This is a genomic window from Streptosporangium sp. H16, assembly GCF_051918855.1.
Lineage (GTDB): Bacteria > Actinomycetota > Actinomycetes > Streptosporangiales > Streptosporangiaceae > Streptosporangium.
Genome location: NZ_JBPXMD010000002.1, coordinates 113002 through 167622, shown reverse-complemented (window position 1 = coordinate 167622; position 54621 = coordinate 113002). Strand labels below are relative to the sequence as shown.

Annotated in this window: 55 protein-coding genes and 3 tRNA genes (1 of these 58 only partly in view); 26 read left to right on the top strand and 32 right to left on the bottom strand. The window is 71.1% G+C overall.

What is annotated here, in order from left to right; all coding sequences use genetic code 11:
• Nucleotides 1-325, top strand: the 3' portion of a protein-coding gene (locus tag ACTOQ2_RS03770) for a DUF6789 family protein (protein ID WP_440098265.1). Its footprint begins 119 nt before the window's first position; 325 of the gene's 444 nt are visible here — the last part of the coding sequence; its start codon lies off the left edge, out of view; it ends in the stop codon at nucleotides 323-325.
• A gap of 218 nt (nucleotides 326-543) precedes the next feature.
• Here ACTOQ2_RS03770 and ACTOQ2_RS03765 read toward each other — a convergent pair whose 3' ends face one another.
• Nucleotides 544-939: an isoamylase early set domain-containing protein gene (locus ACTOQ2_RS03765; protein WP_440098264.1), complete on the bottom strand. Its 396-nt coding sequence runs from the start codon at nucleotides 937-939 to the stop codon at nucleotides 544-546.
• A 291-nt stretch (nucleotides 940-1230) separates the two neighbouring features.
• Here ACTOQ2_RS03765 and ACTOQ2_RS03760 point away from each other — a divergent pair, with 291 nt between their 5' ends.
• Nucleotides 1231-1860: a uridine kinase gene (locus tag ACTOQ2_RS03760; protein WP_440098263.1), complete on the top strand. Its 630-nt coding sequence runs from the start codon at nucleotides 1231-1233 to the stop codon at nucleotides 1858-1860.
• A 243-nt stretch (nucleotides 1861-2103) separates the two neighbouring features.
• On the opposite strand, the gene ACTOQ2_RS03755 is transcribed toward ACTOQ2_RS03760, so the two are convergent.
• Together ACTOQ2_RS03755 and ACTOQ2_RS03750 are read right to left on the bottom strand one after the other, a co-directional pair.
• Entirely contained in the window at nucleotides 2104-2406 is a 303-nt protein-coding gene (locus ACTOQ2_RS03755) for a hypothetical protein (RefSeq protein ID WP_440098261.1), read from the bottom strand.
• A 110-nt stretch (nucleotides 2407-2516) separates the two neighbouring features.
• Nucleotides 2517-2765, bottom strand: a complete 249-nt coding sequence (locus ACTOQ2_RS03750) for a hypothetical protein (protein WP_440098259.1) — start codon at nucleotides 2763-2765, stop codon at nucleotides 2517-2519.
• Nucleotides 2766-2926: 161 nt separating this feature from the next.
• Here ACTOQ2_RS03750 and ACTOQ2_RS03745 point away from each other — a divergent pair, with 161 nt between their 5' ends.
• Entirely contained in the window at nucleotides 2927-3592 is a 666-nt protein-coding gene (locus ACTOQ2_RS03745; protein ID WP_440098257.1) for a hypothetical protein, read from the top strand.
• A gap of 68 nt (nucleotides 3593-3660) precedes the next feature.
• Here the strand turns inward: ACTOQ2_RS03745 and ACTOQ2_RS03740 are convergent, their stop codons facing one another.
• The gene (locus ACTOQ2_RS03740) at nucleotides 3661-4446 is read right to left on the bottom strand and encodes an NIPSNAP family protein (protein WP_440098255.1); all 786 of its coding nucleotides are present in this window, start codon (nucleotides 4444-4446) and stop codon (nucleotides 3661-3663) included.
• 181 nt (nucleotides 4447-4627) lie between these two features.
• A complete protein-coding gene (locus tag ACTOQ2_RS03735) occupies nucleotides 4628-5098 on the bottom strand; it encodes a PepSY domain-containing protein (protein ID WP_440098254.1) in 471 nt (156 codons plus the stop codon).
• Between the two features lie 239 nt (nucleotides 5099-5337).
• Between ACTOQ2_RS03735 and ACTOQ2_RS03730 the strand changes: the two genes are divergently transcribed.
• The 7 genes from ACTOQ2_RS03730 to ACTOQ2_RS03700 all read left to right on the top strand — a co-directional run bounded on the left by ACTOQ2_RS03730 (nucleotide 5338) and on the right by ACTOQ2_RS03700 (nucleotide 11882).
• Nucleotides 5338-6831 (top strand): Nramp family divalent metal transporter, encoded by a 1494-nt coding sequence (locus ACTOQ2_RS03730; RefSeq protein WP_440098252.1) that lies wholly within the window; start codon nucleotides 5338-5340, stop codon nucleotides 6829-6831.
• 370 nt (nucleotides 6832-7201) lie between these two features.
• Entirely contained in the window at nucleotides 7202-7891 is a 690-nt protein-coding gene (locus tag ACTOQ2_RS03725) for a hypothetical protein (protein WP_440098251.1), read from the top strand.
• Between the two features lie 263 nt (nucleotides 7892-8154).
• The gene (locus ACTOQ2_RS03720) at nucleotides 8155-9069 is read left to right on the top strand and encodes a helix-turn-helix domain-containing protein (RefSeq protein WP_440098250.1); all 915 of its coding nucleotides are present in this window, start codon (nucleotides 8155-8157) and stop codon (nucleotides 9067-9069) included.
• A gap of 154 nt (nucleotides 9070-9223) precedes the next feature.
• Entirely contained in the window at nucleotides 9224-10036 is an 813-nt protein-coding gene (locus tag ACTOQ2_RS03715) for an SAM-dependent methyltransferase (protein ID WP_440098248.1), read from the top strand.
• A gap of 259 nt (nucleotides 10037-10295) precedes the next feature.
• Nucleotides 10296-10757, top strand: a complete 462-nt coding sequence (locus tag ACTOQ2_RS03710; protein WP_440065840.1) for a hypothetical protein — start codon at nucleotides 10296-10298, stop codon at nucleotides 10755-10757.
• A 165-nt stretch (nucleotides 10758-10922) separates the two neighbouring features.
• The gene (locus ACTOQ2_RS03705) at nucleotides 10923-11510 is read left to right on the top strand and encodes a TetR/AcrR family transcriptional regulator (RefSeq protein ID WP_440098247.1); all 588 of its coding nucleotides are present in this window, start codon (nucleotides 10923-10925) and stop codon (nucleotides 11508-11510) included.
• Between the two features lie 147 nt (nucleotides 11511-11657).
• Complete coding sequence (locus tag ACTOQ2_RS03700) at nucleotides 11658-11882, top strand: hypothetical protein (RefSeq protein ID WP_440065842.1); 225 nt, start codon at nucleotides 11658-11660, stop codon at nucleotides 11880-11882.
• 129 nt (nucleotides 11883-12011) lie between these two features.
• On the opposite strand, the gene ACTOQ2_RS03695 is transcribed toward ACTOQ2_RS03700, so the two are convergent.
• Together ACTOQ2_RS03695 and ACTOQ2_RS03690 are read right to left on the bottom strand one after the other, a co-directional pair.
• Complete coding sequence (locus tag ACTOQ2_RS03695) at nucleotides 12012-13196, bottom strand: helix-turn-helix domain-containing protein (protein WP_440065843.1); 1185 nt, start codon at nucleotides 13194-13196, stop codon at nucleotides 12012-12014.
• Nucleotides 13183-14181, bottom strand: coding sequence for a hypothetical protein (locus ACTOQ2_RS03690; protein WP_440098245.1), 999 nt, complete (start codon nucleotides 14179-14181; stop codon nucleotides 13183-13185). Before ACTOQ2_RS03690 ends, ACTOQ2_RS03695 begins: the two co-directional genes overlap by 14 nt.
• 144 nt (nucleotides 14182-14325) lie before the next feature.
• On the opposite strand from ACTOQ2_RS03690, the gene ACTOQ2_RS03685 reads away from it, so the two are divergent.
• On the top strand, nucleotides 14326-14538 hold the full coding sequence (locus tag ACTOQ2_RS03685) for a hypothetical protein (RefSeq protein ID WP_440098244.1): 213 nt from the start codon (nucleotides 14326-14328) through the stop codon (nucleotides 14536-14538).
• A gap of 359 nt (nucleotides 14539-14897) precedes the next feature.
• Nucleotides 14898-17138 carry a family 2 encapsulin nanocompartment cargo protein terpene cyclase gene (locus ACTOQ2_RS03680; protein ID WP_440098243.1) on the top strand — a complete coding sequence of 747 codons (2241 nt, stop codon included), beginning with the start codon at nucleotides 14898-14900 and terminating at the stop codon, nucleotides 17136-17138.
• Between the two features lie 143 nt (nucleotides 17139-17281).
• Here ACTOQ2_RS03680 and ACTOQ2_RS03675 read toward each other — a convergent pair whose 3' ends face one another.
• From ACTOQ2_RS03675 to ACTOQ2_RS03665, 3 genes are all read right to left on the bottom strand, one after another.
• Nucleotides 17282-18373, bottom strand: a complete 1092-nt coding sequence (locus ACTOQ2_RS03675; protein ID WP_440098242.1) for a YihY/virulence factor BrkB family protein — start codon at nucleotides 18371-18373, stop codon at nucleotides 17282-17284.
• Between the two features lie 259 nt (nucleotides 18374-18632).
• Nucleotides 18633-19505: a class I SAM-dependent methyltransferase gene (locus ACTOQ2_RS03670; protein WP_440098241.1), complete on the bottom strand. Its 873-nt coding sequence runs from the start codon at nucleotides 19503-19505 to the stop codon at nucleotides 18633-18635.
• A gap of 128 nt (nucleotides 19506-19633) precedes the next feature.
• Nucleotides 19634-20227, bottom strand: a complete 594-nt coding sequence (locus tag ACTOQ2_RS03665; protein WP_440065849.1) for a helix-turn-helix domain-containing protein — start codon at nucleotides 20225-20227, stop codon at nucleotides 19634-19636.
• Between the two features lie 103 nt (nucleotides 20228-20330).
• Here ACTOQ2_RS03665 and ACTOQ2_RS03660 point away from each other — a divergent pair, with 103 nt between their 5' ends.
• From ACTOQ2_RS03660 to ACTOQ2_RS03650, 3 genes are all read left to right on the top strand, one after another.
• Entirely contained in the window at nucleotides 20331-21338 is a 1008-nt protein-coding gene (locus ACTOQ2_RS03660; RefSeq protein ID WP_440098239.1) for an NAD(P)/FAD-dependent oxidoreductase, read from the top strand.
• A 125-nt stretch (nucleotides 21339-21463) separates the two neighbouring features.
• Nucleotides 21464-23056: an MFS transporter gene (locus ACTOQ2_RS03655; RefSeq protein ID WP_440098238.1), complete on the top strand. Its 1593-nt coding sequence runs from the start codon at nucleotides 21464-21466 to the stop codon at nucleotides 23054-23056.
• Between the two features lie 367 nt (nucleotides 23057-23423).
• Nucleotides 23424-25238 carry an adenylyl cyclase gene (locus tag ACTOQ2_RS03650; RefSeq protein ID WP_440098237.1) on the top strand — a complete coding sequence of 605 codons (1815 nt, stop codon included), beginning with the start codon at nucleotides 23424-23426 and terminating at the stop codon, nucleotides 25236-25238.
• Nucleotides 25239-25313: 75 nt separating this feature from the next.
• Here ACTOQ2_RS03650 and ACTOQ2_RS03645 read toward each other — a convergent pair whose 3' ends face one another.
• The 6 genes from ACTOQ2_RS03645 to ACTOQ2_RS03620 all read right to left on the bottom strand — a co-directional run bounded on the left by ACTOQ2_RS03645 (nucleotide 25314) and on the right by ACTOQ2_RS03620 (nucleotide 29884).
• Nucleotides 25314-25649, bottom strand: coding sequence for an SCO4225 family membrane protein (locus tag ACTOQ2_RS03645; RefSeq protein WP_440098236.1), 336 nt, complete (start codon nucleotides 25647-25649; stop codon nucleotides 25314-25316).
• 118 nt (nucleotides 25650-25767) lie between these two features.
• Nucleotides 25768-26388, bottom strand: a complete 621-nt coding sequence (locus ACTOQ2_RS03640; RefSeq protein WP_440098234.1) for a histidine phosphatase family protein — start codon at nucleotides 26386-26388, stop codon at nucleotides 25768-25770.
• A gap of 128 nt (nucleotides 26389-26516) precedes the next feature.
• Nucleotides 26517-28004 carry a hypothetical protein gene (locus tag ACTOQ2_RS03635; RefSeq protein WP_440098233.1) on the bottom strand — a complete coding sequence of 496 codons (1488 nt, stop codon included), beginning with the start codon at nucleotides 28002-28004 and terminating at the stop codon, nucleotides 26517-26519.
• Nucleotides 28005-28268: 264 nt separating this feature from the next.
• On the bottom strand, nucleotides 28269-28847 hold the full coding sequence (locus ACTOQ2_RS03630; protein ID WP_440098232.1) for a TetR/AcrR family transcriptional regulator: 579 nt from the start codon (nucleotides 28845-28847) through the stop codon (nucleotides 28269-28271).
• A 4-nt stretch (nucleotides 28848-28851) separates the two neighbouring features.
• Complete coding sequence (locus tag ACTOQ2_RS03625; protein ID WP_440098231.1) at nucleotides 28852-29466, bottom strand: carboxymuconolactone decarboxylase family protein; 615 nt, start codon at nucleotides 29464-29466, stop codon at nucleotides 28852-28854.
• A 37-nt stretch (nucleotides 29467-29503) separates the two neighbouring features.
• Nucleotides 29504-29884, bottom strand: a complete 381-nt coding sequence (locus ACTOQ2_RS03620) for a hypothetical protein (protein ID WP_440098229.1) — start codon at nucleotides 29882-29884, stop codon at nucleotides 29504-29506.
• Nucleotides 29885-30250: 366 nt separating this feature from the next.
• Between ACTOQ2_RS03620 and ACTOQ2_RS03615 the strand changes: the two genes are divergently transcribed.
• Nucleotides 30251-30823 (top strand): RNA polymerase sigma factor, encoded by a 573-nt coding sequence (locus ACTOQ2_RS03615; protein ID WP_440098228.1) that lies wholly within the window; start codon nucleotides 30251-30253, stop codon nucleotides 30821-30823.
• A gap of 2 nt (nucleotides 30824-30825) precedes the next feature.
• A complete protein-coding gene (locus ACTOQ2_RS03610; protein WP_440098227.1) occupies nucleotides 30826-31443 on the top strand; it encodes a hypothetical protein in 618 nt (205 codons plus the stop codon).
• 320 nt (nucleotides 31444-31763) lie between these two features.
• On the opposite strand, the gene ACTOQ2_RS03605 is transcribed toward ACTOQ2_RS03610, so the two are convergent.
• The 5 genes from ACTOQ2_RS03605 to ACTOQ2_RS03585 all read right to left on the bottom strand — a co-directional run bounded on the left by ACTOQ2_RS03605 (nucleotide 31764) and on the right by ACTOQ2_RS03585 (nucleotide 34509).
• On the bottom strand, nucleotides 31764-32975 hold the full coding sequence (locus tag ACTOQ2_RS03605; RefSeq protein WP_440098226.1) for a hypothetical protein: 1212 nt from the start codon (nucleotides 32973-32975) through the stop codon (nucleotides 31764-31766).
• Nucleotides 32972-33493 carry a SigE family RNA polymerase sigma factor gene (locus ACTOQ2_RS03600; RefSeq protein WP_440098225.1) on the bottom strand — a complete coding sequence of 174 codons (522 nt, stop codon included), beginning with the start codon at nucleotides 33491-33493 and terminating at the stop codon, nucleotides 32972-32974. The genes ACTOQ2_RS03605 and ACTOQ2_RS03600 overlap by 4 nt, the downstream gene beginning before the upstream one ends.
• Nucleotides 33494-33873: 380 nt before the next feature.
• Nucleotides 33874-33947: transfer RNA gene (locus tag ACTOQ2_RS03595), tRNA-Met, on the bottom strand.
• A 1-nt stretch (nucleotide 33948) separates the two neighbouring features.
• Nucleotides 33949-34029: transfer RNA gene (locus ACTOQ2_RS03590), tRNA-Tyr, on the bottom strand.
• 406 nt (nucleotides 34030-34435) lie between these two features.
• Nucleotides 34436-34509: transfer RNA gene (locus ACTOQ2_RS03585), tRNA-Arg, on the bottom strand.
• Between the two features lie 374 nt (nucleotides 34510-34883).
• Here ACTOQ2_RS03585 and ACTOQ2_RS03580 point away from each other — a divergent pair.
• Genes ACTOQ2_RS03580 through ACTOQ2_RS03565 form a run of 4 tightly spaced genes read left to right on the top strand, consistent with a single transcriptional unit; the run spans nucleotide 34884 to nucleotide 38443 of the window.
• A complete protein-coding gene (locus ACTOQ2_RS03580) occupies nucleotides 34884-35690 on the top strand; it encodes a phosphotransferase enzyme family protein (protein ID WP_440098224.1) in 807 nt (268 codons plus the stop codon).
• Nucleotides 35674-36663 carry a cobalamin biosynthesis protein gene (locus ACTOQ2_RS03575; RefSeq protein ID WP_440098223.1) on the top strand — a complete coding sequence of 330 codons (990 nt, stop codon included), beginning with the start codon at nucleotides 35674-35676 and terminating at the stop codon, nucleotides 36661-36663. The genes ACTOQ2_RS03580 and ACTOQ2_RS03575 overlap by 17 nt, the downstream gene beginning before the upstream one ends.
• Before the next feature lie 5 nt (nucleotides 36664-36668).
• Nucleotides 36669-38192: a cobyric acid synthase gene (locus ACTOQ2_RS03570; protein ID WP_440098676.1), complete on the top strand. Its 1524-nt coding sequence runs from the start codon at nucleotides 36669-36671 to the stop codon at nucleotides 38190-38192.
• A 47-nt stretch (nucleotides 38193-38239) separates the two neighbouring features.
• Nucleotides 38240-38443: an SHOCT domain-containing protein gene (locus ACTOQ2_RS03565; protein ID WP_440098222.1), complete on the top strand. Its 204-nt coding sequence runs from the start codon at nucleotides 38240-38242 to the stop codon at nucleotides 38441-38443.
• 15 nt (nucleotides 38444-38458) lie between these two features.
• Here the strand turns inward: ACTOQ2_RS03565 and ACTOQ2_RS03560 are convergent, their stop codons facing one another.
• Nucleotides 38459-39493: a 1-acyl-sn-glycerol-3-phosphate acyltransferase gene (locus tag ACTOQ2_RS03560; RefSeq protein ID WP_440098221.1), complete on the bottom strand. Its 1035-nt coding sequence runs from the start codon at nucleotides 39491-39493 to the stop codon at nucleotides 38459-38461.
• 175 nt (nucleotides 39494-39668) lie between these two features.
• The gene (locus ACTOQ2_RS03555) at nucleotides 39669-40502 is read right to left on the bottom strand and encodes a patatin-like phospholipase family protein (protein WP_440098220.1); all 834 of its coding nucleotides are present in this window, start codon (nucleotides 40500-40502) and stop codon (nucleotides 39669-39671) included.
• A 129-nt stretch (nucleotides 40503-40631) separates the two neighbouring features.
• Between ACTOQ2_RS03555 and ACTOQ2_RS03550 the strand changes: the two genes are divergently transcribed.
• Genes ACTOQ2_RS03550 through ACTOQ2_RS03540 form a run of 3 tightly spaced genes read left to right on the top strand, consistent with a single transcriptional unit; the run spans nucleotide 40632 to nucleotide 43454 of the window.
• Entirely contained in the window at nucleotides 40632-41549 is a 918-nt protein-coding gene (locus ACTOQ2_RS03550) for an ABC transporter ATP-binding protein (protein ID WP_440098219.1), read from the top strand.
• Nucleotides 41530-42333 (top strand): ABC transporter permease, encoded by an 804-nt coding sequence (locus ACTOQ2_RS03545; RefSeq protein ID WP_440098218.1) that lies wholly within the window; start codon nucleotides 41530-41532, stop codon nucleotides 42331-42333. The genes ACTOQ2_RS03550 and ACTOQ2_RS03545 overlap by 20 nt, the downstream gene beginning before the upstream one ends.
• Nucleotides 42333-43454, top strand: a complete 1122-nt coding sequence (locus ACTOQ2_RS03540) for a PucR family transcriptional regulator (RefSeq protein WP_440098217.1) — start codon at nucleotides 42333-42335, stop codon at nucleotides 43452-43454. The genes ACTOQ2_RS03545 and ACTOQ2_RS03540 overlap by 1 nt, the downstream gene beginning before the upstream one ends.
• A gap of 96 nt (nucleotides 43455-43550) precedes the next feature.
• On the opposite strand, the gene ACTOQ2_RS03535 is transcribed toward ACTOQ2_RS03540, so the two are convergent.
• From ACTOQ2_RS03535 to ACTOQ2_RS03505, 7 genes are all read right to left on the bottom strand, one after another.
• Complete coding sequence (locus ACTOQ2_RS03535) at nucleotides 43551-44513, bottom strand: quinone oxidoreductase family protein (RefSeq protein WP_440098216.1); 963 nt, start codon at nucleotides 44511-44513, stop codon at nucleotides 43551-43553.
• 80 nt (nucleotides 44514-44593) lie between these two features.
• The gene (locus tag ACTOQ2_RS03530; protein WP_440098215.1) at nucleotides 44594-46522 is read right to left on the bottom strand and encodes a serine/threonine protein kinase; all 1929 of its coding nucleotides are present in this window, start codon (nucleotides 46520-46522) and stop codon (nucleotides 44594-44596) included.
• A gap of 37 nt (nucleotides 46523-46559) precedes the next feature.
• Nucleotides 46560-47297: an HAD family hydrolase gene (locus ACTOQ2_RS03525; protein WP_440098214.1), complete on the bottom strand. Its 738-nt coding sequence runs from the start codon at nucleotides 47295-47297 to the stop codon at nucleotides 46560-46562.
• Nucleotides 47287-48414, bottom strand: coding sequence for an ABC transporter ATP-binding protein (locus tag ACTOQ2_RS03520; RefSeq protein ID WP_440098213.1), 1128 nt, complete (start codon nucleotides 48412-48414; stop codon nucleotides 47287-47289). The genes ACTOQ2_RS03525 and ACTOQ2_RS03520 overlap by 11 nt, the downstream gene beginning before the upstream one ends.
• Nucleotides 48411-49265 carry an ABC transporter permease gene (locus ACTOQ2_RS03515; protein WP_440098212.1) on the bottom strand — a complete coding sequence of 285 codons (855 nt, stop codon included), beginning with the start codon at nucleotides 49263-49265 and terminating at the stop codon, nucleotides 48411-48413. Before ACTOQ2_RS03515 ends, ACTOQ2_RS03520 begins: the two co-directional genes overlap by 4 nt.
• Nucleotides 49253-50134 carry an ABC transporter permease gene (locus tag ACTOQ2_RS03510; protein ID WP_440098211.1) on the bottom strand — a complete coding sequence of 294 codons (882 nt, stop codon included), beginning with the start codon at nucleotides 50132-50134 and terminating at the stop codon, nucleotides 49253-49255. Before ACTOQ2_RS03510 ends, ACTOQ2_RS03515 begins: the two co-directional genes overlap by 13 nt.
• On the bottom strand, nucleotides 50131-51300 hold the full coding sequence (locus ACTOQ2_RS03505) for an ABC transporter substrate-binding protein (RefSeq protein ID WP_440098210.1): 1170 nt from the start codon (nucleotides 51298-51300) through the stop codon (nucleotides 50131-50133). The genes ACTOQ2_RS03510 and ACTOQ2_RS03505 overlap by 4 nt, the downstream gene beginning before the upstream one ends.
• A 452-nt stretch (nucleotides 51301-51752) precedes the next feature.
• Between ACTOQ2_RS03505 and ACTOQ2_RS03500 the strand changes: the two genes are divergently transcribed.
• Together ACTOQ2_RS03500 and ACTOQ2_RS03495 are read left to right on the top strand one after the other, a co-directional pair.
• Nucleotides 51753-52508: a GntR family transcriptional regulator gene (locus tag ACTOQ2_RS03500; RefSeq protein WP_440098209.1), complete on the top strand. Its 756-nt coding sequence runs from the start codon at nucleotides 51753-51755 to the stop codon at nucleotides 52506-52508.
• Between the two features lie 69 nt (nucleotides 52509-52577).
• A complete protein-coding gene (locus tag ACTOQ2_RS03495; RefSeq protein WP_440098208.1) occupies nucleotides 52578-52844 on the top strand; it encodes a DUF6504 family protein in 267 nt (88 codons plus the stop codon).
• Between the two features lie 44 nt (nucleotides 52845-52888).
• Here the strand turns inward: ACTOQ2_RS03495 and ACTOQ2_RS03490 are convergent, their stop codons facing one another.
• Together ACTOQ2_RS03490 and ACTOQ2_RS03485 are read right to left on the bottom strand one after the other, a co-directional pair.
• Complete coding sequence (locus tag ACTOQ2_RS03490) at nucleotides 52889-53674, bottom strand: DUF4328 domain-containing protein (RefSeq protein WP_440098207.1); 786 nt, start codon at nucleotides 53672-53674, stop codon at nucleotides 52889-52891.
• 83 nt (nucleotides 53675-53757) lie between these two features.
• A complete protein-coding gene (locus tag ACTOQ2_RS03485; RefSeq protein WP_440098206.1) occupies nucleotides 53758-54408 on the bottom strand; it encodes a response regulator in 651 nt (216 codons plus the stop codon).
• Nucleotides 54409-54621: the final 213 nt, after the last annotated feature.

The following is a 54621-nucleotide window of genomic DNA, read 5'->3' as shown; positions in this document are numbered from 1 at the left end:
CGTCCGCGCCCTGCTGCCGGGCCACAGGCACCGGCCCAAACGGGGAGAGCGGGTGCTGGGCGCGCTCGCCCACTTCGGCTTCGGCGCCGCGGGCGGGGCCGCGTTCGCCCTGCTCTGCGGGGGACGCCGTGCCCCGGTGACGCTCGGGGTGACGTACGGGCTGGCGATCTGGTTCGTCAGCTACCGGGGCTGGGTGCCGAAACTGGGGGTCCTGCCCCCGATCCCCGATGACCGGCCGGGGCGGCAGGCGGTGATGGCCGCCGGCCACGTGGTGTACGGCGCGACGCTCGCTCTCGCGGCGAACGGTCTCCGCCGCGAGACCTGACGGCCCGCACGACACGTGCCGGGTTTCGCGGTGAGCGGTCTCCCCCAGCCCGGGGTCCGGCGGGTTCGGCGGGTTCGCCCACGGGCTCCCGCGGGGCGGTCCACCCCTTCCGTGTCCCTGCCGGGAGGGGACGGGGCGGACCGTCACGCTGATCGCGGAGACGGTGGAACGGTGTGCCCCGCGAAGGGGATCCCGTCCTACGCGCGGTCACCGAGATACTAGGAGGCGGCCACCGAGGCCGAGACCGGCTGCCCGGCCGAGAGCGTCTGCCGCATCGGCTTGCCGACGGTACCGCGCGCCGCGCTGGGGGCTTCCGGCGCCTCCTGGACGTCCGCGGGGTTGATCCGGCCGCCGTGCTCGTCGTGGTGGTCCGCGTCCGCGTCGTCGAACCACACGCCGCCGTCCGCGAGATAGCGGAAGCGGATGGGCTGCCGTGCGGGGACCATCAGGCTCACCTGGTAGGTGCCGTCGTCCCTGCGCTGCATGGGATGGGCATAGGGGTCCCAGTCGTTGAAGTCGCCGACCAGCGAGACTCCTCCGACGGTCGGGCTCTCCGTTATGCTGAAAGTCAGCTTGACCTGGCCGTTCTTGGTCGGCTTACCGCGCTTGATCACTGAAATCCTCCTGACATCACTGTCTCCGTGCGTAACGTGCCGTGATCTTGGTTGCGGAAAGACGTGAAGATCACGCCAACTACCGGATCGCGCCGACATGGACGTGACGCGACCAGGAGGCCGACGCCCAGTCACGGCCGAGCCGTCGATCCATATGGATCGTTACCGCCCGTAGCGGCAGGACAACCCGGACAGACCGATATTTGATCGGCATCACGTCCGACCTTGACCCGGCCATGATGGTTGACCGGCCCTGGCCGGAGGCGGGCGCGCGTCGGCCAGGATGGTGGGGTGAACATAAGGCCGATCTCCCCGTCGTCGCTGGTGGAGGAACTCGCTGACCGGGTGGCCGCGCGACCCCGCGACTCCTGGGTGCGCGTCGCGCTCGACGGGGCTCCGGCGGCGCGGCCGGAGAACCTCGCCGACGCGCTCGCCGGCCCGCTCCGGCTCCGCGGCAGGGAGGTGCTCCGGGTCTCCACCGCCGACTTCCTGCGCCCGGCCTCGCTCCGCTTCGAGTACGGCCGGACCGACCCGGACTCCTTCTACGCCGAGTGGTTCGACTACGGGGGGCTGGCCAGGGAGGTCCTGAGACCGCTCGACCCCGGGCGGTCGGGGAAGGTGCTGCCCACGCTGTGGGACAGCGTCGTCGACAGGGCCACCCGCGCGCCCTACGTCACGGTTCCCCCGGGCGGGGTGCTGCTGCTGGCCGGACCCCTGCTGCTGGGCCGGGGGCTGCCGTTCGAGCTGACCGTGCATCTGCGGCTCTCACCGGGCGCGCTCGCCCGGCGCACCCCGGACGAGCAGCGCTGGACGCTGCCCGCCTACGCGCGCTACGAGGAGGAGGCGACCCCGGCGGAGGTCGCGGACGTGGTCGTCCGCGTCGACGACCCGAGACACCCGGCCCTGGTCACCTTGTCATGACGCGTCTCCGGGCGGAACGGGATCCGGGGCCGGGACGAGGGAGCCGGGCGTGAGGCCGGGCCGGGAGCGCGACGGGGCCGGACGCGGGAGCGGGACGGGGCCGGACGTGGGAGCCGGACGGGAGCGGCGGCGGGGACAGGGGCCGGACGGGCGGGGCAGGAACCCGGACGAGGGTGACGAGCGCACGCGGAGGCAGGACGCGTCCCTCGGACGCGCCCTGCCTCCGATCGTCCAGCGGCGGGGCTACACGCCCGCGCGCGAGGGAATCCTGCCCTCGGTGTCGGTGTACGAGCCGCGGAGCGACTCCTGCTCGATGGAGGACCGCATCTCCTCGCGATTCTCCTCCAGGCGCAGGGCGACTCCCATCGCGAAGAAGGTCGGCGCCCACTCGCCGATGAAGATCCCCCACCGGTCCGCCCGGTCGACTCCCGCCTTCTCCTTCGAGTTCGACGTGAACCACACCGCGACCGACGCGCCGATCGAGGCGAGCCCGGCGACGTACATCATGCTGGACTTCACGCCCATCTTGTGAAGCATATTGATCATTTCATCCCCCTGATGATGGTTCGTTCTTATGGTTACCCCGGGACATCGCGGATAACCGAATGTGACGAACCGCAGGTGGCGCCATCTCCGGGCGTGCGGGTCCCGCCGTCCTATGTCGTCTCGCGCGGTCTCGCGTGGTCGCGCTCGCCCTCCCCGCCGAGGCGTTTGAGGAGGTCCTCGCGCCTGGCTTCGAGCTCGCCGACGAGGATCTCCTGCTCGTCGGCCTGGTTGATCATCATCGACCGCTCGGTGGGGTCGGTGGGGCCGACCTCCCCGACCTGCCTTCGCATGTCGGCGACCTCGGCACGCAGTCTCTCCAGGTCCTCTTCGACCTGCCGCAGTTCTTCCTGAAGGCTCATTTGCTGTCCATACCCCTGCTTTCGGCCTCGACTCCACGGTTCTGGCCGTCTCACCCGGTCCTGCTCACCCGGTCCCGCTCGCCGGTTCCGAGGCCTCGGTGGCCGGGAGGCGCTCCGCGCGGCGGCGGGAACCCGGCAGGCCCGGCCGGTGTACCTCCCGCATGAGAAGAATCCTTTTCCTCCTGGCGTTCATCGTCCCCCTCCTGGCCCTCGGCGCCCCGGCGCGGGCGGGAGGCTGGGCACTCACCGTGATGGACCCGGTCCCGGTGACGAGCCCGGACACGACGTACACTCTCGGCTTCTGGCTGCTCCAGCACGGCACCCACCCGTACGAGGGCGGCGACCTGGGCGAGGTCGCGCTGAAGTTCACCGACGGCACGAGGAGTTTCACGTTCTCCGGCGTGGAGCTGAAGGAGCCCGCCCACTACGCCGCCGCGGTCTCCCTGCCCAAGGGCACCTGGGAGGTGGAGGGGATCCAGGGCTGGTTCGCGCCCCACCGGATCGGCACCCTGACGGTGCCCGGCCGGCTGGAGGTCGCCCCGCTTCCCGAGGACCTCAAGCGGTCGATCGCCGCCCAGCCGCAGCGGGACTACTGGGGCGTGATCCGCCCGCCGGGCGTCCCCGTCGGCGACGGCACTCCCTCCGAGTTCGCCGGCCCCACGCCCGTCGCCACTCCGGCGGCGGCGCCCGCCGGAGGCTCACCGGTGGAGACGACCACCGTCGCGGTCGTGGAGCCGGAAACCTGGTGGCGGCCCCCGTACGTGCCGGCGGCGCTTGTGGGGATCGCCGCTCTCACGGCTCTCGCCTACCGGGTACGGCGACGCTGACCGCCGGGGCGGGTACGGCGGAGTCTCGCGCACGGCCCGGGTCGGTGGAGTCTCGCCCGCGCTCCATGTCAGCGGAGCAGGGATCTCGCCGTCGGCGCAAGGTTCAGCCGCTCGGGAGGAGCGACCAGGCGCGCCGACAGCTCGGGAAGCACTTCCCGTGTCCACCTCGCCGACCGCGCGAGCCGCGCGGCGTGCTCGTCGTGCCGTTCCCGGCTCGCGAAGGCGGAGAACCACACGAAGACGTCCTCGCCGGTCCGTACCGGCAGGGCGGGGTAGGTGTTCTCGGCGTGTTCGGTCCGCAGGCGGGCCAGCGGGGCGGCGCCCGTCTCCGCCAGCAGCGGTGCCACCCGGTCGTCGAAGAACCGGGCGAACTCATCGCCGGGTACGTCCGGGTGGCAGACCGTCGCGGTGAACCACGACGAGGTCGCCTCGTCGCCGGCCGGGGGACCGGCCGTCGCCGCGCCGTCCGCCGAAGGGCGGGCGGCGCCCGACAGGTCGAAGCCCGCTCCCGGGGCCGCCGGGCGGAGCAGCAGGACGTCGTCCGAGTCGATCATCGTCCCGTTGGCCTCGTCGCGGTGGGCCTTCCACACCGGTCCTCCGTAGAAGGCCGCCAGCGCCCCGGCCCGCGACTCCATGTCACGGAACCCGCGCAGCCAGACGAACCTCTCCGGGTCGTCCCGGTCGCGGAACTGGCCGACGACGCGCATGCCCACGGCCTCCTGGGACTCGACGAACTCCCTGTCGAACAGGGTGACCAGGTCGTCCCTCCTGCCGGGGTGCAGCGTGTACCGCCTCAGTTCGAGGATCGGGCAGCAGGTGTTCTCCGCCTGCCCGTGACGGGCGTCGTTCGTCACCGTGGTCGGTCCTTCCCGAAACTGCTCAGTGGTGCCCGCATGCTAGGAGCAGGTCACTGACACCTTGCGTCAGTGACCTGCTCCCGTGGCCGGGCCGCCACCGTCGTGTCCGGCCGGTTCGAGCGCGGAGCCCGTGACACGCGAGGTGTCACGGGCTCCTTCGCCGCCAGTCGTATTCCCGTCAGTCGTCGTCCTGGTCGTCGTCGGTGTCGTTGGCGTCATCAGTGTCGTCGGTGTCGTCGGCGGCCCGCTCGGCGGCGGTCTCGGTCTCCTGGTCCTGCTCCAGGATCGCGCCGCTGGTGGCGTCGATGTCGAACTCGTGCTCGACGTCACCCTCGAGGAGCTCGATCTCCCAGCTGGTGGGAGTCTCGTCGCCGTCGAACTCGGCCTTGACGAGCTTGGCGCCGGGCGCCTTGTCCTGAGCGATCTTGATGGCCGCGTCCCGCTTGACCTTGGCCTCCGCCTCGCCGGGCGCGGGGGTCGCGGGAGTGGTCCGGGTCCCGGGCGTCTCGGTCACCGGTGCGGGAGTCGTCGCCGTACCGCTGGGGGCCGGGGTGGGCGTCGCGGTTCCGGCGAAGGCTACTGCGCCGCCTCCGGAGACGACGGCGAGAAGTCCGGCGGCGGCGATGGTGAGTTTCGTCGTGTTTCGCATGTCCCCAAGCCTGCCGGGGCTCCCGTTAGCGGCACGCTGCGGAAACCCTAAAGGCAGGTTAAGGCCGTCGAGCGGTTCCGGTTCCCTGTCCTCCCGTACCCGCCTCGGTGCGATCCGTCGCCGAGGACCGCACGGGAAGACAGGGAGATGACCGCAGGAACATCACGAATGGGGTCTTGCCGAAGTGCGGTCAGAGGATCACTGTCGGAGCAGGGGGGTTCCAACCCTGGAGGATCGCCATGACTGAAGTCACCCGGTCCCATCCGCTCGGAGTCAGCCGCCCGGATCTCGCCGTCGCGGACCTGCCCGAGCCCGAGGAGGTCTTCGGAGTCTCCCGGCTCGGCAAGAAGGAGTTGTTCAAGTACGCCGTCGGTCCCAGCCTCATCGCGCTCGGCATCTCCATCGGCAGCGGCGAGTGGCTGCTGGGGCCGCAGGCCGTCGGTCAGTACGGGTTCGTCGGGGTGGGCTGGGTCATCCTGGTCTCGGCCATCCTGCAGACCTTCTACAACGTCGAGTGCTCGCGCTACGTCGTGGCCACCGGTGAGACACCGGTGGTCGGCTGGGGGCGGGTCCCGCCCGGCTTCCGGCTCTGGGTGCCGCTCTCGGTCTTCGTCGTCATCTTCGCGTTCATCGCCGGAGGCTGGGCCGCCGCCGCCGGGCAGGGCGTCTACGCGCTCGTCCACGGGGAGGTCGCGCCCGCCGGAGCCGAGGAACCCCGGCTGTGGGCGATCGGCCTGCTCCTGCTCGTCTTCGTCATCACCGCCGCCGCCCGCAAGATCAGCCGGGCCCTGGAACTCGCCAACTGGGGCATGATCGGCGCGATCCTGGTCGCGCTGCTGGTCGTCGACCTGTTCGTGGTGCCGTTCGAGATCTGGTGGGACGCGATCCGCGGTTTCGTCACCCCCGCGGCGCCACCGGCGGGGATCACCGCCACCCAGCTCGGCGGGCTGGCCGGGTTCACCGCGCTCGCCTCCGGGCTGAACTGGTACGTCATGGGCCACTACCGCGACAAGGGCTACGGCATGGGCTACCGGACCGGGTTCATCGCCGGGATGCGCGGGCCGAAGAGCGAGCTGCTGGCCAGCGGCGTGACCTTCCCGGACGACGCCGCCAACGCGGGCCGCTGGCGCCGCTGGTACCGCCTGCTGCTGGTCGACATGTGGGGCGTCTTCTTCGTCGGGGCCGTCCTCGGGATGCTGCTGCCCACCATCCTGATGTCCAGGGCGGTCGAGCTGTCCGGCGAGCGGCCGACCCAGGAGAACGTCCCGACGTTCGTGGCGAGTGCCCTGGGCGACGAATACGGCCAGGCCATGTTCGTCGGCGCGCTGATCCTGGGAGTGCTGATCCTCTTCTCCACCCAGCTCGGCATCTTCGAGGCGATGGTCCGGGTGGTGACCGACGCCGCCCACGCCACCAGCCCCCGGCTGCGGGTGCTCATCGAGGGCGATCCCCGCAGGTTCTACTACCCGTTCATGTTCGGGCTGCTGGTGGTCATCGCCGTCGTGCTGCACCTGGCACTCCCGGTGAGCCTGGTGCAGTGGTCGGCCAACATGTCCAACCTGGGCGCGCTGATCTATCCGTTCATGCTCATGTACCTCAACGCCAGGTTGCCCCGCCCGGCACGTCCCCGCTGGTGGCACTACGTGATCCTGGTGCTGAACTTCCTGTTCTTCGGCTTCTTCTTCGTCAACTTCATCGCCGACTTCATCGGCGATCCGCTGGTCACCTTCTGACCCCTCCCGAGCCCGCCGATCCCTTCCCGAGCCCGCCGATCCCTCTCCGGTCCGGCCGCTCCTGTCCTGGCCGGTCATGTCCCCGTGTCCCCCCGTCCCCCCGTCCCCCCGTCCCCCCGTCCCCGCGTCCCCGTGCCGGACCTCCGTCGCGGGGACGCGGTGCGACGGCGGGGGAGGACGGCGGTGAAGGGGGCGGGTGACGTCGGCTGAACCCGGCACGCCGATCCTGCGTACCTGCTGGCGAAAGCGACCTCGAAACCGGTGGCGCGAGGCTGGACCCGAGCTGTGGTCCCGGCTCGCGGCCGGGCGCGATCCGCCGTCGTGCCCGCACGCCCTCGATGACGCGGACCTCCACGCTGGAAGGATTGGGATGGACGACATCACGGCCTCCGTCGGGACTCTTCGCCCCCGCTCCGGGGCCTCGTGCCCCCCGTGGTGCGAGCGCGAGCACTCCACCACGTACGTCACCCACGCGGCCGACATCGCCGAGTTGCGCAACCCCGACGGGTCCACGGTGACCGTCACGCTCTCCCAGCACGTCCAGCCGGGGTACGTGGGGGAGCAGGTGGTGCGCGTCTACACCTGCCTCGGTGAGGAGACCGGCATCGCCGACCTGTCGCCGGACTCCGCCGAGGCGGTCGGGCGCTCGATCGTCTCCTTCTCGCCTGACGGATCCATGCGCGCGTACGGGCTCGCCCTGCAACGCGCCGCCGCCCACCTGCTGCTTCCCGGGCTGGAGGTGCCCGGTGACGGGGCGGACGCGGCGAGGCCGGTCAAGGTGCCCGGCCGGTCCTCCGCCGAGTCGCCCTCGCAGGAGAAGCTGTTCAGGATCGCGTTCCTGTCCGGCTATCTCAACATGACGAGGGCGCCGGAACCGTTGAGCGGTGGCGTGGTCGAGCGCCGTCTCAGCCGGGTGCTGTCGCCGAGGGAGATGAGCGAGCTGTGCGACATCGTGCGCGGCATGTTGTCGCGCCGTGCCGCCGCGAGCCGGGGAGCCTTCCGCGGCGACGCGCGCGGCGACATGCGCGAGGACACGTACGATCTCGCGTCGGGGCTGTAGCGCCGGGTGACCTCGGGTCGGGACCCGTGGAGACGAGAGGTTTCGCGCCGGGACAGTGGCGTTGAGCGACCTCGCGCCGGGACCGTGGCGCCGAGGGGTTTCGGATGTGGTTCGCCGGGCGGGAAAGCGGCGGGAAGGAGATTTGTCTCGGTATGCACTTGCGGTTGCAAGTGCATACGCAAGTGCTTGTGCAACGGAGCTGTGCGAAACGCGTTGTATATGTGAAACTGTGGCACCGTAGAAAGGTGCGACAGGGAGCCCACATGGCCAGACAGACCGCGGAAGACAGCGGCGAGCAAGGTGGCGTTCTCGCGTACGCGGGCGGTGGCGGCCCCACCATCCTGCGAATTCTTCTGGGAGCCCAGCTGCGGAGGCTGCGCGTCGCCAGGGACATCACTCGCGAGCAGGCCGGTTACGCCATCCGCGCCTCCCACGCCAAGATCAGCCGGCTGGAGCTCGGGAGGGTCGGCTTCAAGGAACGCGATGTCGCGGACCTGCTGACGATGTACGGGGTGACCGATACCGAGGAAAGGGCCCCGCTGCTCACGCTGGCCCGCCAGGCCAACGCCCCCGGCTGGTGGCACAAGTACGGAGATCTGCTCCCCAACTGGTTCGAGGTCTACGTCGGGCTCGAAGAGGCCGCCTCGATCGTCCGGACCTACGAGGTGCAGTTCATCCCCGGCCTGCTGCAGAGTCCCGAATACGCGCGGGCCGTCATCATGCTCGTGCACGGCGGCGCCGCCGCGGACGAGGTCGACCGCCGCGTCGCGCTCCGCATGGCCCGTCAGGAGCGCCTGACCAGGCCGGACGCCCCGACGCTCTGGGCCGTGATGGACGAGGCCGTGCTGCGCCGGCCCATCGGCGGGCCCCAGGTGCTGCGCGCCCAGATCGACCACCTGCTCGACGTCGTCGAGATGCCCAACGTCAGGCTGCAGATCATGCCGTTCGATCGGGGCGGTCACGCCGCGGCCGGTGGCCCGTTCTCCATCCTGCGCTTCCCCGAGCGGGACCTGCCCGACGTGGTCTACATGGAGCAGCTGACGAGCGCCCTGTACGTGGACAAGCTCGAGGAGACCGACCACTACATGCAGGTCATGGACCGCCTGTGCATCCAGGCGTACTCCGTCTCCGAGAGCAAGGGGTTCCTGCGCGACCTCCGCGAGGAGCTCTCGGGCTGACCGGGCTGACCGGGCTTGGCATGGTTTCACGGGAATTGCGATGTCTGATGACTGGAAGCTGACTGGTCCAGTTATCAGGTGAAATATCGGTTCATGATCTAAAGGTGTCGGTCGCTCGTCTACCATGCGGGAAAGACGTGGTGAAGGCGAGGACATGACTGAGCACGAGCAGGCTCCGCCGGGAATCGACCCTGCGGTCCCGAGTGTGGCCCGTATGTATGACTACTACCTGGGCGGCAAGGACAACTTCGCCTCCGACCGGATCGCCGGTGAGAAGATCGTTGAGCTTGTCCCCAACGTCAAGGACGTGGCGCGCTCCAACCGCGCCTTCCTCGGGCGCACCGTGCGGCATCTCGTCGCCGCGGGGATCCGCCAGTTCATCGACATCGGCACGGGTCTGCCGACGCAGGAGAACGTGCACCAGGTCGTCCTGCGCGAGGCGCCGGACTCCCGGATCGTGTACGTCGACAACGATCCCATCGTGCTCGTCCACGCCCGCGCGCTGCTCGCCGACAACGCGCAGACCATCGTGATCCCCGGGGACCTGCGGGAGCCGGAGGCGATCCTCGACCACCCGGACGTCCGCGAGCGCATCGACTTCGACCAGCCGGTCGCCGTCCTCATGGTGTCCATCCTGCACTTCGTCGCCGACGACGAGGAGGTCTCCGGCATCGCCGCCTCCTTCGGGAAGCGGCTGGTCTCCGGCAGCCACGTGGTGATCTCCCACGTCACCTCGGGGGACCTCACCGAGGAGCAGGTCCGCCAGGGCCGCGGCGTCTACGGCACGACCACCGCGGGCGGCATCTTCCCCCGTACCCTCGCCCAGATCCGCGGTCTGTTCGACGGGCTGGAGATGCTCGAACCCGGCCTGGTGCCCGTCTACGACTGGCGGCCCGACTCCGGCGACGTCGTCATCCCGCCGGGAGCCGGAGCCGTCACCGTGGGTGCCGTCGGGCGCGTCCCGTAGGACGTCCACCCCCGTCCGCGGTCCTCCCGGGGAGCGCCGACGAGGATCCCCGGGGCGCACGGACGGCGACCCCCGGGCGCGGGCGTCCAAGACACCGAGACCTCGCAACCGGACGGGGCCGCGGCCGTCCGAGACACCGGGACCTCGCAACCGGACGGGGCCGCGGCCCCGCCGGCGCCCCGGCTCCCTCAGGCTCCCCTCGGCCGACACCGGGCCGGGAAACGGTGAACCCGCCGGAGCCGGTGAGCGTATCTGAAGGATGTTGACACATTCGCGCCAGACCGGTGTCGCCAGGAACGCCCGGGTGGTCGCCACGGTGATTCTCGCCCTGTCCTTCTCCCTCGCCTGCAGCGCGGACCAGCCCGTGAGCTCCCCCGCCGCCGCGGCCGGGATCGCGGCCCCCGCGGGCCCGCCCCCAACCGTCGAGCAGCTCGCCAAGAAGGTCGACTGCAAGCCCCGGATCCAGGTCGACGCGGTCGACATCCGGACGGGAGCCTGCAAGACCTCCGTCGGCCAGTTCTTCATCAGCACCTTCGTCACCCAGTCCGGCAAGGACCAGTGGATGGACCAGGCTCCGGAGTACAACCCGCACCTGGTCGGGGAGCTGTGGACCGTGCTCGGCGCCAGGAAGGTCCTGGACGAGTTGCGCGTGACGCTGGGCGGAGACCTGCACCTGACCGACCACCGGGTGACCCCGACCCCCACGCCGCCCGCCGGGTGACGAGCGCGGCCGGCCCGCGCCGGGCGAACGCGCCCGGCGCGGGCCGGGGCCGCGGCACGTCCGGGCACCGCCCGCCGGGGCACCGCTTGCTATAGCGGTGCTAGATATGCGAGCGGCATTATTGCTAGCGAGGATCGGCTCGATAGCGGTGCTAGCATCTGCGGGATGTCCACACAGGAGCGCCGCGAGCGCGAGCGGGCGCGACGCCATCGGCTGATCGTGACGGTCGCTCGCGAGCTGGCCGAGGCCGAGGGATGGGAGGCGGTCACGACGCGCCGTCTCGCCGAGCGTATCGAATACAGCCAGCCGGTCCTCTACAGCCACTTCGCGGGCAAGGACGCCATCGTGGCGGCCGTCGCCCTGGAGGGCTTCGCCGAGCTCGCCGCCGAGCTGGGCAAGGCCCGCGCGACGGCCGGTACCCCGCGCGAGGCGCTCGCCGCCCTGATCCACGCCTACGCCGGGTTCGCCCGCCTGAACCCGTCGCTGTACGACGCCATGCTCACCCTCGCCGTCGACCTGCCCTTCGGCCGTCCCGACACCCCCGCCCCGCTCCAGGCCGCCTTCACCGAGTTCCGCGAGGTGATCGCCGCCTTCGCCGCCGGCCGCGACACCGGCATCCTGGCCGAGGTCGCCTGGGGTTCCGTGCACGGTCTCGTCACCCTCACCCGCAGCGGCCGTCTTCCGGCGGACCACCACGAGCGACGGCTGGCGATGCTGATCGACCAGCTCGCCGCGTCCGCCGGCCGGCGGTAGTCCCTCGGCTCCCCCTCGCCCGGTGCCGGTGGTCTCGCGCACGCGTTTCCCGCCGGGTTCCCGGGTCCTCAGGGAGGGCGAACTTTATCCCCGAATGAAATAGATACGGCATTGCCTGCTGATTCGCCGGTCCGTAGCATCCGTCCCATGTCCATCACACGTGAGTTCGCCTACGCATCGCCCTCGCGTCCCGCTGACGGCGAGTGCGTGTGGTATCGCTCCAAGGGCGATCTCTACGACCTGATTCGCACGGGCAGCAACGGAGATTTCCGCTATCACATCTTCCACGCCCGCGACGGCCGCTATCTCCAGGCCTTCGCCTCCTGGCAGGACGGCCTGGAATGGATCAAGGAGCGGGTCGAGGACGAGTAGCGCGGTCCGGCCGGGATCCGCGGCCCCGATACTCGCCGCGCCGCACGCGGAACTCCGGGGCGGAGCTGGATCCTGGACGCCTTCCCGCGGGCCCGGACATCCGGGGCCGGTGCCTGCCGGGACGGGGAGTCAGGGCACCAGGCGCAGCGCGGGGCGCTGGTCGGGCAGGTCGAGCAGCTCGCGCACCCGGGAGACGGGCCAGGCCAGCTGGGCGGCGAGTCGCGCCATGGTGAGGCCGGTCTCGGAGACGGCCAGGTCGAAGGCCCTGCGCAGCAGCACGGGCTGCTCGCCGGGATAGCCGCTGATCGGCTCGGCGGCGAAGCCCGGCTGGTCGCGCAGCGTCTTGAGCCGCTGGTAGGCGCGGCTCGCCGCCGAATCGGAGATCAGGCCGACCTCGCGGCAGCGGTACAGCAGGGAGTCGACCGACACGCCCCAGGTGTGCTTGAGCTCGACCAGCCTGCGCAGGTCGAGGCGGCCGGGCAGCTCCGGCAGGATGCTGTCGCGCGGGGTCAGGAACTCGGCGGCGAAGACGTCGGCCTCCCGCTCCTGCTGGGTGTCTCCTGACGCGGTGTCGCCGTGCAGCACCAGGTGCCCCAGCTCGTGGGCGGCGGTGAAGCGGTAGCGGTGGATGTCGTCGAACCGGTTGGCGGTCAGCACCACGATCGGACGGGGCAGCTGGGAGGTGGAGAAGGCGTCCACCGTGGTGGCGTCCTCGTCGGGCGGCGGGAGGACCACGACGATCCCGTGAGCCTCCATGTGCCGGACGATGTGCGACAGCGGGCCGGTGCCCAGCCCCCAGAGCCGCCGCAGGGCGCGGGCGGCCTGGGCGGGGTCGCTGGGAAGCTCCACGCCGGAGTGGACCTCGCCGCCGGAGAAGCCGGGGAGGGCGACGTGCGGCAGCCTGACCTGCCTCTCCAGGGCGTGGGCCAGCTCCCACACCTGCTCGACGAAGGCCGCGGCCTTGGCCCGCTGGTGCGCGCGGGTGGAGCGCAGGCTCCTGAAATGCGCCATGGACCCGTCCAGCTTGCCGTGCGGCCGGCCCAGCAGGAAGAACGCCGGAGGTACGCCGAGCGCGTCGGCCAGGCGGGGAACGAGGTCGGGCCGGGGACGGGTCATGCCCGTCTCGTACTGCCCCACCGCCGCGGGAGTGACGCCGATCCGTTCGGCCAGGTCCTTCTTGGTCATCCCCGCGAGCTGTCGCGCCTGGGTCAGCCGCCCCTGGTCGAACGCGTCCGCCACGGCCTGCGGGCTCGGCCCGCCGCTCCCGGAGACGCCGGGAGCGCCGAACGGAGGGGGCTGGTTACGGTTGCTCATTGTCGCCGGTGACCACGGTTTCCTCGGGTGCCTCGCTGCTTACGGGGAAGATCTTGCCACTCTTCCGCTCGGCCGGAGACCTCGTGCTCAACGCGAGGGCGGGTACGAGGCCGTCGTCGAAGCGTGACGCGGCACCGGGATCGGCCGTCCACAGGCCACGGACGGCACCGGGAGAGGCGGCGGGCAGCGGGATCGGCTCGTGGTGCAGCCACCGGATCCTGCCGAACTCGTCGATGAGTTCCGCCTCGCCCCAGTAGAGCCGCAGCAGGCCGGCCTGCGCGTTGCCCGCGTAGGCGACCGGGACCAGCCGGGTGTCGCCGGGCAGCCCGGTGAGGGCGGGACGCACCGTGGCCGGCCCGTCCGCCCCCGCGGACAGGTCCAGCTCCTCCTGGGCTGGCTGGGCGGACTCCTCCCCGAGCGCCAGGTCCAGCTCCTCCTGGCGGTAGGAGGTCGCCGGGCCGAACCGGTCGAACAGCTCGCGCACCAGCGAGGAGATCCGGCCGTCGCTGACGCGGGCCTCGGAGATCGGCGTGCGGTCGTCCTCGGCGTAGCGGAAGGGCAGCAGCAGGTTGCCGCCCAGGACCACCAGGTGGTGCGGCGAGCCGTGCGGCCTGACCAGCTGGAAACCCGGCTCGTCGCGCAGCCCCTCGGCGATCGCCTCGTAGCGCCTGGCCATCATGGTGAAGCCGTAGGTGTACCGCTTGTCGCTGTGCCCGGAACTCTGCGCGTCCTGCGCGTTGCCCATCGCCTCCAGCAGCGACGCGGCCAGCCGCCCGCGTACGGCGTCGGCGCGGTCGCCGAACCGCTCGCTCGCCCAGCTCGACACCCGGTCCGCCCCCTGGCCGGGCACCCGGCCCGGCCTCGTCAGGCCCGGTCCCTCCCGGGACGGCTTCGGGGACGACTCCTGGGACGGCAACGACGACCCCGCGCCCATCGGCGACCTCCGCTCGGACTTCGTTCCGTGCCGGGCGATCGTCGCCGACACTTCATTTCCGCGCATCATACTCCCGCCGAAGCTCTAGTTGATGTTGCGCGCCTCTCGTGTCGCGGGCCGGCAGGGGCGAGGATTAGGGGTAGGGGGTGAGGAGCCGGGGGGTAAATGAACTGTGAACTGTCGGTGGGACAGGCAATGATTGCTCCCATCATGGTCATCTCCCCGTCCCTCCCGTTCACCGCCACGACGTCCCCGAGCGGCGACATCGTGGTCTTCTACGTCGGCACCGAGCCCCGCATGACACCGGAGCAGGCGCTCGCGTTCGCCGACATGCTCCGTGACCTCGCGACCGGCGTGCGACGTCCCGTCCTGGCCGTAACGTCGGCCGGCGCGCATCAGCTGTCCTGATCGAGGCCTCACCGGGTCCTGGCCGGGTGTTCACCGGTCCTGGCCGGGTGCTCGCCCGTCCCCGCTCGTTCTCGCTTCCCCTCGCCTGTCCTGGCCGGCCCCCGGCCCCGGACGGGCGAGGGTTCCCGCGCGTCCGGACCCTGACCTCGGGTGGGACCGGAGTGCGCCATGGTCGCGCCGCGGATATTCGTGGCAATCCCTTTCACTCTCCGTGGTCATTGCGTAACGTTCTGGCTGGCGAGGCTTCCGGAGGGCAGGCCGTCTCGCCGATCCGCCCACCCGCTACTCCGTCGCGGTCCCGGCGTCCGATGCCCAGGGCGTTCCCGAAAGCGTCGAAGTCAGATATGGAAGGACAGAACATGCAACCCTTCGAGCTCCCTGACTTCTACCTGCCGTATCCGGCCAGGCTGAACCCCCACGTGGAGACCGCGCGCGAGCACACCAGGGCCTGGGCGTACGACATGGGCATCCTCGACCCCGAGCTCGGCATCTGGGACGAGCACAAGCTCGACGCCATGGACTACGGCCTGCTGTGCGCCTACACCCACCCCGACGCCCCCGCCGCCGAGCTCGACCTCATCACCGACTGGTACGTGTGGGTGTTCTTCTTCGACGACCACTTCCTGGAGACCTTCAAGCGCAGCGGCGACCTGACCGGGGCCAAGGAATACCTCGACAGGCTGGCGGTCTTCATGCCGGTGCATCCCACGGGCCCGCCCCCCGAGCCGGAGAACCCGGTGGAGCGTGGCCTCGCCGACCTGTGGGCCCGCACGATCCCGGCCATGTCCGCCGACTGGCGGGCCAGGTTCGTCGAGAGCACGAAGAACCTCCTCGACGAGTCCCTGTGGGAGCTGGCCAACATCAACGCGGGACGCGTCGCCAACCCGATCGAGTACGTCGAGATGCGGCGCAAGGTCGGCGGCGCCCCCTGGTCGGCCAACCTGGTCGAGCACGCGGCGGGCGCCGAGGTGCCGGCCGCCGTCGCCGCGAGCAGGCCGATGCGCGTGCTGAGAGACACCTTCTCCGACGCGGTGCACCTGCGCAACGACCTCTTCTCCTACGAGCGGGAGGTCGGCGAGGAGGGCGAGCTCAGCAACGGCGTGCTGGTCTTCGAGCGCTTCCTGGGCTACGACACCCAGCGGGCCGCCGACGCCGTCAACGACCTGATCACCTCCCGGCTGCACCAGTTCGAGAACACCGTTCTCACCGAGCTGCCCCCGCTCTTCGAGGAGCACGGCCTGGACCTGAGGTCCCGCCTCGACGTCCTCGCCTACGTCAAGGGGCTCCAGGACTGGCAGTCGGGCGGCCACGAGTGGCACATGCGCTCCAGCCGCTACATGAACGGGGCCTCGCGGGCGGCCCCGGTGGCCCCGGCCCTGCTCGGCGGGCCGACCGGCCTGGGCGTCTCGGCGGCGCGCATCAGGCTGGCGCCCGGCATCACGGGGCCGGGGGGCCTCAGAAGCCACACCCACGTCCCCCTCCGGAAGGTGGGGCCGCTGCCGCTGCCCGAGATCTACATGCCGTACACCGCCCGGATGAATCCCCACCTCGACGCCTCCCGCCGCAACGCCGTGGAATGGGCGCGTGAGATGGGAATGTTCGAGCAGCTCCCCGGTTTCCCCGGCCTGGCCGTCTGGACCGAGCACAAGCTCGACGCCTACGACTTCGCCATCTGTGCCGGCGCCATCAATCCGGACGCCCCCGGTCCCGAGCTGGACATCTCGACGTTCTGGCTCACCTGGGGAACCTACGCCGACGACTACTTCCCGGTCGTGTTCGGGCCGCGCCGCGACATGGCGGGCGCGAAGGTGTTCAACGAGCGGCTGTCGGCGTTCATGCCGCTGGACCTCTCCGCCACCCCGCCGCCGGTCAACCCGATCGAGCGGGGCCTGGCCGACCTGTGGTTCCGTACGGCGGCCCCCATGTCGGAGGCCGCGCGCGCCAGGTTCCGCCGGGCCGTCGAGGACATGACGGAGAGCTGGCTGTGGGAGCTGGCCAACCACATCCAGAACCGGGTCCCCGACCCGGTCGACTACATCGAGATGCGCCGCAGGACCTTCGGCTCCGACCTCACGATGAGCCTGTCGCGGCTGGCCCACGGCCAGGCGGTGCCGCCCGAGATCTACGACACCCGGACGATGCGCGGCCTGGACGACTCGGCGGCCGACTACGCCTGCCTGGTCAACGACCTCTGCTCGTACCAGAAGGAGATCCAGTTCGAGGGCGAGCTGCACAACTGCGTCCTGGTGGTCCAGGACTTCCTGAACTGCGACGCGCGGCAGGCCGCCGACATCGTCAACGACCTGATGACGTCCCGGATGCGGCAGTTCGAGCACATCGTCGCCACCGAACTCCCGGCTCTCTTCGACGACTTCGACCTCGACGGGGAGGCCAGGGAGACGCTCAACGGATACGTGGCGGAGCTGCAGGACTGGATGGCCGGCGTGCTGCTGTGGCACATGAAGACGCGCCGCTACGACGAGTCCGAGCTGCACCACCCGCCCGCGACGGTCCGCCCGGTCGGCGCCCCCACCGGTCTCGGCACCGCGGCCGCGCGCGCCGGATCGCCGCTACGGGTGGTGCCGGCTCCGCTCCCCTGACAGGGCGGGGGTCCGGGGCCGGGGCCGTCCCGATGTCTCCCGGGCGGGGCCGGCGCGGCCGGTGGGCGAGGGCGGCCTTGCCGGCTCACTGTCCCTGTCGGCTCGCCGGCCTTCTGGAAGGTCGCGGCTGTCCGCCTGCGAGGTCAGCGCACTCGCCGCGTTCTGAAGTCGTACCTGCGCGGCCTGGCTCGCGGCGGTGCCTGCGCCCGCGGTCGCGGTTCCGCCTCCGCCTCGGGTTCCGTCTCCGGTTCCACCTCTGGCTCCGTCTGCGCCGGCGGCTCCGCCCTGATCTCGGGGATCGCCGGCGCGGTGACGACCTCCGCGCGCGGCTCGCCGACGGGTCGCCGCGTGGTCAGGTCGATGACCGTGCCGTGACCGCTGGTCGTGGCGTGCGAGGCGGCGAACAGGATGAGCACGTTCACCAGCTTCAGGAACAGCAGCATGCCCACCGCGCCCGCGACGACCTGGTACGCCGGGCTCGCGGAGCTGAAGTTGAGATAGACCTGTCCGATCGTCTTCAGCAGTTCCAGCCCGATGGTGATGACCAGGGCCGGTCCGATCACCCGACGTGGCGACAGGCGCAGTCGAGGGGGCAGCGTCAGCAGCGCCATCGACAGCAGGAGGTTCACGCAGATGCCGAGCACGAAGGCGACCGCGGACAGCGCCCACCGCGTCGGCAGTGCCTCGACCCCGACCGTCTGCCCGGCCAGCCAGGTCAATGCGGTCTGGGCGCCGAAGGACAGGGTCAGCGAGACCGACAGCAGCAGGCCGAGCGTGACCAGTACGGCCAGGTCGATCAGCCACCGGAGGAAGAAGTCGCCCGGATACTGCTCCAGGCCCCAGACCGCCCGCATGGAGGAACGCATCGAGTCGATCCAGAACAGGCCGGTCAGCGGGAGGCCGAACGAGGCGATCACCCCGGCCGTGTCCCGCGCGTCGCGCAGGGCCTGCACGTCCAGCCGCGGGAACGTGTCGCTCAGGTAGCCCTCCACCTGAGCGATCGCGGCGGGCGTGTCCAGCACGTGACCCATGATCACGAAGGCCAGCAGGGCCAGCGCGAAGATGGCGTAGAACGCGTAGTAGGTCATGCCCGCGGACAGGCGGCCCGCGTCGGTGCGGTCGTAGTGGACGGCGGCCCGGACAAGGTGGTCGAACCAGCCGCACCGGTGCCGCATCGCGGTCCATGCTCTGACGAACCCGCTGGTCCATCGGCTCGCCCCGGGGGTGGCCTTCATGACGGCGCACTCTACCCCCAAGCGGGTGTTTCACCGCTTGTGAACCGGCCGATCATGGTGACATCCGGAGTGACGCGGCTCGCCGTCGCTACCAACCGCCACGAGAGAGCGGGTTCTGGCCCACTTTCGATGATCAGCTACTCAGGGTGAGCTCGGCGAGGGAATCCTGACGCTGCTTCTCTTTGTCGCGATCTTGTGATGGGCCCCTCCGTCACTACCGGATTTGTGCCGGAGGCGTTTGGTTGACAGACCCTCGCGGTCAGGTACGGCGGGCGGCCCAGACGGTGCGTTCGGTGCGTACCGTCAGGTCGTCGCGGCGCAGGATGCTGTGCGGGCTGCTGACGTCGAGGAGCTGGGCGAGCGCGGTGAGGTCCTCGGGGGAGAGCCTGTCGGCGATGACTCTGTGGATGCGCCGTAGGACCCCGAGAGCGTAGCGGCCGATCGCTTTGCTGCGGTCGCCTTCGATGTTCACGGCGATGGTGCGTTCGTCTTCGACGATGAAGCCGGCGGCGGTCAGCATCGGGCCCCAGTCGGCGCCGCGGTGGGGCATGTGTTCGGCTTGGCGGCGGTCGGCTGCGGCGTGGACGCGCTCTTCCAGGCCGGGCCGGTCCTTGGGGGCGCCCTCGGGCAGGAAGCGGGGGTGGCCGGCCAGTTCGACGACGGCGAACAGGCCGCCGGGCGCGAGCGTGTCGTGGACGGTGCGCAGTGCGCGCTCGGGGTGGGCCATGTGGTGCATCGAGGCCGATGCCCAGATCAGGTCCGGTGAGCCGAGGTCGGGCCAGGCGGCTTCATCCAGGTCGGCCTGCACGGTGCGCACGCGTTTCTCGGCGCCGCGGACGCACGCCTTGGTGCGCAGGCGCCGAAGGTGTTCGATGGACGTGTCGACGGCGGTGACGTGCGCGTCGGGGAAGCGGTCGAGAAGGGCGAAGGTGCCCGCGCCCGTGCCGCAGCCCAGGTCCACGATCTGACGCGGGCTTGCCTTCACCGGCAGCCATGCGGTGATGGAGGCTGTGTGCTCGGCGAGGACCTCGGCGTCCAGGTCGAGGATCTCCGCCTGGCCGCTGGTGTCCTGCTCGTGGTGGTGGCCGTGCGAAGCACCGTGGTGGGGGGTATGCGTATGTGTTTGGTTCATGCTCTTCACATTAGGAGCGCTATGCGCCAGAGGCGTGACATCTTGCCGTTTGCGCAAGAGGATGGTCGCGGGTCCTGCCTGGCGCGCAAGAGGTCACTGATGCGGAGCCGGTCGTGCGACTCGCGCCGTCATCCGGGAGAGCCTTGAGCGTCGCCGCCGCCGTCGTCGCGCTGGTGGCCGCGGCGGGCGTCATGGTCGAAGAGGCCCAAGATCTCGCAGGGCCCGCCCTCGGCGCCGATCGCGTGCGGCATCATCGTGGGGAACTCGGCGGCCTGGTTGGTCTCGACGCGGAAACGGCGCTGGCCAAGTAGGAGGATCGCGGTGCCGGACAGCACGACGAGCCACTCGCGCCCCGGATGGGCGCGCATGCGGGCGGGGTTGTCGGGCGGGGGGTCGGTCAGGCGCTGGCGCACCACGCTCATGCCGGGGTCGGCCTTCAGTGCCCAGCGCATCCGGCCGTGGGTGCTGTCGATCATCGGGCTGGTGATGACGTCGTCGGTGGCGGTCTCCACGAGCTGATCCAGCGTGGTGTCCAGGGCGCGGGCGAGGGTGACCAGCTGGTCCAGTGCGAGGCGGCGCTGGCCGTTTTCGATACGGCTCAGTGAGGACTGACTGAGGTGGGCGCGGGTGGCCAGTTCCTCCAGTGACCAGCCCTGTGCCACCCGCAGCGCGCGGATGCGTTTGCGCACAAGGCTGTCCAGCTCTCCACTTTCTTGCGTCATAGGCAACATTGTATGCCTTGGATGCAAGGCGGGGTTAGCGTCGTGTGCAAAGGGTCCGCACCGTCTGGGACCACGCACGACGAAAGAGCAGGAGGACATGGCTGTGACGACTTCTCCGTACGCGAGCGACGCACTGCCCGGTGGGACCGTTGACGCAGTAGTGATCGGCGGGAGCGCCGCAGGGCTGAACGGCGCTTTGATGCTGGCCCGCTCCCGCCGCTCGGTCGTCGTGATCGACAGCGGCTCCCCGCGCAACGCGCCGGCTGCGGCCATGCACGGCTTCATCGTGCTGGACGGCATCCCACCGCACGAGATCCTTCGGCGGGGCCGCGAGCAGGTGCGCCAGTACGGCGGGCGCGTCGTCTTCGGCGAGGTGACCTATGCCGCCCCGGCCGCCCCGTCAGCCGACGGGGACCTGCGTTTCACCCTCACCCTGGCCGACGGCCGCGGCATCACCGCGCGCCGCCTCCTGGTGGCCACCGGTCTGCGGGACATGCTGCCCGAGGTCCCCGGCCTCGAGCAGCACTGGGGACACGGTGTGGTGCACTGCCCGCACTGCCACGGCTGGGAGGTGCGCGATCAGCCCATCGGCGTCCTCGCCACCGGCCCGGCCTCCGTCCACCACGCGCTCCTGTTCCGCCAGTTGACCAAGGACCTGACCTACTTCACCCACGGCACTCCCCTGGACGGGGACACCCGCACGCGCTTGGCCGCCCGCGGCATCCGCATCGTCGACACCCCGGTGCGGGAGGTCGTCAACCGCGAGGACGGCACCCTCGCCGGGCTGCGCCTGACGGACGGGCAGGTTGTGGCCCGCCGCGTCCTTGCGGTCGCCACGCGGATGCAGGCCCGCACCGAGGGCCTGGACGGTCTGAAACTGCCGATGGAGGACCTGCCCGACACCATGGGCCGCCGTTTCGTCTCCGGCACGGCCGGCACCACCGAGGTGCCGGGCGTGTGGGTGGCGGGCAACGCCACCGATCTCTCCGCCCAGGTCGGCGCCTCCGCCGCGGCCGGTGCCCTGGCCGGTTCCCACATCAACGCCGTGCTGGCCGCCGCAGACACCGACGCCGCGCTCGCCGCAGCACGGGACGAGACGCCCGCCCCCTGACATCCCCTTGGGGCCCGGCCGCCCGGCCCGACCCGCCCTGCGTCCGCCAGGCCCCACCCACCCCTTTCACCCGCCGGCCGGCCCTGCCCGGCACCGGCTCGGCATGCCCATTTTGTGAGGAAATCATGAGTACACCCCAGCCCCGGCAAGCCGCACCGGCCAGTGGCGAGGACATGCCGGACGCGCGTCAGCTGCGTACGGTCCTGATCGCCGTCTCCCTCGCGCTGATGTCGGTCATCGCCTCGGTGTCCGGGCTGAACGTCGCGCAGACCCACATGGCCGTGGAGTTCAGCGCCTCGCAGAGCACGGTCCTGTGGATCATCAACATCTACACCCTCGCCCTCGCGGCGCTGCTGCTGCCGCTCGGCGCCATCGGAGACCGCCTGGGCCGCAAGCCCATGCTCCTCGCCGGGCTGGGCGTCTTCGGCGTCGCCACCGTTGTCTCGGCCCTGGCCCCGACGGCGGAGGTGATGCTCGCCGCGCGCGTCGCCAGCGGTATCGGCGCCGCGATGGTCATGCCGGTCACCCTCGCCGTCATCACCTCCACCTTCCCCGAAGAACAGCGCGCCAAGGCGATCGGCGTGTGGACCGGTGTCGCCGGCGGCGGCGGCATCCTGGGCATGTTCCTCTCCGCCCTCCTCGTCGACGTCGCCACCTGGCGCTGGCTGTTCGCTCTGCCGGTGGCCTTGATCCTCGTGGCCCTGGCCATGACCCTGAAGGCGGTTCCCAACTCCCGCGAGACCTCGGCCCACCACTTCGACAGCGCCGGCGCACTGCTCTCCACCCTCGCCGTGACCGGCCTCATCTTCGTCCTGCAGGAAGGCCCCGAACGCGGCTGGACCGCCCCCGCCACCCTGATCAGCCTCGCCGTCGGCTTCCTCGCCGCCGTCGGCTTCGTGGCCTGGGAACTGCGCCGCCGCGACAGCGCACTGCTGGACGTGCGGCTGTTCCGCGAGCGCGGCCTGAGCAGCGGCTCGATCACGCTGCTGGTGGTCTTCGGTGTCCAGGCGGGCATCGGCGTGGTCCTCTTCCCGTACTTCCAGGCCGTGCTCGGCTGGTCCGGGCTGCTGTCCACGGCCGCCATGATGCCCATGGCCGTCATGATGATGGCCACCTCCGGCCTGGCCCCCAAGCTCGCCGCGGGAATCGGTTCCCGCTCCACCATGGCGGCAGGCATCGCGCTGGCCGGACTCGGTCTCACGCTCATGGCCCTGTTCGTCTCCGTCGAGGGCGGCTACCTGTCCATCCTGCCCGGACTGCTCGCCATGGGACTGGGCATGGGCCTGTCGATGACCCCGTCCACCACTGCCATCACCGCCTCCCTGCCGCGCGCCGAGCAGGGTGTGGCCTCCGCACTGAACGACGTCACCCGCGAGTTCGGCACCGCACTCGGCGTCGCTCTGCTCGGCGCGCTGCTGGCCAACGGCTACCGCGGCGCCATCGACGACCGGCTGCACGGCATCCCCCAGGGAACCGCGGACACCGCGCGCCAAGGCGTCGCCAACGCCGTCGAAGCGGCCGGCAACGCCGGCCCGCGCGCCCAGGACCTGCTCCACGCAGCCCAGCAGTCCTTCGTCGACGGCTGGCAGCAGGCCATGTGGGCAGGAGCCGCCGTCATGGGCGTCCTGTTCGTCTACATCGCCTTCCGCGGCCCCAGGAACACGACTCCCGCGGTCACGGACGAGACAGAAGCCCCCGAGGCCGTCGCCGCCCGATGACCACGCAGGAACCGGGCGCACAGCGAAGACCTCTCGTGTCCTCGTGGCCGGCACACAGGACCCGACGGCGCCCCGCATCCGCGGCCCGAGCGCGGAGAAGGCCGACGAGCAGCCCAAACGGTCAGCGCCGCGGCGAACTCTCGTGGCAGTTGGCAGCTCGCCGTCGCCCCCGGACACGGGCCCCGGCTCCGGTCCGATCCACAACGAGCCGACAAAGGTGTCGTTCTGCCGTAGCGCGAGACGCGATTAACCGTATAGAAATACGTCACCACTTCGTTTAAGGCTTGACGTAAGCGCGGCGGCGGCGAGAGAGCGCTCTCTCGGCATCCCGGTGACGTCACGCCGCCCGTTCTCGATAGGCAGGTCGATGAGAACAGCTCGTGACCAGGATGGACGCGCGACGTCGCGCGCACGCAGAGGCATCTCCTCAGTCCGTTTCCTCGCGCTGGCCACCTCGGTGGCGGCGCTCACCGCCACGGGGCTGGTGTCCGTGGCGAGCCCCGCCGCCGCGCATCCTGGCGGGGCACCAGATTTCGGGCCCAACGTCTTCGTGTACGACCCGTCGACACCCGCCACCCAGATCCAGGCCAAGCTCGACGAGATCTTCGCGCAGCAAGAGAACAACGAGATGGGCACGAACCGGTACGCGGTGCTGTTCAAGCCGGGCCGCTACGACGTCAACGCCAAGCTCGGCTACTACACCACCGTCGCGGGGCTCGGCCGGTCGCCCGACGACGTCGACATCAACGGCGCGGTGCGGGTCGTCGGCCGGCCCGACCCGAGTTCCGAGGCGGGCATCTCCGCGCTCACCAACTTCTGGCGCTCCGCGGAGAACCTGTCCGTGACGCCGACCGACTGGTCGAACCAGTGGGCGGTGTCGCAGGCCTCCCCGATGCGACGGGTCCACATCCGCGGCACCCTCTGGCTGGAGCCGGGGAACGGCGGCTTCTCCAGCGGCGGGTACATCGCCGACTCGAAGATCGACGGGGTCACGATCAACGGCTCGCAGCAGCAGTGGCTGACGCGCGACAGCCAGCTCGGCGACGCCTGGACCAACGGCGTCTGGAACCAGGTGTTCTCCGGCGTGGTAGGCGCCCCCGCGGAGGGCTTCCCGAACCCGCCCTACACGACGCTGCCCACCAGTCCCGTGACGCGGGAGAAGCCCTTCCTGTACGTCGACGACGCGGGCGCCTACCGGGTCTTCGTCCCGGCCCTGCGCCGCGACACCTCGGGCACGACCTGGGCCGACGGTCAGCAGCAGGGATCGTCGCTGCCGATCCGCGACTTCTTCATCGCGAAGCCGACCGACAGCGCGAGCAGGATCAACCAGCAGCTGTCGCGCGGCAAGCACCTCCTGCTCACCCCGGGCGTCTACCACCTCGACCGGGCGCTGCGCGTCAAGCACAAGGACACGGTCGTGCTCGGCCTGGGCATGCCCAGCCTGGCTCCGGACACCGGCGACGCGGCACTGCGGATCGAGGACGTGGACGGCGTCCGGATCGCGGGCGTGCTCGTCGACGCCGGGCGGCGCGAGTCCGAGGCGCTCGTCGAGGTCGGCGACCGTCACAGCCGCCGGGACCACTCCAGGAACCCGATCTCGCTGCAGGACGTCTTCTTCCGCATCGGCGGACCCTGGGTGGGCAAGGCGAAGACGAGTCTCGTGATCAACAGCGACGACACGATCGTCGACAACATCTGGGCGTGGCGCGGCGACCACGGCAACGGGATCGGCTGGACGCAGAACACGGCCGACACGGGCGTCGTGGTCAACGGCGACGACGTGACGGCGTACGGGCTGTTCGTCGAGCACTACCAGAAGTACCAGACGATCTGGAACGGCGAGAGAGGCCGGACGATCTTCTACCAGAGCGAGATCCCCTACGACCCGCCGAGCCAGGCCGCCTGGAACAGCCCGACCGGCAAGGGCTGGGCCTCGTACAAGGTCGACCGCAGGGTGCGGAACCACGAGGCGTGGGGCATGGGCGTCTACTCCTTCTTCAACCAGGGGGTGGACATCCGCGCGGACCGCGGCATCGAGGTCCCGAGGACGCCGGGGGCCAGGTTCCACAACATGGTCACGGTCTTCCTCAACGGCAGCGGCGGCATCGAGCGCACGATCAACGAGGCGGGCACTCCCGTCGTCGGCTCGTACGGGACGAGCAACGTCGTCAGCTATCCCTGACCTGACCCACTCTCCGCGGACCCCGTGCCGACCGTCCGCCGGCGCCGACCCGGATCCTTCCGGGCCGGCGGACGGTCACCTCTCCCGCGCCGGGGGCACGGCCACCTTCGGCCCGCGCAGCAGCCACCACAGAAACGACGCCTGGACCAGCCCGGCGGCGGTGAGCAGCAGCAGATGCGCGCTGGCGGGAATCGTCTCCGCGGGGATCATCATCACCGGCCACGAGAGCGGCAGGGTCACCAGGATCAGCATGACCGCCGACAGGCCCTGGTTCTCCGGCTGGCGCATGCCGACCTCGGCGACGACGTGCGCGGCGATGACGAGCAGGACGTAGAGGCCGCTGAGGACGAAGGCGAGGGTGCCCCGCCTGTACCGGGAAGTGAAACGGGCCAAACCGCGAACTGGTCTCATGACTCCGACTCTGCCCCGGGGCCGCCGCCGGAGTCACGGTACGAACACCTGACCTGTCCCGATACGGATACCCGGAACCGAAGGCCCGAACCGGCCGCCGCCACGGCCGGGCCGCGCCTCACACGCGCGGCACGTCGGGGAAACCGGTCCAGCGCAGCCCGGCGGGCAGGTGGCTCATGTCGTTGAAGAAGAGGACGGCCGAGGGGCGGCCCGGCGCGTACCGGATGACCGTCAGCGCCGCGTTGCAGTGGTTGAGCCCCAGCCACCGCCACCTCGGGGCGTCCTGCGCGGCCCGCACGAACCAGCCGGCCAAGAAGTTGTGGGTGACGACCAGCTCGTGGCGGTCCGCGTCGCCCTCCACCGGGCCCGTCAGCTGTTCCAGCGCCTCGCGGGCCAGCGCCTCGCCGCGCTCGCGCTCCTCGGCAGGGAACAGGCCGAGGAAGCGGAGCAGGTGGTCGGCCGCCTCGGGCGGCAGCTCATCCCTCTCCGGCGTGTAGGGAACGTAGTCTCCGGCGGCCTCCGAGACGTGCAGGGGGACGCCGTCCAGCTGCTCGCCGATCAGCCGTGCGGTCTGGCCGGCCCGGGGCAGCGGACCGTGGTGGATCGCCGACAGGGGAACCCCCCGAAGCCTCCTGCCGAGCAGCGCGGCCTGGCGGCGGCCGTTCTCCGTCAGCTCGCCCTCGACCGGCGAGGCCTCGCCGTGCCGGGTGAGATACAGGTAGCGGGAAGAGTACGGCACAGTGATCCTTTCGCCTTCCGGGCGACACCATACCGACTCTCACCATCCGGGCGCCCACCGGTCCGTGGCGCCCATCGACTCGGCGCGGGCCGGGGAACGGCGTCCCGGACCGTCGATCGCCCCGGCTGTCACAGGCGATCGCCGGGGCGGTGGGCGTGCGTGCCCTGCCGCCCCGGGGGTTCGCCCGGCGGCGCGGACCGGACGGTCATGCGAGGCGGGGCGAGACCGGCGGCGACGGCGGCGAGAACGGGCAGGCCGATGACCAGAGCGGCGATCGACGGCCACGGGGTGTCGAAGGCCACCCGCGGCATCGGCTCCCATTCGATCGAGGCCGTCAACGGCCACACCAGGAGCAGGCCGATGACACACCCGGCGACCGCGCCCATGGCCGTGCCGCAGGCCGCGCCGAGTCCCGCACGGCACGCGGCGAACAACCGCAAGGTCGCGCTCGAGCCGCCACCGGCCCGTAGCAGTGCACGTCTCGATCGGGAGCCGGTGGCCTGGAGGGTCATGGCCAGCGCGCCACCGAGGGCGACGGAGACCATCACCGCGACGAGGACCAGCCAGCCGGTCGGCGCCTGGAATCCCCGCTCGACGTATGCGACCGCGGCCTCACCCAGCCGGCGCTCGATCCGCTCCTGCTCGATCGCCGAAGTCCGATGGACGGAGGGATCGATGATCAACTTCTCCGGTTCCAGGTGGTAGCCGAGATCCCGTATGACCTTCGCCGGGAGGAAGAGCTCCTCCACGAGAGGGTCGGCGGGTTTGACGGCGACCGCCGGAATGGTCTTGGTCAACAGCGTTTCGTCGTTCCTGGAGTAGTCGTGGTCGTAGTGGATCGTCACCTTGCCGACTTCCACGTCCTTGGTCGTGACCACTACGGCCCTGTCCTCGTCATAGGGCGTCGACGGGTCTCCCGTGAGGTAGCGGAGCAGCGCCTGGTCGCCGATGATGCCGGCCGGAGCGACGCTTTCCAGGTCCGGCAGGCGCACATTCTCGATATCCAGACCGAAGTGTCCGCGTTCGCGCTGACGGTCGCTCTGCACGATGGGTGTTCCGGGTAACTCACGCTGGATGGCCGCACGCACCGTCGCCGCCTCTTCCGTCCAGAAGCCGTCCACCAGAAGGGCTCCAGGCCGGGCCTGGGGATGATATTCCGCCCTGCTCTGCGCCGTGGTGGCGGTCGCGATGATCGTCGTTGTGATCGCGAGGGCTGTCGCGATCATCGTCGTCGCGACCGCGGGAGTCGTCCGGGCACGATGACCGGCCACGTCGCGGGCCGCCATGCGAAGCGGCGGCGGCAGCCGTACGACGCGTCGCCCGAGGATTCCCAGCAGCCACGGGACGAACGGCCCCTGACCGAGAAGGAGCAGCGCCCCGCCCATCATGGCCGCCAGGGTGGTCATGGCCCATCCGAAGTCGTCATAGTGCTGGTCCTCGCGGGTGGACCACGCGGCGAACGCCATCACCCCAATGCCGATCATCGACAGAGCCGCTCCCCAGAGCAGGTGAAGCCGGGGGACGCTCATGTGGCGGCCCTCCGGGGCTGATCGCGCCGCGAATCCCACGGAACTGAGCGCGAAGGCCGCAAAGATGCCCATGATCGTTTCGTTCACGGAGAAATGGTATGCAGTGCCGAATAATGCCGTATGGAAAAGGATGGAATGGTTGGCGCGTCATAATTCAGGGCGAAGCTGGGCAACGGAGCATCCCGGCGCGAGTGCGCTCGCTTGCTCACGGGAGACGTCTCCTGCTCGCCGGTCACATCCGAACGCCACGGTTTGGCGGCCTGAGCGGATCGGATGTCCGCGACCGCCGGATCGGGGGCGAATCGCCGGCCGTGACCGGCCTCGTGCGGCGAGGGCGTCTCGTCGGACCGCTCAGGGGCGGAACGCGTTGAGCACCATGTGCCCGTAACGGCGCCACAGGGCCTGGTCCCACCGGTCCAGGGTGATGAGCTGCCTGATCACTCCGCAGAGGACGACACGCAGATCCAGCTCGCCGGCGTCCTGACGGATCTGGCCGGACGGTTTGGCGGCTTCGACGAGCCGGGCGATCAGCTCCAGGAGGCGGCCGGCGGGGACGAGCCTGCCCTCGAAGAACGCGGCGGCGAGCCCCCGGTTGCGGGTGAGGTGTTCGAGCAGGTCGGGGATGTAGTCGCGTAGTCCCTGGTAGGCGTCGTCGCTGTCGAGCGCGGCGAGCGTACGCTGCTCCAGCTGCTGGAACTGCTCTTGGACGATCGCGACGATCAGGTCGTCCTTGGTGGGGTAACTCCGATACACGGTCGCCCGGCCGACCCCGGCCCGTTCCGCCACCTGGGGCACCGTCATCTGGAGGCCGTGCTGGGCGAGAAGTTCCCGGGCGGCCGCGATCACCCTTTCGTGGTTGCGCCGGGCGTCCAGGCGCCGATGGGAGCGGGCCGGTTCGATCGGCGGCCGGATGATGTCGGACGAGGCCATGGAATCAGTGTGCCCCAGCATCGTCGCCGTGCTCACCTGGGACACCCGCCGGCCCGAGCCTGGCGGCGTCGGATCCGCCGGCGAGCACCGGTTCGCCGGCGCCGTACACCTTGGTGATCTCGACCTCGAGCACGGTGCAGACCCGGCTGAACGACCAGTAGTAGCCGGCGACCTGGAGAACCTCCACGATCTCGCGCTCGGTGAGGAACCGCCGGGCCTGGTCGAAGAGCTCGTCGGACACGGTGGGCCGCCGAACCACCTCGGCGGTGAACCGGATGAGGGCCCGGTCGGAGGCCGACAGCTCGGGACTGTCGAGTTCCCTGCCGCGAATGAGCCGCCGGGTGCGCTCGTCGACACCGGCCGCCTCCGACATCGGCCGGTGCTGGGCCGCGACGAACTCGCACCCGGCGTACTCGGCCACGGTCAGGATCACGAGCTCCCGCGAGCGGGCCGGCAGCTCCAGCGAGCTGAACTGTGCCTTCGCGAGCCGGATGAACGGCTTCACGGTGCCGGCCGAGTGGGTCAGCATCCTGACCAGCGGGTCCGGCGGCAGGACGGCGAGGAATTCGCGTACGTCGTCCGGGATGTTCTTCGGATCGGGATCCGCGAGACGGGGCATGTCCTTCTCCACTCTCCTCAGGTCTTGTCAGGTCTCTTCAGGTCGTTCGGCGGGTCTCGTCCGGGCTGACGGAGAACCCCGTCTCGCTGAGGTGCTGGAAGCGGCCGTCCTCGGCGAAGGAGCCGAAGACGGAGACCTCCCGCCGGAGGGTGGAACCGTCCACCATGGTGATCTCGAAGACATGCCGCTCGGCATAGGTGGGACCGTCCCGGAGCTCGTCGAGCACGGTCACCGTGCCGCTGACTATCCGGCTCCGGGTGCCGGCCACCATCTCGGCGAACTCGGCGCGATCGAGGGACGTCCCGTCACTGCGGTGGACGTAGCCGGGGGCATAGTACTTGTCCAAGGCCTCGTCCAGCTCAAGCCTGGGCTCGAAGACCAGTTCCCGGAGGGCTTCGCTGATACGCGAATGGTTCATCACTCGAACTTCCTTCTGCGCGGCGACTCGACATGGAAGCGGACTCCATGGTCCGTTTGGTGACAAACAGTACCGGACTCAATAGTCCGTTTCGGGGAAAATCGGCTGATAGTGACCATCGTCATACTTCTGGGGGCGCTTCCCATACCGTCGGTGACCTGGCCGTTCAAGACCCGCTCGACGGCTTCGGCACCGGAAGGGCCGTCGTCGGGGGAGAACGTCGTTCGCCGGGCGGGCGCGACGAAGATCGTTCCTTGTGTGTTCCGCGTCGGCCGCGTCCCCGGGGCGCGGTGACTGCCCGATGAAGGATTTCGGCCCGGCGCGGTAACTACAGGTGTCCTCATACGCCAGGAAAGGCCGACATGTATGACAATCCCCCGCGAAGTCATCGAGGTCGATGACGCGACCCTCATCGAGCGGTCGCTGAACGAGCCCGAGATCTTCGCCGTCCTGTTCGACCGGCACGCGCCGCTCCTGCACCGCTACGTGACCAGGCGACTGGGCCCCAGCGAGGCGGAGGACGTCGTGGCGGACACCTTTCTGGCCGCCTTCCAGCGCCGGAGCGATTATGACCGGGGCCGCTCCGACGCCCGCCCGTGGCTGTACGGCATCGCCTCCAACGTGATCGGGAAGCGGCGGCGCACCGAGACGAACCTCTACCGCGCGTACATCCGCAGCGGCGTGCATCCGGCGGAGATACCCGGCCTCCAGGTGGAGGACGGAGTCAACACCCTGGCCGTCAACCGACCGCTGGCACGGGCCCTGCTGGAACTCAAACGAGCCGATCGCGACGTGCTGCTGCTCGTCGCCTGGGCCGAACTGAGCTACCAGGAGGTCGCCGACGCGCTCGCCATCCCACCGGGCACCGTCGCCTCGCGGCTCAGCCGAGCCCGTCTCCAGATCCGCCAAGCCCTGAACCAGGAAGAACGAGGAGAATGACGATGGACACACTGAAGGCCATGTGGGAGACCATTCCGCCGGCCACCCCGGGGGAGCTCGCCGGAGCGCGGCGACGGCTCCTCGACGGGATGCACCCCCGGCGGCGCTTCGTCACCGGCCCCCGGCTGCTGGTCGCGGCTGGTGTCGCGGCGGCGGTCGCGGTCACACCGCTGATCATCGGAAACGACACTCCCGCCTACGCGCTGGCCAAGAGCTCGGACGGCACGCTCACGGTGACCGTCAACGAGCTACGCGACCCCGAAGGGCTGCAGACCAAGCTGGGCGCGGCCGGCGTCAAGGCGGACGTGACGTTCCTGGCCGCGGGCACGCGGTGCGTGGCTCCTCGGTTCGCCGGTGTGGATCCGAGCTACGACGGGCCGCCCACCACGGGACCGGACGAGTTGCGTTCACTCGTGAACGAATCGCGTTCGCTCAAGGCCGCCACGGTGACCTCCGTACGGACGATCCGGATCTCCCCCGAGCACATCAGGCCGGGCGAGACGCTCGTGATGGAGTTCCGCGACAACCCGAACGCACAGGTGCCCTGGCGACTTGGCAAGTGGCTGGCCCGGGCGGACACCCCCGTGCGACCGTGCACGCCCGTCGCGGACACCGGCTGAGGACCTCCTGCCGACACCGTGGTGCCCGGGCTCGATCCGGCGTGACGGACATCCGAGGTCAGGGGCTTTTCCCGGGGGACCTCCCCGGCTGCACACAGGGGAAGGCGCCCATGCCGCGCTCGGACGGCGGGGGGTGGAGGGCCGTGCGGCGGCGCGCCGCGCCGCCGCCCTGACATCCACCCGGAACATCCGGCGGTGGCTCGTCCTGTCCCGGAAGATGGGTGACGGTTCCGTCCCGGGACACGCACGACAGGTGACCAAGAGGTGGCGTGGACGTCCGGGGGCGGCGAGGGCGGAACACCTCCGGCGGTGTGCTGAGGTCACAGCGCCCCGGGCGGGCCGGGCAGGACGATCTCGAAGAAGCCCTGCGCCCTGTACGTGGCGAGCTTCCTGGCCTTGCCGGTCCTGACGTTCACCGCGTAGGCGGTCATGGTCCGGTACGGCAGGTCGATCACCGCAGGCTCGTCGTCCGGCACCTGGGACGCCGGCCTGCACCGCAGGGACATGGTCAGAGCCGTGACCTCCTCGGCGCCGAGCCAGGTGCGCAGCGAGATCTTGGAGACATCGGCGGGTAGCCCGCTGATGACGGTCGTCTTCCGCTTCTTGCCGGTGAGCGTGTCCATCAGGGCGAGGTTGCCATGACGGCACGGCTTCTCGGGGGTACTGAGGTTCTCGATCGCCGCGACGGTCTTCCCGTCGGGGGCGAGCGGGCTGAAGGAGTAGCTCACCGGCAGGATGAACGACGTGGAATCGCCCTTCGAAGAACTCGGCCACAGGTTCGAGATCGTCCGCAGCCGTGATCTGGGCGAGTAGTCCGCGAGCGTGATGGTGGCACCGTCCCGTGACAGGCCGACGGGGACCCAACGGTTCGGCAACTCGCGGACGACCCTGTCGCGCATGTCGATGAGCAGCGCGGGATCCTTGAACTCCGGGACCTTGCTGAAGGCCACGAACCGCCCGTCGTCCGACAGCATCAAACGCGAGATGCTTCCCAGCAGGGACTTCGGCACCTTGTTCGCGGCCGTCGTCTTCTGACCCGAGGCCAGGTCGTGGACCTGGAAGGTGCCTTCCCCAGCGCTGTAATAGGCGATCTTCCGGCCGTCCCGGCTGATCGCCAGCGGGCTGTCGCGCAGGCCGGTGCGGCCGGGGGCGAGGCTGGGCAGCGCCTCCGGCACGTGGTAGGTCCTGCCGCTCAGGGTGACCACCCGCCAGCCTCCGTCCCGGCAGTCCGACGGCGCCTTCCCGCTGGCCGGCTTGCAGAAGGTCTTGTACGCGTGGCTCAGCGGCCCCACCCCGCGTGCCGGCAGGTCGCCTCCGGAAGCGACCTCCTGCGACCCGTCCGGCGGCGGCTCGTCCGGCAGCAGCCGGATGGCGGCCGTCGTGCCGAGGGCGACGGCCACCACCGTGGCCGCCGCGAGGAGCGAGATCACGGTACGCCGCCTGCGGTCGTGCGCCGCGATCGTGCGTTCGGCCAGGTCCACCTGTGGAGAGTCGTCGGCCAGGTCGACGAGCACGTCCCGTAGCCAGGTCATCGGTAGGTCTCCTCGGTCTCCAGGTCGGCGAGCTTCGGCGCGAGTTCGGGCGCCAGCTCGCGTAAGCGGGCCAGCGCGTAGTGGGCCTGGCTCTTCACCGTCCCGATCGAGCAGTTCAGCAGCTCGGCCGTCTCACGTTCGGTCCTGTCCTCGTAGTAGCGCAGTACGATCACCGCCCGCTGCCGGGGCGGCAGCCGCATGAGAGCCTGGCGCATGACGAGCCGCACGATGGTGGAGTCCTCGCCCGAGTACGGCCGGTCAGGCGGTTCGGCGGTCGGGAGCTCGCTCCTGAACCGGTGCCGCCGCCACGAGATGTACTGGTTCAGCAGCGCCTTGCGCGCGTATGCCTCGGGGCGCTCGACGCGCGACAGCCTGGACCAGCGTCCGAGCACCTTGAGCAGGACGCTCTGCAGCAGGTCCTCGGCCTGGTGGGCGTCTCCCGTGAGCAGGTAGGCGGTGCGCATCAGCGCCTGCTGATGGCCCGCGACGAACCCGCGGAAGCTGTCATTGCGGTCCAAGGGGACTCCTCTCAACCGTTACTGACTCCGGTGACAGGTCGAAAGGTTCGGTCCCACCCGGCTGGAACTTCGGGTCCCGCCGACAGGGTCCGGTACCGCAGCCCGGCAATGGCCATGTCCACGGGGGGCAGTCCAGCCTCCCGGCACGCGACACTCGCGAACGACGTACGGGAGATCGGCCGGCAACGGCCCGCGAACCGTGCCGGAAGCGGCGGACAGGGCCGGTCACGGGGTGGACGTGACGCTCAGGGCTACGCCAGGTGCATCGACGGCCGACGCGATACCCCGTGGCACCCGCCCTGACCTGCAACCCCCTCACTCCTCCGTGAGGGTGCCGCCCGGGTGCCAAGACCACAGCCCGGATGATCGACACCGAGGTGTACCTGCACCAGGATTCGAACCTGGGACCTCCGCATTATGAGTGCGGCGCTCTCACCGACTGAGCTATGCAGGCGTGCAGGAGGACGGAGTCGAACCGCCACAGCCGAAGCGTCCGGGTTACAACCGGGTGAGCTCACCACGTGCTCAGCCCCTGCGCGTTGAGGTGAGACTACCGAGCGAGCCCCGGCGGTCTCACCTCGTTTTCGCGCGTCAGGACATGCCCGACCCGGCCCATGGGGACGCACCGACGGCACGCTCACGTCCAGCGAAGTGGTGCATGAGTCGACCTTCGCGTGCTCCTGTGCCCGCAGGTCAAGCGATAAGTGTTTGCGGATGGGATTGTGCTGCCGTTCACGCGAGGCCGGTTCTCGGACGTAGGACTGGAGCGCCGGAGGGGTGATGATCGATCCTGATCCCGTGGGAGGACATCAGCCCGTGAGAAGGTATTGAGAAGGCACTGGGGAGGATCAGTCGCAAACACCCAGTGCCGGCCGGACGTGAAGAACCCTCGCGCGCCTGCGTTGCCGCAGGTCAGGCGGGGGTTCTCGCTGGTCTTGATCGCGCACCCTGCAGGATTCGAACCTGCGACCGTCGGATTAGAAGTCCGATGCTCTATCCAGCTGAGCTAAGGGTGCTCCCGCTCAATTGTGCATGATCCGGGGAGTGCCCACGTAACGGTTTTGGGCCGGTGTCGTGAGGATCACTCTGTGGATCACCCGCTCTGCGGGGAGAGTGACCGCTCACCCGCTCCGGCTCAGGTGGGTGATGGCCGTTCGAAAGGGGAGGGCCGGAACGGCGAAGGACTCCCCTGCGCGTCTGACCTGGGAGTTCTTCCGCCGGGCGCGGCGGGGGCGGGGGCGGGTGTTCGGAAGGGCCGGGGCGGGGCGTTCGGAAGGGCGGGGACCGGGCGTTCGGAAGGGCCGGGAGTCCTTCCGGGCTGTCCATCCGGCGGGAGCGGTCTGCCCGAATCGTTCTCTCGAAGAGGCGAGGCGGTCTAGGCTCGTATGCCATGTTCGTCACCACGGTCCAAGAGGAGATTCCCCTTCTGGGCGGTGATGTCACCGACGGGGTGGTGCGGGTCGGGGACACCGTCCGGCGGCCCAGCAGGGCCTCCACGGGGTCGGTGCACGCGCTCCTGCGCCACCTGGAGCGCTCCGGGTTCGAGGGTGCTCCCCGGGCGCTGGGAGTCGACGAGCGGGGCAGGGAGATCCTGAGCTATGTCGAGGGGGAGTCCGCGGCCAGGCCGCTGCCCTCGTACGCGCTCACCGGGGAGTCGCTGGCCGCGCTGGCGCGGCTGCTGCGAGGTCTCCACGACGCGGCGGAGGGTTTCGTCCCGCCGCGAGGGGCCGTCTGGGAGGCCGGGTCCAACGACGACGCGGCACCGCAACTGATTGGGCACTGCGACGTCAACCTCGACAATGTGATCTTCCGCGACGGGCTGCCCGCCGCGCTGATCGACTTCGACATGGCCCGGCCGACGACCCGGCTGTTCGACGTGGTGACCACGCTGCGCCACTGGGCGCCGATCGCCGATCCCGTCGATCTGGAGCCACTCCAGCGCCGCCTCGACGTCGGTCCCCGGCTCCGGCTGTTCTGCGACGAGTACGGTCTGACGCCCCGCGACCGCCGCCGCCTGCTGGATCTCGCCCGGCTCCGCTTCGACCGCTCGTACCACGCGATGCGGACCAAGGCCGAGGCGCAGGGCGAGGGCGGCGGATGGGCCCGGATGTGGGCGGGCGGGGCGGGGGAGCGCATCCGGCGGGCCCGCGTGTGGCTGGAGACCCACCAGGATGAGCTTCATGAGCATCTCGTTTAGGCGGCCGGAGATCAGGGTGAGGGGAAGGCGGCCGGGGACGGCCGAGGGGGTGGGGATGCTCGCCGGGGTCGTGATCGACGCCGCGCTCGCCGACCCCCGGCGCGGGCACCCGGTCGCGCTGTTCGGTACCGCCGCCGCCGGGGTGGAGAGGCGGGTGTACGGAGACGGCCGGGCCCGGGGCGTCCTCCACGTGGCCCTGTGCGTCATCCCGGTGGCGCTGCTCGGCCAGGCCGCGACCCGGTCGCGCAACCCGGTGGTGCGGGCCGCGCTGAGCGCGGCGGCGACGTGGGCGGTCGTCGGCGGTACGACGCTGGGCCGCGAGGGCGCGGCGATGGCCGGATTCCTGGAGGACGGTGATCTCGCGGGGGCGCGGGGGCGGCTGTCGCACCTGTGCGGGCGCGACCCGGCCGGGCTGGGGGAGGCCGGGCTCGCCAGGGCCACCGTCGAGTCGATCGCGGAGAACACTTCGGACGCGGTGGTGGCGCCGCTGTTCTGGGGGGCGGTGGCCGGGGTGCCCGGCCTGCTCGCGTACCGGGCCGTCAACACGCTGGACGCGATGGTCGGCCACCGCAACGCGCGCTACGAGCGCTTCGGCTGGGCGGCGGCCCGCCTCGACGACGTCGCCAACTTCGTGCCCGCCCGGATCACCGGACTGCTCGCCGCGCTCGGCGCCCCTCTGGTGGGGGGTTCGGCGCGGCGCGCGGTGGCGGTGCTGCGCAGGGACGGCCACCGCCACCCCAGCCCCAACGCGGGCCGCTGCGAGGCCGCCTTCGCGGGGGCGCTGGACCTCACGCTGGGCGGGGTCAACGTGTACGGCACCCGCGTGGAGCACCGGCCGGAGATGGGCGACGGGCCCGAGCCCTCGGTCGCGGACATCCGCAGGTCGGTACGGCTCGCGCGGGCGGTGGGCCTGGCCGCGGCGGGACTCGCCGTCCTGGCCGCCGTTCGCGGCTCACGCGGGAGGAAGGCGTGAAAGGGGTGAAAGGGGCGCTGCTGGTCGCGGGGACGACCTCCGACGCGGGCAAGAGCGTCGTCACCGCCGGGATCTGCCGCTGGCTGGCCCGGCAGGGGGTGAGGGTCGCGCCGTACAAGGCGCAGAACATGTCGCTCAACTCCTTCGTCACCGCCGACGGCGCCGAGATCGGCCGGGCCCAGGCGATGCAGGCCGCCGCGTGCGGGCTGGAGCCCAGCGCGGACATGAACCCGATCCTGCTCAAGCCGGGCAGCGACCGGCGCAGCCAGGTCGTGGTGATGGGCAGGCCGATGGCCGAGGTCGACGCGATGGAGTACTGGGACGTCAAGGAGCGGCTCCGCCAGGTCGCGGTGGACGCGCTGGAGCGGTTGCGGGGCGCGTACGACGTGGTGGTCTGCGAGGGGGCGGGCAGCCCGGCGGAGATCAACCTGCGCAGGGGGGACATCGCCAACATGGGCCTGGCCCGTGCCGCGAACCTGCCGGTCATCGTGGTCGGCGACATCGACAGGGGCGGGGTCTTCGCCGCGCTGTACGGGACGGTGGCGCTGCTGGAACCCGCCGACCAGGCGCTGATCGCCGGGTTCGTGATCAACAAGTTCCGGGGGGCGCCCGAGCTCCTCGAACCGGGGCTGGACATGATCAGGGAGCTGACCGGCCGCGAGGTGTACGGGGTCCTGCCCTGGCTGGACGGCCTCTGGCTGGACGTCGAGGACTCCCTCGCCCTGGACAACCGGCCCGCGATCGGAGCGCGCGCCCCGTACGGCAGGCAGACCCTGCGGGTGGCGGTGGTGCGGCTGCCGCGGATCTCCAACTTCACCGACGTGGACGCGCTGGCCTCGGAACCCGGGGTGGCGGTCCGGTTCGTGACCTCCCCCGGCGAGCTGGACGACGCCGACCTGGTGGTGCTGCCCGGTTCCCGGGCCACGGTCTCCGACCTGGCGTGGCTCCGCGCCACCGGCCTGGCCGCGGCCCTGCCGGGCCGGGCGGTGCTGGGCATCTGCGGCGGGTACCAGATGCTCGCCAGGACCATCCGCGACGACGTCGAGTCGGGAGCGGGCCTGGTCGAGGGGCTGGGGCTGCTGCCCGCGTCGGTGGAGTTCGCCGCGGACAAGACGCTGGGCCGTCCGGCCGGCACCGCGTACGGCCATCCGGTCGCCGCGTACGAGATCCACCACGGCGTGGTGACGGCCGACGGCGGCGAGCCCTTCCTGGACGGCTGCCGGGACGGTTCGGTGTGGGGGACCACCTGGCACGGCGCCCTGGAGAACGACGGCTTCCGCCGGGCCTTCCTCGCCGAGGTGGCCGCCGTCTCCGGGCGTGACTTCACCCCGGCACCGGATGTGTCGTTCGCCGCCCTGCGGGAGGAGAGGCTGGACGCGCTCGGTGACCTGATCGAGCGGAACGTCGACACCGGCGCCCTGCTCAGGCTGCTGGAGGGCGGGGCACCTCGGGGACTGCCGCCGCTGCCACCCGGCGGGGCTTCGCGCGAGGCTCCGGACTTCTCGGCCGGTGTTCCCGCCGCCGGGTAAACTCGAAATTCCCCCGCCAGGTCCGATGGGGGTATGGGAGGCCGACCATGTCCCGCATCCTGATGTTGCTCTTCGTCATCGCGGTGATCGCGGTGGTGGTTGTCGGTGTGACGATGGCGGTCCGCGCCTCGGCGGCACGCAGGTCCATCGCCGAAAGTCCCCGGGAGATCCTCAAGCGCCGCTACGCGGCCGGTGAGATCGACGAGGACGAATACCTCCGCCGCATGTCGGGCCTCTCCCAGGACTGGTAGTCCCGCCGGCCGTGGTCAGGCCGCGGGGGCGGGAGCCGGCTGGTTCGCGGTGATCCAGGCGTCGATCTCCTCCCACTGGTCGAAGAGCCAGCGGATCTGGTCCTCACGGTCGCGCGGCACGTCGGCGGCCTGGACCCGCCACCACTTGGCCTTGATCTGGGCGCTGAGCGGCAGGCGGGTCCAGATGTCCCCGAAGGTGACCAGGTCGTCGAGACCGGTGTGCGCCACGAAGACCACGTCCGCCTCGGGGCAGGCCTCGATGGCGGCGATAGCCCCGTTGGGGCGGGGGGCCATCAGGTGCCGCAGCCTGCGGGCCCGCGCGGCCTCCTCCGACAGGCCCTTCTGCTCCAGCCGCAGGATGGTCCGCCAGCGGCGCTTCGGGGTGAAGTTGCCGCCCTCCGGGAAGATCACCAGGGCGTCGTCGGCGTCCATGTCGGAGGACAGGCGGCGGATCTCGCCGAGGATGCCGCTCTCGGCGGCCTTGCGGTGGACGAAGGCGTTGGGGAGGCGGTTGATCACCACGTCCAGCGAGGGGACGAACTGCAGGGCCGCCTTCATCACGATCCTCGGGCGCCTGCCGTACCGGGCGAGAAGGTGGTGGACGAGCAGGAACGAGTCGCCCGGGCCCGCGTGGCGGGACAGGACGATGACGGGACGGGTGAGGCGGCGGGAGATCTCCTCGGAGGTCGGCGGCGGCTCGTCGACCTCGACGCTCAGGCGGAAGATCCGCACCGCGGCCTCGTAGATCTTGGACAGGAACCACTGGATCAGCTCGTAGTGCCGCTCCTGGTACTCGTCGCGGTTGAGCCGGCCGCCCAGACCGTTCGCCACCCACAGCCACAGGCAGGCGCACAGCGCCATCGACTCCAGCGTCAGCCACGCCATCGCGAACCAGACCAGCCGGGTGCCGCGCCGCTGCGGGGGCGGCAGGCGCAGCGAGGCCGCGGTCACCACCAGCAGCCAGATCGGGAGCGTGAGCACCGCGACGACGGTGAGCACGATGACGAGCGGGGCCAGGACCAGGCGGCGGATGATGCGAGGAGGCAGCACGAGCGGCTCCTGCCTGTGTGGATGTGCGGTCGTGGTGTGTGTGCGGGGCCGGCGTGACTCAGGAGGCGATGATCCGGACGTACCTCCTCAGGAGTACCCCCGGTGTGGCCCTACCCCAATGTGGACATATGACTCGGCTTGGTTTATATCGGCCCGGTGCGGACGGTGGAGTGGCTCAGGGGGACGCCTGCCGGATCAGGTAGTCGGACGAGGCCCGGTACGCGCGGTCGATGTATTCAGATATATGCGATGAATCCCGATAACGCAGCTGAGAGAGGTCTATTCCTGGGCGGGATTCGCCCCCGGACGGCATGACATGGACCTCGATGTCGTCCGGCAGGGTGGCCATCTCCTCGGTGAAGCGGTGCCGCCGGGCGATCTCGAAGGCGGTCATGCCGACCTCCCACGGGCGCCGGGGCACGACCAGGGGACGCTCGATCCTGCCCACGTGCAGCACGTAGACCCGCCGGGCGCCGAGCGCGACGGCCCGGCCGACCGGGATGCTGTGCACCAGCCCGCCGTCGAGGTAGTGGCCGTCGCCGACGCGGACGGGCGGCAGCAGCCCGGGGACGGCGCAGGAGGCGAGGACCGCGTCGACCAGGGGGCCCTCGGTGAACCAGTGCGCGGCGGCGCGCTCGACGGAGGCGGCCACGCACTGGAACGGCACGGACAGGTCCTCGATGCGGGAGACCGGCAGCGTCCGGGCCAGCAGGTCGCGCAGCGGCTCGGAGGAGTGCAGGTGGGTGCCGCTCCTGGCGAGGGTGGACAGCCGGGTCACCCAGGACCCCGCGAACGCCGTACGGACGATCTCCGAACCCCACAGCGTGGTCAGGCGCGCGACCGCGTCACCGGGGGCGGCGGCGAGCACCACGCCGTTCAGCGCGCCCACGGACGTGCCAATGATCACGTCGGGCTTGATGCCCGCCTCGTCGAGCGCCCGCAGCATGCCCACCTCGTGGGCGCCGAGGACGCCCCCGCCACCCAGTACGAAGGCAGTGTCCAGGCTCATGGGCTCACCATAGCCCCGCGGCCGAGCGCGGCGCCGCCTGGCGGGTTCCGGATCCGCGCAACGAAGGGGCGATCAGCTGTCCGGGTCCGGTCATGACCCCGGCGGTGCCGAGCGGGCACGATCTGACGCATGACAGCGGTAGTGGAGACCGAGGGGCTCACCAAGTTCTACGGCGGGCGCCGGGGACTTGAGGATCTCGACCTGGAGATCCGGCCCGGGGAGGTGTTCGGGTATCTCGGCCCGAACGGATCGGGAAAGACGACGACGATCAGGCTGCTCCTGGACGTCATCCGCCCCACCAGGGGCCGGATGACGGTCCTCGGCCGGGATCCCCGCGAGGCGGGCGTGCGGAGCCGGATCGGCTACCTGCCAGGCGAGCTGGCCCTGGAGGGCAGGGAGAAGGCGGGGGAGTTCCTCGCCTTCCTCGGCGCGATGCGCGACGGCGTGCCCAAGGGGCGGATCGAGGCGCTGGCCGAGCGGCTGGAGGCCGACCTGTCGGTGCCCATGGGCAAGCTCTCCAAGGGCAACAAGCAGAAGGTCGGGCTCATCCAGGCGTTCATGCACGAGCCGGAGTTCCTGATCCTCGACGAGCCGACCAGCGGCCTGGACCCGCTGATGCAGCAGGAGTTCCTCGCGATGGTCCGCGAGGTCCGCGCCTCGGGCCGTACCGTGCTGATGTCCTCCCACGTGCTGGCCGAGGCCGAGGACGTCTCCGACCGGGTCGGCATCGTGCGCGGCGGCAGGCTGGTCGCGGTGGAGGACGTCTCCGCGCTCAGGGAGAAGGCGGTGCGCCGGGTGGAGTTCCACTTCGACGCCCCGGTGCCCCGCGAGGCGTTCGAGAACCTGCCCGGTGTACGGGACCTGCGGATGGAGGGGGCCGGGCTGCGCTGCACCATCGACGGCCGCCCGGACGCGCTGATCAAGGCGGCGGCGAGGTTCACCGTGGTGCACATGGTCAGCGCACAGCCCGACCTGGAGGAGATCTTCCTCACCTACTACAGCCAGAACGAGGAAGGAGAGGCGAGCCATGCCGACGCTGGTGTCTAAGAGCCTGCGTGACTACCGCAGGACGCTGCTCGGCTGGACCGTCGGGATCAGCGCGTTCTTCGCGATGTACCTGGCCTACTACCCGACCATCCAGAGCAACCCCGATCTCTACGGGGACATCGCGCTGAGCAAGTTCCCCGGGGCCATGCGCGACCTCATGGGCGGCATGGAGGGCGGCTTCACCAGCGGCTCCGGCTACCTGCAGACCCTGGTCTACCAGCTGTTCGGGCCGCTGCTGTTCATCGTGTGCGCCGCGGTGATCGGCAACCGGGCGATCGCCCAGCCCGAGGAGTCGGGCACGCTGGAACTGGTCCTGACCCTCCCGATCGACCGCAGGCGGCTGGTCCTGGAGCGCTTCGCCGCCCTGGCGCTCGCGCTGCTCGGCGTGGCGGCGGTCACCTTCCTCGTGGTGCTGGGCCTGGCGACGGCCGTCGACATGGGTGTCCCCGCAGACAGGATCCTCGCCGGTCACGTCGGCGTCCTCCTGCTGGCCTTCTTCTTCGGCACGCTCTGCCTGACGGTCGGCGCCGCGACGGGCCGCAGGGGGGTCGCCCCGGCGGTGGTCGGGGTGGTCGTCGTGGCCGGCTACGTGGTCGAGACCATGGGCAAGAACGTGGACGGGGTGTCCTGGCTACGCTGGATCTCGCCGTTCCACTACTACCTCGACGGACGGCCGCTCCAGCTGGGGTTCCCGGTGTGGGACTATCTCGTGCTGGCCGGGGCGACCGTCGCGCTGCTCCTGATCGCGATGCCGGCCTTCGACAGGCGTGACGTGGGAGTCTGATGGACGAGCTGCTTGGCGGCCATCTCCGGGTGTTACGGGAGGCGGCCGCCACCGGCAGGCTGCCCGGCCGGGCCGAGCTCGACGACTGCCGCGCCGCCGGTGCGCTGGCCGCCGAGCGGGGCGCGTCCGCGCGGGCCCTGGTCGAGGCCGCGCTGGCCATGGCCGAGTTGGTGAGCCCCACCCCGCTCCCGGCCCTGCGGCGTACGGTCTCCGCCCTGATGGAGGGGTACGAGAACGCCCAGCGGTCGGCGCTGCGCCAGGAGGAGGCGGCGCGCAGGGAGTTCGTCGACGACCTGCTCCAGGGCCGCGCCGACAGGCTCGCCGAGCGGGCCGAGCACTTCGGGCTCCGCCTGGCCGAGACGTACGTGGTCGCCGTCGCGCGTCCCGCCGGAGCCGCGGGAGCCGCCGGAGCCGCGGGAGACGCCGGTTCCGCCGGAGTCGCGGGAGCCGGAGTCGCCACGGCCGCCCCGGCCGCCGCTCCGGAGGACGGCGGGCTCGCGGGGGAGGCCGAGGGGACGGCCCGGCGGATCGAGGAAGCGCTGGTCGCCCGGTTCGGCTCGCACAACGTGCTGGTCGCGGTCCGCGACGGGATGCTCGTGTGCGTCGCGCCGGGCAGCCTCACCGTCGCGAACGGCGAGTTCACCCACCACGTGCGCCAGGCGTTCGCGCCCGGCTGGCGGGTCGGGCTCGGCCGGGCGCACCGGGGCCCCGGCGGGGTGGTCACCTCCTACCGGGAGGGCGCCAACGCCATCGAGCTCGGTGACCGGCTGGGACTGCGCGCCCCCGTGCTCAAGGCCGCGGACCTGCTGGTGTTCCCGGTGCTGCTGCGGGACCGTACGGCCATCGAGGACCTGGTGACGAGCGTGCTCAGCCCGCTGCTGGAGGCGCGGGGCGGTCCCGAGCCGCTGCTCGCCACGCTGGAGGCCGTCTTCGCCTCCCAGGGCAACCAGACCGCCGCCGCGCGCAGGCTCGGCGTCAGCACCCGGGCGGTGACCTACCGGCTGGAGCGGATCCGCCGCCTCACCGGGTTCTCACCGGATGACCCCACCCAGCGTTTCACCCTGGAGACGGCGGTCCTGGGAGCCCGCCTCCTGGACTGGCCCGCCCACCCGCTGCACTGACCTGGACGGCTCGCCTACCGGCCGCGCCGACCGGGCCGGTCCGTCCGTTCGCCGTGCCGGCCGGGTCGCCCGACCGCCCTGCCGACCGCCGTGCCGTTACGGGATCAGAAGCACCTTGCCGGTCGTACGGCGGGCTTCGAGGTCCTCGTGCGCGCGGGCGGCCTCGGCGAGCGGGTAGCGCTCGGAGATGTGCACCCGCAGCTGACCGGACGCCACCCAGCCGTAGAGGTCGGAGGCGCGCCAGGTGAGCTCGTCCCGGGTGGCGATGTAGGTGCCCAGAGTCGGGCGGGTCAGGAAGAGGGAGCCGCTTTTGGCGAGGAGCTGCGGGTCGAGCGGCGGGACTGGGCCGCTGGCCTGGCCGTACAGCGCCATCATGCCGCGCGGTCGCAGCGAGGCGACGCTCTCGTCGAAGGTGGCCGCGCCCACGCCGTCGTAGACGACGTGCACGCCGGAGCCGGTCAGGTCGCGGACGGCGTCGGCGAAGCCCTTGTAGCGGAACACCTCGTCGGCGCCCGCCTGGCGGGCCAGGATCTCCTTCTCCTCGGTGGAGACCGTGCCGATCACCCGGGCGCCGCGCAGCTTGGCGATCTGGGTGAGCAGCAGGCCCATGCCCCCGGCGGCGGCGTGCACCAGGACGTCGTCCCCCGCCTTCACCTCGTACGTGGAGTGCGTCAGGTAGTGCGCGGTCAGCCCCTGGAGCGTCACGGCCGCCGCGACCTCGGCGGCGACCCCCTCGGGCACGGTGAGCAGCTTGGAGGCGGGCACCGTGGCCCTGGAGGCGTAGCTGCCCGGCACGTTGGCCCAGGCCACGGTGTCGCCGACGGCGACGTCACGGACGTCCTCGCCGACCGCGGCGACGGTGCCCGCGCCCTCCTCCCCGGGGACGAAGGGCAGTGAGAGCGGGTAGCGGCCGATCCGGTGGTAGACGTCGATGAAGTTCACGCCGGAGGCGGCGACGTCGACCAGGACGTCGCCCGGGTTCAGCTGGGGATCCGGGTGGTCGTCGGTGTAGGTGAGAACCTCGGGCCCGCCGGTGGCGGAGACGACTATGGCGCGCATCGTGCTGAACTCCTTAGGTCAGTCGAATGTCTCGATCGTCCCCATTGTCATGCGGATCACTCACCGTCGAGGCCATCCGGTCAGGGCTGCCGGGTGGTGGGCGGACCGTGCAGGGTGAAGTTGTCGAACGCGGTCCGCAGGACCGCGTTGCTGTTCTCGCCCACCCTGGCGATCACGCCGACCAGCCCGTTGGGCAACGGGTTGGTGTCGAGGAACGACTGGGTCTGCTCGTCGTTGACCCACATGGTGAGCTGCACGCCCCCCTCGACGCCGGTGCACTCGGCCGTGAGCCGGATGGCCTCGCCCTTGGGCAGGTCGACTTTGACGGGCTTGGTGAGCTCGCCCCCGGCGCTCTTCACGGTCTTGCGGATGCGGGCGTTGCCCGTGGTGTCGAGCAGGAACTCGTACCGTGTCGCCTTGTTGTCGTCCTCGCCCCGGCAGAACAGCCCGTACTCGCCCATCCCGGTGGTGCCGGAGCGGATCGTGATGTCGGAGCCGAGCAGGATCCTGCTCGGTGTGATCGGCGTGGGGCTGGCCGTGGGGTCGGGGGTGGCCGGGGGAGCGGACACGAAGGGGATCGGGGCCTGCTCCCGCCTGACGGGGGAGTACCCGCTGACGTCGACGGCGTAGTAACCCTCGGGGGCGTAGCCGTACGTGCCGGTCATCGGGCTGTAGGTGCCGCCGCTCCAGCCGGTGCCGCTCTGGGTGAAGTCGTCCTGGTAGAGCAGGGCGAGGTTCTCCGGCGGGCCGCCGGGAGCGAGCGCGAGGCGCAGGCCGAGCCCTCCGGCCGCCACCATCAGGGCCGCCACGACCACCCCGACCACCAGTTTCCGCCGTCCGGCAGTCCCGCCTCGCGAGAGGAAAGGCCCGGTGTCGTCCCGTGGCCGCTCGGGAAGGGTGTGGCCGGGACCGTCGTGGAAGGCGCCGGGCGCGACGTGGCCGGGCCCCGCCTGCGAGGCGCCGGAGACCGTGTGGCCGCCTCGCGCGGACGGCGCGGTGTGGCTCCAGTCGGGATCGGCCGCGTGACCCGCGTGACCCGCGCGCCCTCGGCCGGGAACGGAGTTCTGTTCCACGGGTCCGCTGCCGGAGCCGGGGAAGGGTGGCCCGGCGGGTCCGGTCCAGGGGGCGCCGCCGGGCGGTCCCTGAGGTCCCTGAGGTTCCTGCCAGGAGGCCTGGACCGAGTGGGCGGCCTGCTCGGGCGCGGCGGAGCGGCCCACCAGGTGGTCGAGGAGCTGCTGTGAGGTGGGCCGGTTCCGCGGGTCCTTGGTCAGCGCGTAGGTGACCAGCTCGCGCAGCGCGGGCTCCATGCCCTCCAGGGACGGCTCGGTGTTGAGCACCTGGTACAGCACCGCGGGCAGCGCCTCGCCGCCGAACGGTGCCCGCCCGCTCGCGGCGAAGGCCATCAGGCAGCCCCACGAGAACACGTCGCAGGCGGCCGAGACCGGCTCGCCGCGCAGCACCTCGGGCGCCATGTAGCGGGGGGTGCCGAGGATCTCGCCGGTCCCGGTCATCCCGCTGAGGGTGTCCAGCGCGCGGGCGATGCCGAAGTCGATGACGCGGGGGCCGACGGGGGAGAGCAGCACGTTGGACGGCTTGAGGTCGCGGTGCACCACTCCGGCGCTGTGGATGGCGGTCAGCGCGGTCGCCACCCCGACGGCGAGCGCGTCGAGGCTGGAGCCGCGGAGCGGGCCGCCGGAGTCGACGGCCTCCTCGAGGTTGGGCCCGGTGACGTACTCGGTGACGACGTAGAGCTGGTCGTCGTCGAGCGCCGCCTCGATGACCGCGGCCGTGCAGAACCTGCGGACCCGCTGCGCCGCGTCGGCCTCCCTGCGGAAGCGCATCCGGAACCGTTCGTGCTGGCTGTACTCCGGATTGATGACCTTGATGGCGACCTGCTGCCCGTCAGGGGACTCGCCAAGATAGACCGTGCCCATCCCGCCCCGGCCCAGCCTGCTGAGCACGCGGTATCGGCCTATCTGCAGGGGTTCGTCGGGACTGAGGTTGTTCACCTTTGTACCTAACCGCATACGCCGTCACATGAGTGGCTCAGCCTATCGATCTCTTGCCGCTCGCCAGCAGTCGCAACAGCGGCAGGTCCACTTTTTCCAGACTGTCCACGCTCAGCACGTCCTCCGCCACCGGATCGCCGGAGACCGACACCACCCGGCACCCGGCCGCGCGGGCCGCCGCGAGCCCGGTGGGACTGTCCTCCACGGCCACGCAGTCGGCCGGGTCGAGGCCCAGCCCGGAGGCCGCCCGCAGGTACGGGTCGGGCAGCGGCTTGCCGCGCGCGGTGTCCTCGGCTGCCACGACCAGGGCGAACCGCTCCGCCCCGACGGTGTGCAGGACCATGTCGACGATGAGCCGCGGCGAGGCGCTGACCAGGGCCGTGGGCACGCCTTCCGCCCCCAGGTCGTCCAGCAGCCGGATCGCGCCTGGCAGCGGTGTCACCCCGCCGGAGACCCGTTCGGCGAAGGCCTCGGTGAGCCGCGCCCCGACCCGTTCGACCCTGGCCCGTTCGGCCCCGGCCCGCTCCGCACCGGCCCGTTCGACCCCGGCCTGTTCCGTACCGGCCCGCTCCGTACCGGGCGGCGCGGGGGCGCGGCGCGCGAGGTAGCCGGCCGCGTCCTCGACCAGGCGGCCGAGGACGTGGCCGGCGTCGGCCTCCGTCAGCTCCAGGTCCAGCTCGGCGGCGACCTCCACGCATGCCTGCCACCACATCCCCTCGGTGTCCACGAGCGTGCCGTCCATGTCGAACAGGACGGCTCCGAGCTCACCCGACACCCGCGACGTCCTCCGACTCGGCCGCCTCCGGGGACCCCGGGGACGCCGGGGACTCCGCGGGGTCCTCGGAGGTGAGGGCGGGCGCGGGGGCGGTGCGCGCGGCGACGAGCACGGGCCGCTGCACGAGGGCGACGTCCACCCGCGTGCCCGGCGCCAGGCGTACCGCGTCGTGTCCCGGCACGTCGCTGAGGACCTCCAGCTCGCCCACCCGCACCCGCAGCCGCGCGGTGGAGCCGCGGAAGGACGACGCCACGATCGTGGCGTTCCCGTCGGGGGAGGGGGTGACCAGCACGGCCTCGGGGCGTACCAGCACGTCGACGTCGGGCGAGGACGGCAGCGGGCCGTCCACCGGCATGAGCTTGCCCATGACGGTGACCTCCTGGCCGGACAGGCGGCCGGGGACGTGGTTCATCGCACCGACGAACTCCGCCACGAACGGGGTGGCGGGCCGGTCGTAGACCTCGGCCGGCGGGCCGCACTGCTCCAGCCGCCCGGCGCGCAGCACCGCGACCTTGTCGGCGACCGACAGGGCCTCCTCCTGGTCGTGGGTGACGAAGATGGTGGTGATGCCCAGTTCGAGCTGGAGCCGCCGGATCTCCTCGCGCAGCGAGACACGGACCTTGGCGTCCAGCGCGGACAGCGGCTCGTCGAGCAGCAGCACGCGCGGCTCCAGCGCCAGCGCCCTGGCCAGGGCGACGCGCTGCTGCTGGCCGCCGGACAGCTCGTGCGGGTAGCGCTGGGCGTGCGTCGGCAGGCCGACCAGCTCCAGCAGCTCGTCCGCCCGCGCGTGCCGCTTGGCGGTCGGCACCTTGCGCACCCGCAGCCCGAAGGCCACGTTGTCCCTGGCGTTGAGGTTGGGGAACAGGCTGTAGGACTGGAAGACCATGCCCGCGTCCCGCCGGTTGGCGGGGACCCGGGTGATGTCCTTGCCGTCCACGAGCACCGCTCCGGCGTCGGGGTGCTCGAAACCGGCGACGCAGCGCAGCGCCGTGGTCTTCCCGCAGCCGGAAGGGCCGAGCAGGGCCATCAGCTCGCCCTGTTCGACGGTGAGGTCCAGGCCGTCCAGGGCCACCGTACGGCCGAACGCGCGGCGCAGCCCCCGGAACTCGACGGTCATCTGCGTTTCCTTCCCGCACCCGAGAGGGTGAGCAGCAGCAGCCAGATGAGGAGCAGGCTGATGATCGACAGGGCGACGGAGAGCTGCCCGTCGTTCCCGGAGATGGTCACGATCCAGACCGGGAACGTCTCGTAGCCGAGCAGGGCCGCGATGGTGTACTCGCCGAGCACCAGCGCGAGGGTGAGGAACGAGGCGCTGGCGATGGAGGAGCGGATGTTGGGGATGATCACCCGGAACAGCACGTACGGCCACGAGGCGCCCAGGTTGCGGGCCGCCTCCACCAGCGTCCGCACGTCGATCGCGCGCAGCCCGGCGTCCAGCGACCGGTAGGCGAACGGCAGCGTCAGCATCACGTACGCGAGCACGAGGACGAACGGGAACCTCTCGTCCTGGATGGCGATCAGCGTCGCCCAGAACGGTGTGGCGGCCAGCGCGTCGACGCCCTCGCGCAGCGCCGTGCTGATGCCGACCACGTAGGTGATCGGGGGTACGACCAGCGGGAGCGTGGAGATCAGCTCCAGCACCGGCCGCAGCCGGGGCGCGCCGAGCCGTACGGCCAGCATCGCCGGAAGGGTTAGCAGCAGCACCGCGACGATGGTGCAGGCGGCGAGCGCGAGGGAGAGCAGCAGGCTGGGCAGGAAACCGGGCGCCGACAGGATCCGCCCGTAGGCGGCGAGCGAGAAGCCCTGCCCCTCCGAGTAGACGGTGAACCAGAAGGACACCGCCATCGGCACGACGAAGTAGATCGCCGCGACGACCAGCACGATCCCCCGCCAGGCCCGGCGCTGCCCGGGGCGGGCGGTGGCGGCGGGGCCCGGGGTGACGTCGGTCAGGGTGGCTACCGCAACCATCGGGAGCTCCTCTTCTGCAGCGGCAGGTAGACCGCCATCACCAGCAGCGCGACGACGATCATGTCGAGGCTCAGCGCGAGCGCGACGTTCTCGTACCCGATGAGGACGTCCCCGGTGAGGGCCTCGGCGATCTGCAGGGTGACCAGCGGGACCGTGCTGCCCACCATGGCGTAGGCGGTGGCGTAGGCGGCGAACGCGCCGCCGAACAGCAGGACGACGCCGCCGAGCAGGGCGGGGGTCAGCACCGGGATGCCGACGTAGCGCCAGAACTGCCAGGCGGTGGCGCCGTTGTTCTGCGCCGCCTCCCGCCACTGCGGGCGCAGGCCGTCCAGCGCCGGGGTCACGACGAGCACCATCAACGGCACCGAGAAGTACATGTAGACCAGGGCCAGGCCCCAGAAGTTGTACAGCACCCCCGGGCCGAGGCCCAGCGTGGTGGTGATCACCCCCGAGTTGCCCAGGGTGGCGATCCAGATGAAGGCCAGCGGCACGCCGCCGAAGTTGGACAGCACGCCGGAGAAGGTCAGCACGGCCTCGCGCAGCGCGGTGAACCGGGAGGTCAGCACCGCCTGGGCCAGGAACGTCCCGGCGACCGCGGCGGCGACCGCCACCACGGCCGACAGCTGGACGCTGCTGAGCAGGGCGTTCAGGTAGGGCCCCTGAAGGCTCCTGGACAGGTTGGCGGTGCCGAGGGAGGACACCTTGGTCGCCGGGTCCTTGACGGTGAACGCGCCGACCAGCAGCGTGAGCGCCGGGATCCCGAAGGCCACCGCCGTCACGACCAGCAGCGGCAGGGTTCCCAGCCAGTTCTTGGATCGAGGACGGCCGCCGCCGCGCGGGGCGGCGGCCGTGACGGCGGGGACGGTCATCCCGAGACCGCGGCGCCCCAGCCTCCGGCCAGGACCTCCTTGGCCTTGTTGACCTGCTCCTCCGTCGGGAAGGTGGGCTCACCCTCGACCGGCGGGAGGTTGGCCTCCGCGGCCGCGTCGACCGTGCCGTCGGCCTTCATCGCGGGCAGCAGCACCGGGCGGGCGAAGCCGCCGAGGTAGAGGTTCTGGCCCTCGGGGCTGTAGAGGAACTCCTGCCACAGGCGCGCGGCGGCCGGGTGCGGGGCGTCCTTGTTGATGGCCTGGGCGTAGAGCTGGAAGTACTTGCCGTCGCTGGGGATGACGGTCTTCCAGTCGAGGCCCTTCTCGGCCATCTTGGGGGCGTAGGCGGCGTTGTTGTAGTCCCAGTCGATGCTGATCTGGGTCTCGCCCTTCTCGATGGTGGCCGGGGTGGTCTCGACGGGGTTGAAGTTCCCGGTGTCCTTCAGTTTCTTGAAGAAGTCCAGCCCGGGCTGGATGTCGTCGAAGGAGCCGCCGTTGGCGAGGGCCGCCGCGTACACGCCCGCGAACGCCGAGCCCGACTTGGTGGGGTTGCCGTTCAGGGCGACCTTGCCCTTGTACTCGGGCTTGAGCAGGTCGGCGTAGGTCTCCGGGCACTTGGCGATCTTCTTGGCGTCGCAGCCGATGGAGATGTAGCCGCCGTAGTCGTTGAACCAGAGGCCGCTGGGCTCCTTCTGGTTCTCGGGGATCTTGTCCCAGGTCTCGACCTTGTACGGCGCGAACAGGCCCTCGGCGGCGCCGCTGATCGCGAAGGACTGGCCGAGGTCGAGCACGTCGGGGGCGCGGTCCTGGCCCTTGCGGGTCTTCACCGCGTTGATCTCGTCGGCGCTGGAGGCGTCGGGGGTCTCGCTCTCGATCTCGATGCCGTACTTCGCCTTGAAGGCCTCGATGATCTTTCCGTAGTTGGCCCAGTCGGGCGGGAGGGCGATGACGTGGAGCTTGCCCTCCTTCTTGGCGGCCTCGACGAGCTTGTCCAGCCCGCCGAAGTCGGCCGCGGAGGTGGCGGTTCTGGCGTCCACTCCGGCCGCGGAACCTCCGTCGGAGGTGCCTGCGGACGGTGCCGTCGTACCGGGGGCGGCTCCGCACGCGGCGGCGCCGACCAGGAGGAAGGCGGCCAGGCCTGCAAAGCGAACTCGGGATGCGATCACGGTGTCTCCCAAGGGGGTGTCGCGCAATATTTCACGAAAGTAGACGAACTTGTACAAACAAGCTAGACCTCCTCTGTCGTGAATCAGTTGCTGTTTGGTGAACGGACGAAGTACGGCGGTGAAATGCGTGAACCGGGGCTATGTGAGCTATTAATGCTTGTTTAGGGTGGGGCTGAGCCGGCCGCCAGGTGCGCGCAGCGAGGGATCCCGCCGACGCGCGCCGGGCCGGGAGCGAGAGGGCGGCTTGAGAGGCGAGGCGAGGCGAGATTGCGCGGTCACCGGGTGTTCGCGGATGCGTGGAGAGGTGCCCTGGAGTTCGCGGGCGCGCCGGAGGGGACGCGGGCGCTCGCGGGCCGTCAGGAACGAGCGCGGGTTCTCACGGAGGCGCGGGCGCTCGTGAGCCGTCGGGAAGGGGCGCGGGCGTTCGCGGGCCGTCGGGAAGGGGGGCGGGCATGACGGCCCGGTACATGGGCATCGCGGAGGAACTGCGCGACGCGATCATGCGAGGTGAGCACCCCGTGGGCGCCCAGCTGCCCTCCGAGGCCGAACTGGCCACCCGCTTCGCCGCCTCGCGCGGCACGATCCGCCAGGCGGTCGCCGTGCTCGCCACCGAGGGCCTGGTCGGGTCCCGGCAGGGGGCCAGGCGCATCGTGCTCGGCCGCGAGCGCAGCCAGAGCTTCGCCGAGCTGCACAGTTTCGCCCAGTGGGCGCGGGCGATGGGCTACCGGGTCAGCGGGCAGGTGCTGCAGCAGCGTCGCAGGGGTGCGGGCGCCACCGAGGCCGTACGGCTGGCGCTCCAGCCCGGTGATCCGGTGCTCTCCGTGCTGCGGCTGCGCTCCCTGGAGGGCGAGCCGGTGATGCTGGAGCGCACGGTCTACGCCGGGTGGATCGCGCCGGCCGTCGAGCGCATCGAGCCGGGCTGTGAGTCGGTCACCCAGGCGCTGTACGACAGCGTCGGCCTCGTCTTCGCCTACGGCGAGCACCTCATCGACGCGGTGGCCGCGGGCGTCCAGGACGCCAGGCTGCTGGCCGTGCGCAGGGGCAGCCCGCTGCTGCGCCAGCGCCGGGTCACCACCACCCACGAGGGACGGCCCGTCGAGTGGTCCGACGACCGCTACCGCGCGGGCAGCGTGACCTTCAGCATCCGCAACTCGGTGGACGCCAACCCGCTCGTACGGCAGGTGGGTGACTTGCGCCCGGCGCCGTGAGAACGTATGTTCGATATGCCAGGCCCGCCTTCCCCCGGGTGCTCGTTCGAAAGCCGCGGGAGAGGCGTCTTGAGCAGACTTTACGGCGACCCCATCGAGGTGTGGATCCGCGACGGGCAGCCCGTCCAGTTCGTCTGGCGCGACCGCCTCTACACCGTCCGCCGGGTCCTCGACCACTGGGTCGTCGCGCGCGAGTGGTGGAAGATCTCCGACAGCGATCCCGGCGAGCGGCGGTTCTGGCGGGCCGAGGCCGCCACGGGTGATCAGGCCGGCACCTACGAGCTCCGGTTCGACACCGCGGGCGAGGACTGGTTGCTGATCAGGGCATGGGACTGACGCTTCGCCCCGGTCCGCCTTCCGCCGGGTGGGGCGGCCCTCGCTCACTGCCCGGCGGGGTGGACCTCCTGGGGCTGGTCCTGCTCCGACGCCTCCGGCGAGGAAGCCTCCGGGGCGGCGGGCGCGGGGGGCGGGGAGCTCCTCACGAGCAGGTGCGGGACGGCCTCCGCCGGAGGCGGCGGGAGGTGGTGCTCCGCGTCGGCCTGCCGCCGGTGCCTGGCACCCACGGCCTGGATCCCGGTGATCTGCCGTACGGTCGCCGCGCACAGCAGGGAGGCGACCGCGACGGCGATCAGCTCGGTCGGCCCGAAGCCGGTCAGGTTCGTGCCTCCCTGGGACGCCCCCGGCCACAGCCGGGCCAGCACCAGGGTGAGCGCGACGAGCCAGCTCAGCCACCAGGCGGTGAGCAGCGCCGTCCAGCGGAGGCGGCGGTCCAGCGGCGGACGGGAGGCCCACCACAGCCGGTCGACCAGCACGGCGGGCGCGACCAGGTTGACCACCGGCACGAACCAGCTCACCAGGACCGGTGCCACCGCGGTCAGGTCGGCGCCCTGCCGGGCGCGCAGCAGCCAGTTCAGGTACGCGGCGACGGCGGCGATCGCGGTCGCGGCGAAGAACATGATCAGGATGGCGAAGACGGTGACCGCGCCGAAGACCGCGTCGGCGCCGGGGGCGTGGGGGTCGCCGCCGAGCTCGGCTATCTCCAGGACGAGGCGCCGGCCACGGGCCTGTTCGAACACCGCCAGGGCGGCGATCGCGATCACCAGTGCGGTGAGAGCGACGTAGACGGCCGAAGCCGACCTTTTCTGTAGAGATGGGATAGAGCGCATGTATATCTCCCCCCGCCATGCGCCGAGGACCTGCCCTCTTTCTATCCCGTCAGCTCTCCCGCTAATCAGCCCAAACGACCCGCTCAGCCGACGATGCCGGACTCCCACGCCCACGCGGCGGTCTCCACCCGGTTCCTGGCACCCAGCTTCGTGTGGATGCTCCCCAGGTGCGTCTTCACGGTCGACAGCGAGACGAACAGCTCGGCGGCCACCTCCTGGTTGGTCCGCCCCCTGGCCACCAGGCGCACGACGTCCAGCTCGCGCTCGGTGAGGGGCTCGCTGGGCGGCCGGACGGCACCGGTCCGAGGACGGGACAGGTGTTCGAGCAGGCGTACGGTCACCGACGGCGACACCAGCGCGTCCCCTGCCGCCGCGGCCCGGATCGCCTCGATGAGCAGCGTCGGCCCGCTGTCCTTGAGCAGGAAACCGGTCGCCCCGGCGCGCAGCGCCCCGTAGACGTACTCGTCGAGGTCGAAGGTGGTGACGATGACCACCTTCATCGGGTCCTGCACCCCCGGCCCCGCGAGGATGCGGGTGGCCTCCAGGCCGTCCAGCTTGGGCATCCGGATGTCGAGCAGGCACACGTCCGGCCGCAGCCTCCGCGCCAGCTCGACGGCCTCGGCCCCGTTCGCGGCCGTCGCCAGGACCTCCATGTCCTCCTGGGCGTCCAGAATCATCTGGAACCCGGTCCGTACCAGCTCCTGGTCGTCGGCGATGAGCACCCGAATCGTCACCTCATGGATTGTGCCAGCCCGCGAGCGGGTCCGGATCGGGCATCCGGCCGATGTGCCGGCGAACGGTGGCGAATCATCCTTTCGGCCGACCCCGGCGGGGGACCCTGGAAGCGATCGGCCGATCCGTCGCCGCGCTCCCCGCCGGGAGGGTGGGTCTCGTTCCCGGCGGCGATCGACGGCGCCGGGATCGACGCCGCATTCTCTGCCCTCGGC

Bases quoted from the DNA above. Each gene is read 5' to 3' on its own strand.
- ACTOQ2_RS03755 (WP_440098261.1), bottom strand. From the start codon at position 2,406: ATGATCAATATGCTTCACAAGATGGGCGTGAAGTCCAGCATGATGTAC.
- ACTOQ2_RS03750 (WP_440098259.1), bottom strand. From the start codon at position 2,765: ATGAGCCTTCAGGAAGAACTGCGGCAGGTCGAAGAGGACCTGGAGAGA.
- ACTOQ2_RS03745 (WP_440098257.1), top strand. From the start codon at position 2,927: ATGAGAAGAATCCTTTTCCTCCTGGCGTTCATCGTCCCCCTCCTGGCC.
- ACTOQ2_RS03735 (WP_440098254.1), bottom strand. From the start codon at position 5,098: ATGCGAAACACGACGAAACTCACCATCGCCGCCGCCGGACTTCTCGCC.
- ACTOQ2_RS03730 (WP_440098252.1), top strand. From the start codon at position 5,338: ATGACTGAAGTCACCCGGTCCCATCCGCTCGGAGTCAGCCGCCCGGAT.
- ACTOQ2_RS03725 (WP_440098251.1), top strand. From the start codon at position 7,202: ATGGACGACATCACGGCCTCCGTCGGGACTCTTCGCCCCCGCTCCGGG.
- ACTOQ2_RS03720 (WP_440098250.1), top strand. From the start codon at position 8,155: ATGGCCAGACAGACCGCGGAAGACAGCGGCGAGCAAGGTGGCGTTCTC.
- ACTOQ2_RS03715 (WP_440098248.1), top strand. From the start codon at position 9,224: ATGACTGAGCACGAGCAGGCTCCGCCGGGAATCGACCCTGCGGTCCCG.
- ACTOQ2_RS03710 (WP_440065840.1), top strand. From the start codon at position 10,296: ATGTTGACACATTCGCGCCAGACCGGTGTCGCCAGGAACGCCCGGGTG.
- ACTOQ2_RS03705 (WP_440098247.1), top strand. From the start codon at position 10,923: ATGTCCACACAGGAGCGCCGCGAGCGCGAGCGGGCGCGACGCCATCGG.
- ACTOQ2_RS03700 (WP_440065842.1), top strand. From the start codon at position 11,658: ATGTCCATCACACGTGAGTTCGCCTACGCATCGCCCTCGCGTCCCGCT.
- ACTOQ2_RS03695 (WP_440065843.1), bottom strand. From the start codon at position 13,196: ATGAGCAACCGTAACCAGCCCCCTCCGTTCGGCGCTCCCGGCGTCTCC.
- ACTOQ2_RS03685 (WP_440098244.1), top strand. From the start codon at position 14,326: ATGATTGCTCCCATCATGGTCATCTCCCCGTCCCTCCCGTTCACCGCC.
- ACTOQ2_RS03680 (WP_440098243.1), top strand. From the start codon at position 14,898: ATGCAACCCTTCGAGCTCCCTGACTTCTACCTGCCGTATCCGGCCAGG.
- ACTOQ2_RS03675 (WP_440098242.1), bottom strand. From the start codon at position 18,373: ATGAAGGCCACCCCCGGGGCGAGCCGATGGACCAGCGGGTTCGTCAGA.
- ACTOQ2_RS03670 (WP_440098241.1), bottom strand. From the start codon at position 19,505: ATGAACCAAACACATACGCATACCCCCCACCACGGTGCTTCGCACGGC.
- ACTOQ2_RS03665 (WP_440065849.1), bottom strand. From the start codon at position 20,227: ATGACGCAAGAAAGTGGAGAGCTGGACAGCCTTGTGCGCAAACGCATC.
- ACTOQ2_RS03655 (WP_440098238.1), top strand. From the start codon at position 21,464: ATGAGTACACCCCAGCCCCGGCAAGCCGCACCGGCCAGTGGCGAGGAC.
- ACTOQ2_RS03650 (WP_440098237.1), top strand. From the start codon at position 23,424: ATGAGAACAGCTCGTGACCAGGATGGACGCGCGACGTCGCGCGCACGC.
- ACTOQ2_RS03645 (WP_440098236.1), bottom strand. From the start codon at position 25,649: ATGAGACCAGTTCGCGGTTTGGCCCGTTTCACTTCCCGGTACAGGCGG.
- ACTOQ2_RS03630 (WP_440098232.1), bottom strand. From the start codon at position 28,847: ATGGCCTCGTCCGACATCATCCGGCCGCCGATCGAACCGGCCCGCTCC.
- ACTOQ2_RS03625 (WP_440098231.1), bottom strand. From the start codon at position 29,466: ATGCCCCGTCTCGCGGATCCCGATCCGAAGAACATCCCGGACGACGTA.
- ACTOQ2_RS03620 (WP_440098229.1), bottom strand. From the start codon at position 29,884: ATGAACCATTCGCGTATCAGCGAAGCCCTCCGGGAACTGGTCTTCGAG.
- ACTOQ2_RS03615 (WP_440098228.1), top strand. From the start codon at position 30,251: ATGACAATCCCCCGCGAAGTCATCGAGGTCGATGACGCGACCCTCATC.
- ACTOQ2_RS03610 (WP_440098227.1), top strand. From the start codon at position 30,826: ATGGACACACTGAAGGCCATGTGGGAGACCATTCCGCCGGCCACCCCG.
- ACTOQ2_RS03605 (WP_440098226.1), bottom strand. From the start codon at position 32,975: ATGACCTGGCTACGGGACGTGCTCGTCGACCTGGCCGACGACTCTCCA.
- ACTOQ2_RS03580 (WP_440098224.1), top strand. From the start codon at position 34,884: ATGTTCGTCACCACGGTCCAAGAGGAGATTCCCCTTCTGGGCGGTGAT.
- ACTOQ2_RS03575 (WP_440098223.1), top strand. From the start codon at position 35,674: ATGAGCATCTCGTTTAGGCGGCCGGAGATCAGGGTGAGGGGAAGGCGG.
- ACTOQ2_RS03565 (WP_440098222.1), top strand. From the start codon at position 38,240: ATGTCCCGCATCCTGATGTTGCTCTTCGTCATCGCGGTGATCGCGGTG.
- ACTOQ2_RS03555 (WP_440098220.1), bottom strand. From the start codon at position 40,502: ATGAGCCTGGACACTGCCTTCGTACTGGGTGGCGGGGGCGTCCTCGGC.
- ACTOQ2_RS03550 (WP_440098219.1), top strand. From the start codon at position 40,632: ATGACAGCGGTAGTGGAGACCGAGGGGCTCACCAAGTTCTACGGCGGG.
- ACTOQ2_RS03545 (WP_440098218.1), top strand. From the start codon at position 41,530: ATGCCGACGCTGGTGTCTAAGAGCCTGCGTGACTACCGCAGGACGCTG.
- ACTOQ2_RS03540 (WP_440098217.1), top strand. From the start codon at position 42,333: ATGGACGAGCTGCTTGGCGGCCATCTCCGGGTGTTACGGGAGGCGGCC.
- ACTOQ2_RS03535 (WP_440098216.1), bottom strand. From the start codon at position 44,513: ATGCGCGCCATAGTCGTCTCCGCCACCGGCGGGCCCGAGGTTCTCACC.
- ACTOQ2_RS03520 (WP_440098213.1), bottom strand. From the start codon at position 48,414: ATGACCGTCGAGTTCCGGGGGCTGCGCCGCGCGTTCGGCCGTACGGTG.
- ACTOQ2_RS03515 (WP_440098212.1), bottom strand. From the start codon at position 49,265: ATGGTTGCGGTAGCCACCCTGACCGACGTCACCCCGGGCCCCGCCGCC.
- ACTOQ2_RS03510 (WP_440098211.1), bottom strand. From the start codon at position 50,134: ATGACCGTCCCCGCCGTCACGGCCGCCGCCCCGCGCGGCGGCGGCCGT.
- ACTOQ2_RS03500 (WP_440098209.1), top strand. From the start codon at position 51,753: ATGACGGCCCGGTACATGGGCATCGCGGAGGAACTGCGCGACGCGATC.
- ACTOQ2_RS03490 (WP_440098207.1), bottom strand. From the start codon at position 53,674: ATGCGCTCTATCCCATCTCTACAGAAAAGGTCGGCTTCGGCCGTCTAC.